The organism is Pseudomonas fluorescens (assembly GCF_902497895.1).
Classification (GTDB): Bacteria; Pseudomonadota; Gammaproteobacteria; order Pseudomonadales; family Pseudomonadaceae; genus Aquipseudomonas; species Aquipseudomonas fluorescens_BP.
Map to the genome: position 1 here is coordinate 1 of NZ_CABVHQ010000030.1, position 56,500 is coordinate 56,500.

Here is a 56,500-nt window from a genome sequence, read left to right on the forward strand (position 1 = left end):
CCGTAGCAGCTGTCGAGTGGAACGAGGCAGCGTCCGAGGACGGAGTCCTCGTAAAACCTGTGCTCGCGGTTTATCTGAAACACCGAGGTGCAGGGTCTTTCGGCTGCTTCGCAGCCGGACGCTGCCTCGTTCTACTCGACAGCTGCTACGCCCTGCCAAGCATCAAAAAATGTGTAGATACCTATGCCCAAGGTTTTAGAGCATCACCTGCAGCAACCATCTCCAACCCGGCAAAAACACGATGCACTGATCTGCACATCGGCCCGGGCCACGGCCAGGTCGAGGCGGCTTTGTACGACCGCCGCTTCGGCGTGCTTGCCCAGCCGGTGCAGACACTCCACATACCCGTGCAGACTCCACACATTGTCCGGATGCCGGGACGCTCGACTGAGTGTATTGTCGAGCCCCAGATCGGCCCGATAAACCGCTGCGGCTTCTTCTATCCGGCCTTGCTCCAGGAGCAGCGCACCCAGCGCATGGCGGACCGGTTGCATCCATCCCCAGGGCTCGTCATAGGGCAGGTTGTCGTCCAGTTCCAGCGCATGGCGCAGATGGCCGAAGGCGCTGTCGTGGTTGCCCTTGCGGTACTCGATTTCGCCTTGCAGCATGGCCGCGGCAATTGCCAGGATATCCGTGCAGGTGTTGTTGAAGATATACCGTGTCTCAGGTACTCGGGCCATTGCCTCAAGGAGGCGCTGTTGCTCGGCTTCTGCGGCGGCTATCTGCGCCTGAGCCGCGTGCGCCACGCCTTTGGCGTAATGCAGCATCGCCGTGGTCACGCAGTACAGCTGCGGGTCGTCGGGCAGGGGCTCGGCAAGAATCTCCTGCCACCGGCCAAATCGTACCAGAACGTGCATCTTCATCGGCACGAAGCCTTCCACCCAGTCGGCCATCGGCGGCTGAGTCACCCGCAGCAGTTCTTCGGGAATAGTCTCGATCAGTTCATTGGCGGCTTCCAGGGCAGGGTGGTACTGGCCGAGAAACATCGCCGAATAGAGCTTGAAGTGATAACTATGGCTGCGGTAGAGGGTGTAGAAATTGATCGGGCCTTCGCGTTCGAGGTATTTGCGGTCAGCGAGGATCGCCTGGCTATTGGTCACCAGCCCGGCATGGTAGTCGCCGCAGAGCACATCGATATGCGACGGCATATGGCGCAAGTGTCCGGCGTCTGGCACCAGGTCGCGCAAGGCATCGCAGGCGCGCAATGCGCGTTCCGGCCAGGGTGACATCTCCATGGTATGGATATACATGTGCAGCAGGCCGGGGTGCGGTGCATCCCCGCGCTGGTCGATCAGCCGCAGCGCCTGTTCCAGCACGGCCACCGCTTCAAGAGTGTCCGCGCCCTGGGCTGGAGCGCCACTCTTGAGCTCCCATAACAGCCAGGGCGTGCGGTTGATCAGCGCTTCGGCAAACAGCGAGCTGACATCAAGATCGTCGGCAAAGGCGGCATAGACACTGCGCATGGAAGCCGAGTAGGCATCGTTCCAGGTGCAAAGCTCGTCAATGCTCGCCGCCTGATCTGCCTGGTAACGTTGTTCCTGCGCCCGGATCAGCGCCTGCTCCACCGGCGTTGTTCCATCCATGCGCGCCAGCGCAGCTTGGGTCGCCCGGCGTGCCTTGGCCACGGCTTCTCTCAACTCCTGCTCGGCAAATGCATCCCAGCGCTTGTTGTAGTTAGAGCCCGAGGCATGAGCGATGCCCCAATAGGCCATCGCGCAATCATTGTCATGGTCGATGGCCTTGCGAAAACAACGTATGGACTCTTCGTGGTTATAGCCATAGCTCCAGAGTAAACCGCGATCGAACCAGACCTGAGCCTGCGGCGAGCTTGTGGTCACTGGACGGCTATAGGTGCCCAGATCGTAGTAATCACCCATAGGTTTATCCTCTCTCCAGGAGCATGGAAAGACGCCTTTTCGGGACTGGCAGGGTGCAGCGATTTAATTTTAGAGGACGCCTCGACAGGCGCAGATGTCATTCGTTGCAAAGTTTTTCAGAAACCGTAAATGTCAGCAGGACTGTTCGCAAGCTGCCAGATCGCTCCACATGCGCTCCCAATAGGCTTGCGATTTATCGAACCTGAATTTCATTTCCTTTTCGAGGATTTGCTGTCTTTCCAGCGATGCTTCCCCCAGGGATTCCAGATACCTGATCTGCGCTTCGATGGCGCTCTGCTGCAAGCGAGTACTATTTACGCACGCCATGATCCAGGAGGTGCCCGTAAACTGGGCGAACCTTTTATGAATCTCGAGCAGTGCCATGGTCGCTCTCCGACAAATAATCAGAGCGTAGATCAAGGCTGAGCATCTGGATGGTCAAGGCCTATGGCGGACTGCCCGACTCAGAGGCCCGGTACTGAATTTTCTCCATTATCACTCAGACGAAATCAACGGATGACGGGCGTCAACGGAACTCTGTCAAGGACGGCGGGGCGTCGTACTCGGTCATGATCGATCGCAGATGCTCGATGGCTTCATGGTATTTACGATCGGCGTGCTGTCTGCGCTCCTGGTACTGCATGAAGACTTCCGCATCCATGTAGGGCCGATCGAGAAGGTCGAGGGCGGCGCAGCTCAATTTATGTGCTTCGCTGAAAAGCTGTTTGTTACGTTCAAGTGCCAGGTTCAGACATGCCGTGGCTTGACCGGTGATCCTCGTTCCATTCATTGCTGCACCCTTTTATTGACCTGTTCTTGTTTTTTTGCGCCGGATCCTGCTCGAGGCTGTGTTTGTCGAACAGCCTGGGCGGACGGCGTTGGACTACACCACAACCGATTTCAAGAGCGTGCCCTGCAGCGAAGCCCCTGCACCGGCTTTGCCAGCTGAGTACGTTTACCGGTTGATCTTGTCTTTGGTGTCGAACCACGTGCGGCGGGCTTCGATGTACTTATTGTCCGCACGCCTTTTGAGTTCCGAGAACTCATTAACGGTCTGAGTCGAAACAGGGTGGTTACTCAAGTGCGCATAGGCTGCTTCGCTGAGCCGATCGGCTTCAAAGAACAGCTGACTGCTGAGGTTGAGGGATTGCGGCCATGCAGGGTGGGGCAGTTGCTGGTTTTTTTTTATGGTCATAGCGACATTCCTTTCTGGCAGAACTCGAAGGTGAAAATGCTCTCCTGGCATTCTTCAAGTCATGACGCCGAACGAAAGCTCCAGTTCGGTGTGTGGTTATCTATCCTGATAACAACGGCCTATGGCGTCGAATGAGTTTGTACCAAGTTGAGCCATTTTGCCGCCGTCGGCGATGAGTGGTTTCTGGTACTTTAGTCCATGGTTGGCGAGCTGGAGCGCATCGGCATTATTGATAGTGACGAGTCACTTACTCCTGAGTAGCCGGCGGCAAGAACGTGAGATCGAACTGCCTGGCTATCTCCAGTATTCGAGGTAGGTCTTCAGGCACTTTGAGCCGATCCACGGCCGCAAAAAACTTGCCTCCTCTGGGATCGGAGACCACTCCGAGCATTTTTGCGGTGGCGCTGATGTTCTTGTAGGCATGTACGGCGCCACCCGGGATATGCACGTAACCACCGGTTGCCACGGTGGTGGATTTGCCTTCCACGGTGACCTCGACCTGCCCATCGATCACGTAGAACGCCTCGTCCCAAGGGTGAAAGTGCGGGGGTGGCCCGCCGCCTTGCACTCCCTCCTGGATATGCACTTCGAAGGGTTTGGTGAGATCCCCGCCGGCGAGAATCGTGATCGCCTCGCCCACTACATTGACAGGCTCGGGTGTGTTATCCGCTTCGATAATATGGACCGTTCGCATGATTGCTCTCCGGAGGATGACTGCGCACCAAACAGTATATTCACTCGTAGAACTGCTGCCGTGGATCTGCCCTGAATCCACTGAAATCGCGCTGCTTGATGACCGTCGGTAACCCCGCAGGGGTACCTGCCCACGCTTCGCTACTCTTAAATAAACGGACCGTCGGGATTAGTCAGGCGGCAAGAGAAGCGGCAAGCTCTGGCTCCAGGCCGGCAAGTCGAAAGAGGATTGAATGATGAAGATGCTACTGATGGTCGAGTTTCCTCATGAGCCCTTCAACTCCTACGTCAGAGACGGCAAGGTCGGCGAGATCATCAGGCGTATCCTGGAAAGCATCAAACCGGATGCTGCGTATTTTACCGAGCAGGATGGAATGCGCAGCGGGATCTTCCTGATCAATGTACAAGACTCATCCGAGATCCCTGCTTTTGCCGAACCGTTTTTTCTAAACTTCGAGGCCAACTGCAAGTTCCGTCTGGCGATGAGCCCGGAGGATCTGCAGAAGGCCGGTCTCGATGTGCTCGGGAAAAAATGGGGCTGAGGAGGGGGGTAGGAGCTGCCGAAGGTTCGGGCCGCGTTCGGACGATCTTTTGATCTTCTGGCCGGCAAAAAGAATCGCCCCCCACTGAGCTCAGCTCCCGGTCGAAAGCAGCCGCCGCGACGCGGTCCCTGTCGCCGTGGCTGTCAGCATTACTCCGACACAGGCGCGATCCGGCAGCTTTTGCGGTTACGGATCTCATGGTCTGAAGGCCGCTCTTTGACGAACTCGAACCGCGGTTCTCCCTCGTTGTATGTCAGCAGCCAGCCCCACTCCAATTCAGACTCATCCTGACCCGGTTTCGGTGGCGCAGCCCACCATGGCTCTTTGTTAACGATCTGGCGCATACCCCCCCCTCCCGTTAATTCGAATCCTTTCAACTATAACGTGCATGCCTGGAGGCACCAGGAATTTGATTCTTTTTGCCGGCCGGAAGATCAAAGGATCGCAGCCTGCGGCAGCTCCTACGCCGACCGAGCAAATCCGCCGCAGCACCCAACCCGCGACGCCACGGGTGTCCACAATCCCCCGTAGGAACTGCCGCAGGCTGCGATCTTTTGATCTTCGGCACCTCGGACAGTATCACGCGCAACCCATAGCGCTTTGCGCGCCCCCCCACGCTGACCTAAGCTTCAGGGCACTACCACGGTTGCATCTTGAGCTTGAAGTGACGCGGACCAAACGCGCAATCAATGCTGCCGGGACATGAAAAGGAGATGCGCATGCTCATCCGCTCACTGATCCTCGTCACCCTGTTCGCCGCTGCCGGGCCGTTACTGGCTGCCGACAGCGATGGTCCACTGGCTCGGGACCGCGGGAAGTTTCGTCCGCTGGTCATCATCGCTCCCAGTACCGTGGACCCGACGCTGGTCAGTCTGAAAAAATCCCTCGATGAGCCCGCCAACCGCAAGGCCTTTACCGAACGCAATATGGTGCTCTACACCGTGATCAATACCATCGGCCAGCGTGATGGCAAGGATATGGAACCGCAGACCACCATGGCCCTGATCCGTGAGCTCAAACTGGGCGCCAGCAGTGACAGAACCAAGATTATCCTGGTGGGCAAGGACGGCGAGAAGAAGATCGAACGCCCCGACCTCGTCGATGCCAAGGAGCTTTTCAGCGCTATCGACCAGATGCCCCCGTCGGAAAAAGAGTACGTGGTGGCTCCTCCACCAGAGCCCGAGGTCAAGCCGGGGGCTGCCGGCAAGGCCGCCAAACCCAAGCCGATGAAACCCCCTAAACCGCTGGATGATTGACGGGGTGAGCCGCAATACCAGTCAGTTAAGCGGAATTTTTGCGAGGAACGCTTCAGATTGTTCGCCAGGCTCAGGAACCACCCCTCACCCTAACCCTCTCCCCACGGGGGAGAGGGAACTGATCCGAGTATCTACCGAGTTGCTGCGACCTGTTAAACCGAGTCGATTATGGGTTCAACGAATAACGTTCAGGTCGCAGATCCTTCGGTAATCAGCAAGTGCCTAGCTTTATCAGGGATTTCGTAAGGCGCCAAGCAGGCTCTCGCGCGCTATCGCCGACGATGACGGGTAGAATCGCCCAGTGAAAGGCAGGTTCTTGAGGTTGCAGTGGTGGATTTACAGCAGGGTTTCGTCCTGACCCGACACTGGCGCGATACGCCGCAGGGCACGCTGGTCGAGTTCTGGCTGGCGACCGATGAGGGCCCGCGGTTTATCCGCCTGCCTTATCAGCCCTCGGTGGCCTTTATTGCCGCCGAGCAGCGCGAGCAGGCCGAGTTGCAGTTGCGCGGCGAGCGCGAGGTCGAACTCCGTCCGTTGGAACTGCGCGACTTTCACCATCGCCCGGTGCTGGGTCTGTACTGCCGGCAACACCGTCAGCTGATGCACCTCGACAAGCAACTGCGCGATGCCGGTGTGCATGTCTACGAAGCCGATATCCGCCCACCGGAACGCTACATGATGGAGCGTTTCATTACTGCGCCGGTGGCCTTCAGTGGCACGCCGGACAGCAGCGGCACGCTGCTGGAAGCGCAGATGAAACCGGCGCCGGATTATCGGCCCCGACTGAAGCTGGTCTCCCTTGACATCGAAACCACTGCCCAGGGCGAGCTGTATTCCATCGCGCTCGAGGGCTGCGGTGAGCGTCAGGTGTACATGCTCGGCTCGCCAAACGGCGACGGCACCGGGATCGATTTTCAGCTTGAATACTGTGATTCCCGCACGCTGCTGCTGAAGAAGTTGAACGAGTGGTTCGCCCGGCATGATCCCGACGCGATCATTGGCTGGAATCTGGTGCAGTTCGACCTGCGGGTGTTGCACGAGCATGCCCGACGCCTGGCGGTGCCCTTGCGGCTGGGGCGCGGCGGCGAGGAGATGCAGTGGCGCGAGCACGGTTCGCGCAACAATCACTTCTTCGCCGCCGCAGCGGGGCGGTTGATTATCGACGGCATCGAAGCGCTGCGCTCGGCGACCTGGAGCTTTGCTTCGTTCAGCCTCGAGCATGTCTCGCAGACGCTGCTCGGCGAAGGTAAATCCATCGACAATCCGTACCAGCGCATGGACGAAATCAACCGCATGTTCGCCGAGGATAAGCCGGCGCTGGCCCGCTACAATCTCAAGGACTGTGAGCTGGTGACGCGGATCTTCGCCAAGACGCAGTTGCTGACGTTCCTGCTGGAACGCGCCACCGTCACTGGTCAGCCCGCCGACCGCAGCGGCGGCTCGGTCGCGGCCTTCACCCACCTCTACATACCGCTGATGCATCGCCAGGGTTTTGTCGCGCCGAACCTCGGCGAACGCATGCCCGAGGCCAGTCCTGGCGGCTTTGTCATGGACTCGCGGCCGGGTTTGTACGAGTCGGTGCTGGTGCTCGACTACAAGAGTCTGTATCCGTCGATCATTCGCACCTTCCTGATCGATCCGGTGGGGCTGGTGGAGGGCCTGCGCCATCCCGATGAGAGCGAATCGGTGGCGGGCTTTCGCGGAGCGCGTTTTTCGCGGACCCGGCACTGCCTGCCGGCGATCGTTGCCCGGGTTTCCGAAGGCCGGGAAGTGGCCAAGCGCGAACATAACGGACCGCTGTCACAGGCACTGAAAATCATCATGAACGCTTTCTACGGAGTCCTGGGTTCTAGTGGCTGTCGCTTCTTCGACCCGCGCCTGGCGTCGTCGATCACTCTGCGCGGCCACGAAATCATGCGCAGGACCCGCGAGCTGATCGAGGCCCAGGGGCATGCGGTGATCTACGGCGACACCGATTCGACCTTCGTCTGGCTGGGGCGCGCCCATTCGGAGGAGGAAGCCGCGCGTATCGGCCAGGCGTTGGTGCAGCACGTCAACCAGTGGTGGAAGGAGTATTTGCACAAGGAATTCGGTCTGCAAAGCGTGCTTGAGTTGCAGTTCGAAACCCACTTCCGGCGCTTTCTGATGCCGACCATTCGCGGTGCCGAGGAGGGCAGCAAGAAGCGTTACGCCGGGCTGGTCACGCGCGCCGACGGTAGCCATGAAATGGTCTACAAGGGCCTGGAAACGGTCCGCAGCGATTGGTCGCCGCTGGCCCGACAGTTCCAGCAGGAGCTTTACCTGCGCATCTTCAATCGGCAACCGTACCAGGAGTATGTGCGCGACTATGTGCGGCGCACCCTGGCCGGCGAACTCGATGAGTTGCTGATCTATCGCAAACGCCTGCGCCGCCCGCTGGGGGACTACCAGCGCAATGTCCCGCCGCATGCGCGCGCGGCGCGCATCGCCGACGAATACAACGACCAGCAGGGGCGACCACGGCAGTACCAGAACGGTGGCTGGATCAGCTATGTCATCACCCTCGCAGGTCCCGAACCGCTGGAAACACTGCGCGCGCCGATCGACTACGACCACTACGTCACGCGCCAGTTGCAGCCGGTGGCCGATGCCATCCTGCCGTTCGTCAACGACGATTTCAGCACATTGATCGGCGGGCAGCTCGGGTTGTTCTGACTGCATCGCCGGGCTGGTGGCCTGGTTGGTCAGGCCTTACCGGTTCCTCGCTGCCTCAGGATTGCGACAGCTCGACAGGCAGGCCGGATCGGTAACCTCGGTATCAATGGACACTCCCAAATCCGGGTGATAAGAACGGATAAGCACCCGGGGTTTTTCGTCAGTGGCAATCGGCAGTCGAGAGTTGTGGAAATCATGCCCGTCCGAGATCGGCACAAATCGCTGGGGCGACGTCGATAGATAAGTCCGTGGTGGCGCAGAACGATAGGCCAGCGGCTCGGGATCGAAGAAACCCTGGTCTTGCCCGTCATAGAGGGCCAGGTTGCCAAAGCCCCGGTTGGCCGGCCCATTGTCGATTGATTGAGCCTGGACATTGCTCGCAACACTGGCGCAACAGACGAGCAGCAGCAGGTTGAGGTTTCGCATGCTGGCACCTGCGAAATGAGCCCCCGTGTCAACCCCAAGACGTTTGACTATAGCACCGCCGGCTGGGGGTCAGCGACCCAGGGGCACCTGCGAAAGGATCCCTGCCTTTGATGCCACGGCAAGAACGGTTGCTGCCGGGCCTTCCGCCTCCAGCCAGTGCAGACACCACTCACTCATCTTCATGAGTACCGGTTCCATCATGGTCCAGTCGTTTCTGGAAAAAATAACGCTGGTGGCCAGGTGGGTAGTCGTCTAACCGGCCGAACTGGGTAAACCCCAGTTTCTGATAGAAAACCGGTGCCTGGAAGTCAAAGGTATCCAGGTAGATCCCTACGCATTCTTTCTTCCGCGCCAGGTCTTCGGCCATCGCCATCAGACGTGAGCCTATGCCTTGCCCGCGCACTTGCTCGGACACCCCGAGCAACTCGATGAACAACCAGTTACCGGAAATTTTGCCGTAGAGCCCGCCGTGGATTTGCTCGCTTTGGTCGTCACGGACCAGCAAGGCGAATTTTTCCAGCCCTGCATCGCCCACCTGGGCGATGTTGTGCGCCATCAAAGGTTCGAGGATGGCCTCGCGCTCGTCTTCACTGGGGTTGTCGACTTTGTCGATTATCAGGGTCATCCGTATACCTTCCGTGCCAGTCCATTGGGATATGTTTGAAACGTCGAGCATGCGATATCCGGGGCTGTCGGTGCAACTCGGGTGGATCAGGGACGATGCCAGTCAGTGAAATGCTGGGCGCCTGCCAAAAGATCGCAGCCTGCGGCAGCTCCTACAGGTCTTGCGTTCACCGGATATTTGCGGGTGTATGGAGTCGGCGTAGGAGCTGCCGCGGGCTGCGATCCTGGCGATTTCCCATGCACCGAAGGTCTCTGGTCAGGTTTTCTTCGTATCAAATCCGCTGCCCGACTTGGCAGCGCGTTTGGTCGTAGTCGTAGCCTTGCGCTTGGTCGGTTTGCGCTTCTTCTTCCAGGGCGCCGCGCCGCTACCGGCCGGGCTCGCCGGGCCGCTGATGGTCAGGCGCAGGCCGAGACAACGGCTCACGTGTTTGCTCATCCAGGCGGCCTGCCGGGTGACGAACTCCTCGAGGCTCATCTCGCCGCTTTGCACCATGTCCAGCGCCTGCTCCCAAATCGCCGTGGTGCCGGGATCGGCGATGGCCCGGGGAACCGCGTCGATCAGGCTGAAGGCGGCCGGAGTGGCCGCCAGGGCCTTGCCGTTCTTGACCAGATAACCTCGATCGAGCAAACCCTGGATGATCCCGGCACGAGTCGCCTCGGTGCCGATCCCGGTGGTGTCCTTGAGTTTCTGTTTGAGCAGGGGATCGACTACCAGCTTGGCGACGTTCTTCATCGCCTTGATCAGATCGCCTTCAGTAAAGGGTTTCGGTGGCTGGGTCCAGAGGTCCTTCAAGATGACCTCGGCCACCGCGCAATCGCGGCCCTCGGCCAGCACCGGCAGGGTTTGCGGAGCAGGCGCTTCGCGACCCTTGGCCGGCGCCAGGGCCTCGGGCAGCGCACGTTTCCAGCCCGGCTCGACGATCAGTTTGCCCACCGCACGCAAGGCTTGCCCGGCGCAATCGAAGTCGGCCTGGGTCCGATCGTACTCGTGGTTAGGCAGGAACTGCGCCAGGTAACGCGCTCGAATCAGGGTGTAGACCGCGCGTTGTTTGCCCACCAGGCGCTCGAGGTCTTTGCTGGCGCCCGTAGGGATAATGCCGTGGTGGGCACTGACCTTTGCGTCGTTCCACGCTCGCGAGCGGCGCTGTGGTTCGAGGTATTTGAGCAGCTCGGCCAGCGCCGGATCGGCGCGCCCCAATGCCGCCAGAATCTTCGGCGCCTCGCTGTGTTGGCTCAGCGGCAGGTAGCCGCAATCGCTGCGTGGGTAGGTGATGACTTTATGGGTTTCATACAATGCCTGGGCGATGTCCAGGGTTTCCTGTGCCCCGAGTCCGAGCTTCTTCGAGCAGACTTCCTGCAGCGTACCCAGATCGAAGGGCAGGGGCGCGGCCTCGCGCACTCGTTCGGTTCGCAGCCTGACCACCCGGGCGTGGCTGGCGTTGCGCATAGCCGTCGCGGCTTCTTGCGCCAGCGCCGGGTTCAGGCAGCGGTCCTGTTCGTCGCAGGCGTCTGGCGCCGCGCGCCAATGGGCGGTGAAGGTCGTGTGGTCCTGCACCAGCTGTACGTCGATGGCCCAATACGCCACCGGCACGAAATCGGCAATGCTGCGGTCACGATCGACCACCAGGCGCAGGGTTGGCGTTTGTACGCGGCCCACGGGCAGCACGCCCTGATAACCGGATTGGCGTCCGAGCAAGGTGAACAGCCGGCTCATGTTCATCCCGATCAACCAGTCGGCGCGCGAGCGTCCCAGGGCCGAATGGTACAGGCTGAAGGTCTCGGCGCCGGGCTTGAGCAGGGTCAATGCCTTGCGGATCGACGCGTCGTCCAGGGCCGACAACCACAGCCGTTGAATCGGCCCGCGATAACGACAGTGTTCCACCAGTTCGCGGGCAATCATCTCACCCTCACGGTCGGCATCGGTGGCGATGATCAGTTCGTCGGCTTCGCCGAGCAGGCGTTTGACCGCCTTGAACTGGCTGGCAGTCCTGGGTTTGACCAGCATCTTCCACTTCTCGGGGACGATTGGCAGATCGGCCAGCACCCAGCGCTTGTAGCGAGCGTCATAAGCATCCGGTGGCGCGGTTTCCAGCAGGTGGCCGATGCACCAGGTCACGGTGATATCCGGCCCCACCCAGCAGCCGTCGCCACGGCGGCTGGCACCGAGTACCGCCGCGATATCTTTGGCCTGGGAAGGTTTTTCACACAGGAACAGCCGCATAACCACCATCATCTCTTACGGGTCTGGAAGTTGCACAGGATGCGCAGTGTCACGCATTTGGGCAACCTTTATCTGTATGGATATACAGATAAAATGTGTAGGGGATTGCGTGGTGCTGCAATTCGCTGGTTTGAATACCTGAGAATACAAATGACCGGGGCGCCGACACACTGCAGATACATAAGTGCGATTTCATGGACCGGTCCCCACATCACAGAGAGATCCGCCATGTACCGCAAACTGCAACATGCCGCCAAGTTCCTCAGCCAGAGCGCGCGCTTGATGGTGGGCGTCCCGGATTACGACAACTACGTCGCGCAGATGGCGCTCAATCACCCAGACCAGCCGGTGATGAGCTATTCGGCGTTTTTCCGCGAACGTCAGGAAGCGCGCTACGGCAATCGCACATGTACGACGCGGTGCTGCTGAAGGCTTCTCGGTCACGGTCTATAAACTGGGGAAAATCTGTAGGAGCTGCCGCAGGCTGCGATCTTTTGATCTTGATTTTGTGGGAGCGAGCTTGCTCGCGATGACTGCAGCACATTCAAAATTGATGTCGACTGTTCCACCGCTATCGCGAGCAAGCCCGCTCCCACATTGGGTCCCTGCCGCTGCTGGAATCAGCCAACCTCAATCAGGCTGGCGCTTGAGCACAAGCTCTGCGCACAAGCCGCCGCCTTTGCGGTTGCTCAAGGTCAACGAGCCGCCGATGGCCAGGGCCAGTTGCTGGGCGATGGCCAGGCCCAGGCCGGTACCGCCGGTATTGCGGTTGCGTGAGTTTTCCACGCGATAAAAGGGCTTCAAAACCTGCCCAAGCTCTTCCTCGGCGATCCCCGGCCCGCGGTCCAGTACCCGTATCGCGAGGCTTGAATCGGCTTTGCTCTGAACCTCGATATGCGCCGCTCCGGCGAATTTCAGGGCGTTGTCCACCAGGTTGACCAGCACTCGGCGCAACGCATGGGGGCGGGTTTCGATGACCCCGGCATTCTTCTCGCCGAGCTCCACCTCTTTGCCCATGTCCTGGTAGTCGTAGACCAGGCTGTCGAGGAAAGCATCCAGGTCGATCCGGCAGCTGGCCTCGGTGGCGCCATGGACGCTGCGCGCATAGGCGACGCCTTCGCGGACCAGATGCTCGATCTCGCCGAGGTCCTGCCAGAGTTTGTCTTTCTCGCTGGAGTCGTCCATGAACTCGGCTCGCAGCTTCATCCGGGTAATGGGTGTCTGCAGGTCATGGGAAATCGCCGCCAGCAGTTGCATCCGTTCCTTGAGATAGGCGCCGATGCGGTCCTGCATGGCATTGAAAGCCGCTGCGGCATGGGCGACTTCGGTCGGGCCGTTCTCATCCAGATGGACGCTGTGGGCATTCGGGTCGAGGGTTTCCACCGCCTGGGCCAGACGCGTCAACGGTCGAATGGCGACCCTGACGGCCAGCCAGGTGCACAGGAGCAGCAGCGCCAGCTGCACCAGCAACACCAGTGGCAGCCACGAGGACAGGGGCATGACCGAAGGTCTGACATCGATGGTGAGCGGGGTGCTGTCGCTGAGTTTCAGGTGAGCCTGGAAATGCTGCAGCGGCCCCGGGATTCGGGTAAAGCTCAGTGGGTACCGTTTGCCCACGGCATCTTCGATCGACTGCACGGCTTCATCGGCATCCTTTGGGTCGACAGGCGTACCGGGTTCGCCTTCACCCAGCAGGTAACGATAAGTCCGGCGCTCGAATCGCGGCACCCAGTCGGCACGCTCCGCAGCCGGTAAACGGTCGAGGACTGCAACGGCGATCGACACATCGTTCTCCAGGTTGCCCATCAACATCGCTTCTGCGCTTTGATAACGTTCGTAGAATTGCACGCCGAAGGAGAGGCCGTGGGCGACGATCAGACCGACCAGGAAAATCAGCGACAGCTGAGAGGCCAGCGTGCGCGGCCCGCGCAGCGCGAAACTCATGGCTCGGCACCGAGGATTTCCACCGGGAAGGAGAACACATAACCTTCACTGCGCACCGTCTTGATGTAGGTCGAATCGCGGGAGTCGTCCATCAGCCGTTGGCGCAGACGGCTCACCAGCAGGTCGATGGAGCGATCGAACAGATCGGCGTCGCGGCCCTGGGTCAGGTTGAGCAACTGATCACGGCTGAGCACTCGCTGCGGATGGTCGAGGAACACCCGCAGCAGACGGTATTCGGCGCCACTCAGGGCCACCAGGGTGCCGTCTTCGTCCAGCAGGTGCCGGGCGGTGGTGTCCAGGCGCCAGCGACCGAAGCCCAGCAGCCGACCGCTCTCGGTGATCACCAGGTTGGGCGGCAGCATCCGCGTGCGCCGCAGCACGGCGTTAATCCTGGCCAACAGCTCACGGGCGGAAAACGGCTTGGTCAGGTAGTCGTCGGCGCCCATTTCGAGACCGATGATGCGGTCGGTTTCGTCGTTGCGCGCGGTCAGCATGAGGATTGGCGTGGTCTTGTGTTTGCCGGAACGCAACTCGCGACACAACACCAGGCCGTCATCGCCCGGCATCATGATGTCCAGAACGATCAGGTCGACCGTGTTCGATTCGAGGAAGGAACGCATCTGCCGCCCATCGGCGACCACCGTGGTGCGCAGGCCGTTCTTCTTCAGGTAATTGCCCACCAACTCACGGATCTCGCGATCATCGTCGACGATCAGAATGTGATTCACGTGTTCCATCGCACAACCCTCTGATAGTCGGACATTGCGCATTCTAGTGGGGCGCGACGCCCGTACCGCGGTCCTTTGTATCGCCCTGTATCCGGATCGCCCTGGATACACAGGGATACAAGGTCGCCGTTTTTTCGGCTGGATGTATCTCACTGTATCCAGTTGCCATTTTGATACTTACCGACTTGATGGACGGTTGTATACGACACATTCGAGACACCTCAAGGGCATTCAATAGGCTCCCTCGAGATTGCGCAGCAGCACTGCCTGTCTCTCGATCAACGTTAGCAGGTGATCCCATGTTACTTATTGCATTCCTGGGCGGGATATTGACTGTCCTCAGCCCCTGCATTCTCCCGGTGGTGCCGTTCCTGTTCGCCCGGGCGGACCGTTCACGTTCCTCGGTCTTTCTCACCTTGAGTGGCATGGTGTTGACCTTCGCGCTGGTCTCGAGCCTGGCGGTGGTGAGCAGCGAATGGGTGATCCAGGCCAATAACACCGGGCGCCATCTGGCCCTGATGGTCATGGTGCTGTTCGCCTTGTCGCTGATTTCCGCCCGGGTCGGTGGCTGGCTGGCACGGCCCTTCGTCCTGCTTGGCAACCGCATCGATCCTGCCAGCCGCAAGATGTCCGGGCCATTGGCATCGGTGCTGGTGGGCGTTGCCACGGGGTTGCTCTGGGCGCCGTGCGCCGGGCCGATCCTCGGGGTGATCCTCAGCGGCGCGATGCTGCAGGGCGCAAACGCAGGAACCAGCCTGTTGCTGTTGGCCTATGGCCTGGGCAGTGCATTGTCCCTGGGGACGCTGATCTTCGCCGGCCGCGGGCTGGTCAGCCGCTTGAAACCTTCGATACCGGTCACTGGCTGGTTGCGCCGTGGGGCGGGTTTCGCGGTATTGCTGGCAGCGGTGGTGATTTCCACCGGAGCCGATAACAAACTGCTCGCCGGCGCCTCTTCTCAGGGATCCACCGCTGTGGAGAAAAGCCTTCTGGAAAAGATCCCCAAGGTGGTCGACTACTTTGTCAGCAAAGTCAGCGCGGCGTCATCGATGGAACTGGGAGTGAAGGGCACCCTGCCGCCGCTGGCGGGGGCGGTCGAGTGGCTCAACTCTGCACCGCTGAGCAGTGAGTCATTGCGCGGCAAAGTAGTGCTGGTGGACTTCTGGACCTACGACTGCATCAACTGCCAGCACACCCTGCCTTATGTGAACGATTGGGCAAAGAAGTACGAGAAGGACGGGCTGGTGGTCATCGGTGTTCATACACCCGAGTACCCTTACGAGAAGATCATCAGCAACGTCCGTAAGCAGGTCAAACAGCTCGGCATCGGCTACCCGGTGGCTATCGACAATAACTATGCAATCTGGCGCGCATTCGACAACCAGTACTGGCCTGCCCACTACTTCATTGATGCCAAGGGCCAGGTTCGCTACAGCCACTTTGGCGAAGGCAGCTACGCCGAGCAGGAGAAGGTTATTCAACAACTGCTGCAGGAGGCCAAGGCGGGCTGATTCTTGTGGATATACACCAATCCACTGCAGGAGCGAGCTTTCGCGATGATGGCGGCCTGACAGCCGCCTGTATCTCGCGGATGTACCCAATCCCACTGTAGGAGCTGCCGAAGGCTGCGATCTTTTGATCTTGGCCTTTGCCGGTGTACATATCCATTCCTGCGGTAACGGCATAGTAATGTCTAAGCGTTATAACGACGACTTCAAAGACTGGGTCGTACTGCAAGCGTGCCGCGATGCATGGGGCTGCCTTCTCGCTACAAGCTCAGGCGCAGACGCCTGATATCTCGCTGTGGCGGCGCACTGAACAGCCGGCTGTACTCTCGGCTGAACTGCGACACGCTCTCGTAGCCCACGCGCATTCCGGCGATGCTCGCATCGAGCTTCTCGTTAAGCATCAATTGTCGCGCTTCCTGCAGCCGAAGTTGCTTTTGGTATTGCAGCGGACTCATGCCTGCGATCTCGCGAAAATGCTGGCGGAATGTCGATGGACTCATGTGCGCATCAGTCGCCAGCGCGTCCATGCGTAGCGTTCGGTGGAAGTTCAGCTTGAGCCATGCCATGGACTTCGAGATCTGCTGACTCGGGGAGCCGGCTGCTATCACGTACTGGAGTTGTGGCCCGTGCAGTCCGGCGAGTAAACGGAGGGTGATCTCTTGCCGGATCAACGGCGCCAAGGCACACATCAGCGCAGGCTCCGCTAGCAACTTCACCAGCCGCGCCAGCGCATCAAGCAAGGCGTTTTCGACCGGCCCCAGTGACAGGGGGCGGTAGGCAAACTGCCTGGAGGGCGGTGGCAGGTCCAGTTCGCCCGCCAGCTGGAGAATGGCTTGCGCATCAAGGGTCAGCAGCACGGCGAGAAACGGCTCGCCAGCCGTTGCCCTGGAGATGTGGGAGACCACGGGTAAATCGACAGTTGTCAGCAGCGAATGCCCGGGAGCGAAGTCGAACACCTCTTCACCCAGCATGACCTGTTTCCCGCCTTGCACGATCAGCGCCACCCCCAGGCCGTAGATGCAGGGGATTGGGTCGGTGACGACGCTTCTGCGGTGCACGCTGAGTCCAGGGATCGGCGTCGGGTAGTCGCCGTCATTATGGGCAATCTCGACGATGGCGGCTGTCAGTTCTCCCAACAGCCGGGTTTGCGCTCCATCTTGATCTCTCATCTGCTCAATCTCATGGCATGGCCTCGCTGGAAGTCCGAGGCTAGCACCTTGTGATGGGCGAAACCTCGAAATAAATTCGCCGAATCAGGCAATCAAAGAGCCGGATCAGGCAATCGATTTTTGGCTGTGCGCCAACATACTTTGAGCACGACGATTCCTGATGAGGGACGGCTTGATGGGCACCACCAGGATCGAGCGTCTGGAAGAAAATCTGGGGTCGAGCTGAGTACCACGGACCTGCGCGATATCGAAAAAGTCTTCGCCACCATCCGGGTGCAGGGCGAGCGCCTGGCGGAGGAATACATGGCAAGCATCGACCGCTGAGCTTCGGCGTTATCGGCGCAGTACCCACTACAGCATTTACCTCGGAGATTTTCATGATCACGCTCAACATCAATGACCAGGAGATGCGTGTAGACGTTGCCGCCGATACGCCGTTGCTCTGGGTGCTGCGCGACACGCTACAGCTAACCGGCACCAGGTTTGGCTGCGGGATGGCGCTGTGCGGCGCCTGTACCGTGCACATGGACGGGCAACCTGTGCGCGCTTGCAGTACGCCGGTTTCCGCGGCGGCCGGTGCGAAGATCCTGACCATCGAAGGCGTGGGGCAGGGCACAACAGGCAAAGCGGTGCAGAACGCCTGGCAACATCTCGATGTCGTGCAATGCGGCTACTGCCAGTCCGGGCAGATCATGAGTGCCGTGGCACTGCTGAAAAACAATCCCAAGCCCACGGACGCCGATATCGACCAGGCGATGGGGGGCAACGTCTGCCGCTGCGCCACCTATGTGCGCATTCGCGCAGCCATCCACGATGCGGCGAAGTCGCTGGCCTGAAGAGCAAGGAGATCCTCATGACCCGGACTATCGAGAACGAAAGTCGCCGCCGCTTCCTGAAGGGCACGGCCGGCCTCACGCTGGCAGTGTATTTCCCTTGGGCGATGGCCAAGAGCCCGGATGCTGGCCAGGTGCAGGCCTCGGTCTTCGAGCCTAACGCCTTTCTGCGTATCGCCGAGGACAACAGCGTCACCGTTGTTGCCAAGCATCTCGAGATGGGGCAGGGCAGCTATACGGGCCTGGCGACAATCGTCGCCGAAGAGTTGGATGCAGCCTGGTCGCAGGTGCGTGTCGAAAGCGCACCCGCCGATGCCAGCCGATACAACAACCTGAAGTGGGGGCCGTCACAGGGCACCGGTGGCAGCAGCGCCATCGCCAACTCCTGGGAGCAACTGCGCAAAGCCGGGGCCTCGGCCCGGGCCATGCTGGTGGCCGCGGCCGCACAGCGTTGGCAGGTTCCAGCGCAAGAAATCGTGGTCGCGGACGGCGTGCTCAGGCACCCGGCGTCAGGCAAGGAAGCGAGCTTCGGTCAGCTGGCCAGCGCCGCCGCCGAGCAGCCGGTACCGGAGCAGGTCAGCCTCAAGGAACCCCATGACTTCAAGCTGATTGGCCAGCCACTACACCGCAAGGATTCCGCGGCCAAGATCAACGGAACCGCGGTCTACACCCAGGACATCCACTTGCCCGATATGCTCACCGCTATCGTCGCCCACCCGCCGCGCTTTGGTGCCGTGGTCGCCTCCTTCGATGCGACGCAAGCTCTGGCCGTCAACGGGGTGGTCGAGGTGGTACAGATTCCCACCGGCGTTGCCGTGCTCGCTCGGGATACCTGGAGTGCCAAGCGCGGGCGTGATGCCTTGAGTGTCCAGTGGAACGAAAGCGCCGCCTTCAGCCTCGGTTCCAAGCAGATTTTCGATCAGTTTCGCAAGCTCGCCGAGTCACCGGGCGCGGTCGCGCGGCAGGAAGGCAATGCAGATACCGCGCTGGCGGGTGCCAAACAGGTTCTCGAGGCGGAGTACGATTTCCCGTACCTTGCACACGCGGCCATGGAGCCGATGAATTGCGTGATCAGGCTGACAGCCGACGGTTGTGAAGCATGGTTCGGCGCGCAGATGCAAACCTACAATCAGGGCCTGCTGGCCACACTGTTTGGCCTGAAGCCGGAGCAGGTACGCATCAATACGCTGTATGCCGGAGGCAGCTTCGGTCGCCGCGCGAGCAAGGACGGCGACTACATCCTCGAGACCGCCCACATCGTCAAGGCCATCGGCGGTCGGGCACCGGTGAAGCTGGTCTGGCTGCGCGAAGACGATATGCAGGCCGGTAACTATCGACCCATGTTCCATCACCGGCTGCGGGCCGGCCTGGATCCCCAGGGCAAGCTGGTTGCCTGGCAACATCGCCTGGTGGGGCAGTCGGTGGTAGCCGGGTCGCCCTTTGCCGGCGCGATCAAAAACGGCATCGACCCGACGTCTGTGGAAGGGGCGGTCAATCTTCCCTATGTCATCCCCAACATGCTGGTTGACCTGCACACCGTTAGTGACATCGCAGTGCCGGTGCAATGGTGGCGGGCAGTGGGTTCCACCCATACCGCGTTTTCCACGGAGTGCTTCATCGACGAACTGGCACAAGCAGCCGGCCACGACCCCGTGGCCTGGCGTCTGTCCATGCTGCAAGCGCAGCCGCGTCATGCCGCGGTGCTGAAGCTTGCGGCAAAGAAGGCCGGTTGGAACACCCCTCTGCCGAAGGGCAAGGAAGGCGAGCGACGCGGTCGCGGAGTAGCGGTGCATGAAGCGTTTGGGTCCTACGTCGCCCAAGTGGCGGAGGTCACGGTGCAGACGGACGGCCGCTACCGCGTAGACCGCGTGGTGTGTGCGGTGGATTGCGGCATCGCCGTCAACCCCGACGTTATCCGCGCTCAGGTCGAAGGCTCCGTCGGCTTCGCGCTCTCTGCGGCGATGAGCGAGGCCATCACCTTCACCGGCGGCAAGGTGGATCAGTCCAACTTCCATAATTACCCACCGCTGCGCATCGCCGATATGCCCCGCGTCGAGGTCCATATCATGCCCTCAACGACCGCGCCGACGGGCATTGGCGAGCCTCCCGTACCGCCGCTGGCGCCAGCGGTGGTGAATGCCCTGGCGGCGGCGACCCATACGCGTATCCGGCGGCTACCTATTGGTAACCAGTTAGCGAGTTGATCATGCAACATCTGGATGTGCAGGTAATTGAGCAGGCACTGGCCTGGGCTCGTGCGGGTGAGACGGTCTGGCTATGTACGGTGCTCGCCACGTTTGGCTCTTCGCCGCGCGAGCCTGGCTCCATGCTGGCGGCACGAGGGGACGGTCAGCACATCGGCTCGCTGTCGGGCGGTTGCGTCGAGGAGGACTTCCTCGAGCGCCTCCAGGATGGAGCGTTCGACCGTTGCGTGACGACCCTGCGCTACGGGGATCCCGAGGGTCCTCAGGGATCGAGGATCGCACTGCCCTGTGGCGGCATCCTGAAGGTGCTGATCGAACGTCTGTCACCCGACATGGCAACACTGACCCAACTCGAGGTCCTGCGCTCCACGTTGCTTGGCCAGCGGCATCTCATACGATGCGTTGACCTGGAGAGCGGTGAGGCGTACTTCCTTGAAGACGATGGAGTGGGTCCGCGAGTGGTTCAGGATATCGAGCGCGAGCGGGTACAGATCCGCGTCGGCCCGGCCGCTCGCCTGATCATTGCCGGTGTCTCGCCGGTCTCGGTCGCTTGCGCGGAGTTCGCCCGTACCCTGGGGTTTGAGGTCATCGTCTGCGATCCTCGCGAGGAGGCCTGCACAGGTTTCAAGGTGCCGGGCATTGAAGTGCGGCCGGCGCTCCCTTCACAGTTTATCGCCTCTGGCGCCTGTCACGCGGCCACCGCCATCGTGGCGCTGACCCATGATCCGCGAATCGATGACCTGGCGATGATGGAGGCGGTACGCACGCCGGCGTTTTACATCGGGGTCATGGGCTCAAGAACAACGTCCAGGGCGCGCGCCGAGCGCCTGCGCCGCTCCGGTGGGTTGAGCGATGATGAGATTGCCCGTCTGCATATGCCGATCGGCCTGGCCCTGGGCAGCACGACGCCCGCCGAGATCGCCCTGGCGGTGATGGCGGATATTTTGCGCGTCCATCGAGGTCGGCCACGCGATGCCCTTTGAGCGCGGTGCGGCGATTACGTCATGTCCGACCCCTGGCGAAACCGTTCCGGGATGGCCTGCGCAAACGGATAGAGTGGAAAGTAGGGCCTGGCTTCGTCGATGACCCGCCGGACTGACGGCCTTTGGGTCAACCGGTCGAAATAGGCTCGCAAGTGGCGGTAGTCGTCGGGAAACGGCTGGAGCGTGCTGGCATAGAAAAGCGCCGGGGCAGCGGCGCAATCGGCCAGGCTGAAGTCTGGACTGGCAACCCAGGTTCTGGAAGCCACCTGGCGATCGAGCATGCCGTACGCCGTCTCCAGCATAGATCGTTCTCTGGTCAAATCGCCGTTAGCTCCGCGCAGGCGATCAGCGACAATCTGTTGCATCGGCACGTGGATGTAATTATCGAAAAAACGGTCCCATAGACGTACTTCCAGCTCGGTATCCCAGTCGCCTGGAATCAGCGGATGTTCACCTGGATAAAGTCGATCCAGGTACTCGATGATGATGGTGGATTCCGGCAGGGTGCGCTGGTGAGCAGAGTCACGGATCACCGGGAACTTGCCGATGGGCCATAGTGCTTGAAGCTCCGCTCTGTCTGCATCGTCCGTGAGATCGATGATTCTTCTTTCGAATTCGATAGCGTTTTCGTAGAGCGCGATCAGCACTTTATGGCAGTACGACGCCAGCGGGTGGTAGTAAAGAGTCAGCGACATCTTTTCAGCTCCTGTGAGAGTACTGCAGGGTTGAGGTGTGTTGAACCGGGAACTCGGTGTAACCTGGTTCCGGACAATCGATAGACTCGGCTGATCGTCCGTTGCTGGTGGAAGCGGGCTGCGGCGCGTTCAACTTTAAGCCAGGTATCGCCGGAACCAGGCCAGCGTCCTGTCCCATGCAAGATTGGCCGCGGCCTCATCGTAGCGAGGCGTGGAGTCGTTATGGAAACCATGGTTGGCGCCTGGGTAGATGTAGGCTTCATAGGTCTTGCCGGCGGCTCTCAACGCCTGCTCATAGGCTGGCCATCCTTCATTGACGCGCGTATCCAGCTCGCCGTAGTGGAGCAGGAGAGGGGCCTGAATCCGGGGAACATCTTCAGTCTTTGGCTGCCGGCCATAAAAGGGCACTGCAGCACCTAGTTCGGGATAGGCGACGGCAGCGGCATTGGCAACTCCGCCGCCATAGCAGAATCCGGTTATGCCGACTTTTCCCGTGGTCGAATCATGCTTCATCAGCCACTCGATGGCGGCGAAGAAGTCATTCATCAGCTTTTCCGGATCTACCTTCAACTGAAGCTCCCGACCTTTGTCATCGTTGCCGGGGTATCCCCCGACCGACGTCAGGCCATCGGGGGCGAGGGCGATGAATCCCGCCTTGGCCAACCGCCGGGCGACATCCTCGATGTAGGGATTGAGCCCGCGGTTTTCATGCACGACCACCACAGCCGGCACCTTGCCGGTGGCTTTCGCGGGACGGACCAGATAGCCACGGACTTGCCCGTGGCCTTTGGGGGATGGATAGGAGATGTACTCGGCGATGATGGCCGGGTCGGTAAAGGCCACTTGTTCGGCGAGCGCATACTTCGGACTCAGGGCCGCGAGGGTCGCGGTAGCGGTCAGACCCATTAGCGTGAAGGCCGCCGCCCGATCAAGAAACTCTCGTCTGTTGATCTTGCCATGGGCGTAGTAGTCATACAGTTCGAGCAGTTCAGGGGCAAAATCTTTCGCCGTGAGACGGTCCATCTGTGCGTTTCCTTTTCAATCACTCGCCTCCCGGCGTTGAACGCAAGGGCTGACGAGTGCGGCCTGGAGTCCAATGATTAAAGCAGTGTTTCGGGGGGGATGCCGGGTGTGCCGCCCCTTCGGGAGGTCCGGCGGGCGACAGTCTTTTGAGGCATCTGTTACCCCTCGTGGACAGACTCACTCAGCCCGAAACATCGGTCACCGCAATAGTCTTCTCGTCAGCCGATAGCGCACTGGCACTGCCTTTCTTTTCGCGCCGATCGTTTATCCAGGTGTCGACCTGGCTGGCGAACTCTGCGGGGGCTTTTCGTCCGAACTTTCTGGCGATGTCCAGAATGGTCTGTTGGGCGAGGGCTTCTTCCATGCGTTTCTGCGCCGTCAACATGGCCCCATGAACCGCGCAATAACCGTCCAGCGCCCAGGCGGGCGGAGAGCCTTCGAACACGGCGCAACGGCCGCGGATTTCGCGGCAATCGAAGATCAGTTTGCGGCCGTCGATGGCGTTGACGATGTCGAGAAGGCTGATTTCGTCCGAAGGCCGTGCCAGCTTGAACCCGCCGCGCACGCCCTCGGTGGCTACCACCAGTTTTGCCTTGGCCAGCTTGGTGAAAATCTTCGCCAGGTAGTCCTGGGGCACGCCCTGCAGTTCCGCCAGGTCACGCACGCTCGCCTCACGGCTCTCGCCACCGTCACCCACCAAAAACAGCAGGCAATGAATGCCGTACTCAACACCTGCGCTGTAAAGAGACATCGTAATCTCCGACTAAATGAGTCGTAAATTTTAGCGGCGAAAGGAGAGGGTGGCAACGAGTGTCGGCCTTGATTTATCTCCTCTCAGCTTTCAACAGGCCATCTATAGCGGCACACATTCGCTGTAGAGCGCTACGTGAAACCTATCCAGAAATTCGATGGTAATGATCAAAAAAAACCACTTGTGACGGATAACTACGACAAATATAGTCGTAGTTATACGGTCAGCAACGGTATGCGCTCTTCAAGAACACTGCACGCCGACTTCATGTCCTGCTACCGATAAGCGTGAACCTTTTAGCGAATTCATCACTTGGTTTTCCACCTGGAGTTAAAAATGAAACAGCACATCCTGGTAATCGGCGCGGGTTTCGGTGGCATGTGGACGGCGTTGAGCGCCACGCGTCTGTTCGACATCCATGGTCACTCCGACGTTGAAGTGACCGTACTGGCGCCTCAGGCGGAGCTGCGGGTCCGCCCGCGTTTTTACGAACCGAATGCTCACCAGCTGGCCGCACCGATCGGCGAGTTGTTCGATGCGGTAGGCGTCAAGTTCATCAAGGGCGCCGCAGAGACCATCGACGTGCAGCAAAAGCGTGTTGGCTACCTCGATGCGTCCGGCGTCCGGCAGGTGTGCAGCTACGACAAACTGGTGCTGGCCACCGGCAGTCGCCTCGCACAGTCCAGCACCCCGGGCGTGACCGAATATGCCTTCGATGTGGACCAGATCGAACAAGCCGTACGCCTGGAAAATCACCTCAAATCCCTGGCAAACCAGCCGCTGAGCAAGGCCCGCAACAGGGTAGTGGTCGCCGGTGGCGGCTTCACCGGGATTGAAACCGCCACCGAAATGCCGGCGCGTCTGCGGGCCATCCTCGGTGAGGATGCGGACATCGAAGTGGTCATTGTTGATCGTGGTGAAAAGGTCGGCGCGTCCATGGGAGCCGAGATCAGCCAATCAATTGCCGAGGCCAGCACTGAGGTGGGCGTGACATGGCGCTTGAAGTCGACGGTGGCTGCCGTCGATGCCAAGGGTGTCACCCTGGCTGACGGTCAACGCATCGAAGCCAACACTGTGGTCTGGACCACCGGTGTGCGGGCCAGTTCGCTGACCGAACAGATCCCCGGTGAACGCGATTCCCTCGGTCGTCTGCACGTGGACTCCCATCTGAAAGTCATTGGCCAGGCAGATATTTATGCCACCGGCGACGTGGCCTACGCTGCTACCGATGACATCGGCAACTACGCATTGATGACTTGCCAGCACGCCATTGCCTTGGGCCGTCATGCCGGCAACAACGTTGCCGCGCATCTGCTGGGCGTCGATCCGACGCCCTACAGCCAGCCCAAGTACGTCACCTGCCTGGACCTGGGCAGTTGGGGCGCGGTCTACACCGAGGGTTGGGATCGTCAGGTCAAGTTGACCGGGCAGGAAGGCAAGTCGCTCAAGACCCAGATCAACACCCTGTGGATCTACCCGCCGGCGGCTGACCGTGAAACGGCGTTGGCGGCAGCCGACCCGCTGATCCCTGTCGCTTGAGACGAGATTGCCCACGGCGCAGTCTCGATGACGCTGCCTGTTGCAAGAAAACCGCCCACGTCATTTTGGGCGGTTTTTTTATGCGCGTCTTAATGTTCGGCGCTCTCCTGAGCGAGCGATCGTCCGCACTCCCCAAACCCACGCGGATTGACGCTGAAGCGCACTCCAATGCTCGCACCGGTCAGGCCGGGGGCGCGGTGTTCTTGAGCCAGGTTTGGAAGCGGGTCGGTCCGACCATGGGTTTGCTCCCCGGCGTCAGCGATTGGTCATTGATCCGCGCGCCGAAATAAGTAGCCGTGGCGTCCGGGACGGCGTGGCGCGGATCGTGAGTGTGTTGCAGGAATATCTTCACGAACTCCACCAGTGGTTTGCGCTCCGGCCCGGCAATTTCCACGGTCTGGTTGGTCGGCGCTTGCACCGCAATCGTCGTCAGTGCCGCCGCTACATCGAGGGAGGCAATCGGTTGCAAAGCGGCGGAGGTCAAACGGATGTTCTCGCCATCCGGAATGCCGGATTGAGCAATGGCCCCCATGAACTCGAAGAACTGCGTGGCCCGCAGGATGGTGTAGGGAATGCCTGAATCCTTGATGAGTTTTTCCTGAGCCATTTTCGCCCGGAAATAACCGCTTTCGAGCATCCGCTCGGTGCCTACCACTGACAGGGCGACATGGTGCCTGACTCCGGCGGCCGCCTCGGCTGTGAGGAGGGTGCGTCCGGACGTTTCGAAGAAGTGGAGAACTTCGGTGTCCTCGAATGATGGCGAGTTCGCCACGTCGACGACCACGTCAGCGACTTGCAACGCTTGCGGCAGCCCTTCGCCGGTAAGGGTGTTGATGCCGGTACTCGGCGCCGCGGCCACGGCGTCATGCCCCAGATCTCGCAAGTTCTTGCAGAGTTGGCTGCCGATCAGGCCGGTGCCTCCGATGACGACGATTTTCATGTCCTTTCTCCAGATGCGTGTCCAGGGGTGCGATCTGGCCCGGGGCGCCCTGAGCCGGGTGGCAGAGCCAGGGTTGGATGTGTTCCGGCCCCGCTGTAGGGGCTTGCTGCATTTACACAGGATCTCCCCGGCGGCGGAGGTATCAAGTGCTTATTCGCGCCGGCCGACAGGCGGTTGGAAGCGCTCGTGATGTCAGGGCGCGTCAGCGTCGGGGCAACGGTCGACCGATCGTTCGTCCAAGCCCGGAGGCGCCGGCGGCTGAGCAACCTTTCTTGGTCTACCCTCAGTCTGAAAACCTGAGCCTGGAAAACTGAGCCTGGAAACCCACTGTCAGCGCTTGACTGCCTTGAGCAAGGGAGAATCGAGATGAGCCTGGTTCGACAGCATCAACTGGATCTGAGCGCGTATCGAGCTGCGCTGGCTGGCATAGGAGATGGTAGCGCCCAACCACTCAAGCCGGCTGCCGGCCTTGCGCGCCAGGCGTCGCCTTTCAGACTGGGGGTCAGGAGGGCCTTTTTGTCCGCCGGTGGTGCTCGACCGACCCAGATAGAACAAGAGCGGATCCTGGGGGCCAATGATCTGGTCGATGAGTTCTACTTCGACCGGGCTCTGCTGGCCGGCATGCCGATTTGTAGAATTCTGATTCGCTCGGACGATGGCCGGACTCAAGGCTACGGAACAGGTTTCATGGTCTCGCCGCGACTGCTGCTGACCAATGAGCATGTGTTTGGCAGTGCCGAAGAGGCGGCACCCTCATTGGCCGAGTTCAACTATCGCCTGGGCGTTGCCGGTGACCCCGAACCCTCCCATCGATTTCGTTTGCGTCCCGAGCAGTATTTCTTCTGTAACGATGAACTTGATTTTGCCCTGGTGGCAGTGGAAACCGAGTCTGTTGACGGGGGCACTGCATTGTCGAACTTTGGTTACCACCGCTTGATGCCGACCAGCGGCAAAGCGCTCAAGGGCGAATGGCTGACCATTGTCCAGCATCCTGGCGGGGCGCCGCGACAATGGGCCATTCGAGAAAACCAGTGCACCAATGACAGCCTGCCCGATGTGCTCTGGTATCGAAGCGATACGGCGCCAGGCTCCAGTGGGGCGGCGGTACTCAATGACAGTTTTCAAGTGGTCGCGCTCCATCACTCCGGGGTGCCGCGAAGGGATAGCGCTGGACGTTATCTGTTGCGAGACGGCCGGGCTGTCGACAGCCTTGATGGCATCGACGATTCACTGGTGGAATGGGAGGCTAACGAGGGCATTCGGGCCAGCAGTATCTGTGCTTATATCGATCAGGCCGCGAGCGAAAACCTGGGTTACCTGGCCGAGTTCAGAGCGGCTCGTGAGGGGGGCGATGTCCTGTCCAGGGCTTATCAGGCTGCGCGCGCCGGTCAGGAGGCAACGCCCGGAATCACCCCGACAGCCACCGCTGGCAGTCCAGGTTCACGCATTGAGATTGGCACCCTGGTGCTCGAGTTGGGCGGTCCCTTTGCCAGGCTTGCAGCGAATTCAGGTTTGGGAACGACTTCGCTCCAGACACCTTCTGCGGTTCCCCAGACCCCAATACAAACCCGGATTTCAGGAGCAATTTCCCAGGAGGCCATGAGGGAACCGATTGTCGACCGGGACTATTCGACGCGGACGGGGTTCGATACGCAGTTCCTGGGCCTCGAAACCCCACTCCCCAGCGTCAAGGACCCCGAGCAAATCGCGCCGGGCAAAACGGGCGAAACAGTCATCCCGTATGAGCACTTCAGTCTGGTTCTCCACCGACACCGCCGGCTGGCGATGTTCACCGCCTCCAATGTCGATGGCCAAAACAGCGCCAGGCGGCCCGAACCCGGACACAAGTACACCCGGGATGAACTGACCGGCCTGCGCGAGGGTGACTCCGAGAAGTGGTTTCCGGACCCGCGTGTGGAAGAGCGCTTCCAGATACCCGATCGGTTCTACAGCAAAGACAACGGTGCCTTCGACAAGGGCCACATTGTTCGTCGGGAAGATGTCTGCTGGGGAAGCTCCTTCGCCCAGATCCAGCGGGCCAATGGCGATACCTTCCATGTGACCAATTGCTCGCCTCAGCGCGGAAACTTCAACCGCTCCGGTAAAAATGGCATCTGGGGCCACCTGGAGAATTTCATTGGTGCCCAGGCCGACCTGGAGCGCTATTGCATTTTTTCCGGACCGGTATTGTCTGCTGACGATGAAACTTTCCCTGGCACCGAGCGCGTGCAGATTCCCTCGCGTTTCTGGAAGATCATCTGCGCAGTCAAGGATGGGAAACTCCAGGTATTTGCCTTTGTTCTGGAGCAGGACCTCTCCAGCTTGCCCAAGGAATTCATCCTGACGCCGGAATGGAAAGCCAGGCAGAAATCCCTGCGAGAAGTCGAGGACCTGATCGGCCTGTTGAGCTTCCCGCAGATCTACCATGATGCGGATCAGCTATGAGCTGGCTCAATACTGCGAAGCCAGTTGAACACATCGGATAGCTAAAATGGTGGTCGGATCCACCAGCGCGACTCTGTGTTCGCATATCTTGAAATCGTCGCAATGGCTCAGGACCAGCGGCAGTTCCGTGCATCCGAAATAAATTCCCCTTTTCCGTCCCCCTTTTCCCACTTTTTCCCAAGGCTGCTTGTAGTTCGGCGGGCTGACCGAGTTGCTGTGTAGGAATTGGATGAATTTTCTTGCGTCATTTCCTATTCGCTCCTGGTGCCCCTGCCATTGGGGTTGCGGCCTGCTAGCGTCCCACCGTCTTATTTATCAGCGCCCCGATATTCGCCCGGCTCAGTGCTCTTGCCGAGGGGAAAGACGGTCGCAACCTATGGTCGGGAACTTCCTGGACTCGGTTGGATGAAATGGAGAGGAAAATCAATGACTAAAGGATATTTCATTGGCTTGGATGACAAAACCACCTGTGGTGGCAAAGTCCTGGATGGTGACACTCGAGTCATGTTGTACGGTATCGCTCATGCTCGTGAAGGTGATCGAGTCACTTGTGGAAAGGACGGGGAGACTTATCAGATCGTCGGTGGCGTTTCGCACGTGATCAGTCACGGCAAGCGCGTGGCGGGCACGCTGGATAGCTTCAGCAATTGTCCCTGTGAAGCCCAACTGATCCCCTCGGTATTCACGGCCAGCTATCAGAATGAGACAAGCCCTGCGCCGCAGGCCACCAGGAGAGCCGCTCAACCGGCGACCTATTCCGATAGAGCAGCGACGACAAAATCTCAACTGGCTGATCCAAAGCTTATGGAGAAAGCCGTTTCTCCTTTCCCCAACTCCGGCGTATCGACAAGTCCCTCGGACTGCAATCATCCGGACCAAATGGAAGAGCTTGCCGCCTACATCGCTGGTGAGATGAATCGAAACATCAAGCATCCAGCCGTGCTGAAAATGAAAGAGCTGATCAACTACGATAGCAGCGCTGCGGCCAGGAAATTTCTAGAGCTACCCTGGTACGCCAGACTGGCCGGAGCACCGAATTTCAACAGTATCGCATGGACGAAGAAGCTTGAGGCGATGGCGATCTGGACTAAACAAGTGGGTCAGAATATGGAGTGAGACCACAAGCCGAAGCTACTGGCGATGTATAACGGCATCGTCTGGCACAAACAAGGGGACCATATTTACTACTACGATATCTGGTCGAACATTCACTACGGGGATGTAGGAGTTGCAGGAGGGCTTTCTGAAAGCGTGCTCTTGGACGGAGCAGGGGCAGAGCAAATCGCCTCAGACACCGTGAGGAAAATTGAGGAGTGGGCAACAAAACCCGAAGATGAGAGAAAGCTCCCCGGCCCTCATACCACCGCCAGCCCATGGACTGAACTGCGATCATGGGACGATGTTGCTGATAGAGTATCGATCAGCATCGGCATGAAGCTCTACAAGCAGCACCCCAATGGCGGAATAACTGCAAAAATCATCATGGACGAAGTGCTAGCAGTGGCACCAGAGAATTGGGGGAAGGGTATCGATGACCACAAGTGCACATAAGTCACGATCAGGATGCTTATGGCTGTTATTGGTTCCGTTGCTACCGCTGGTGATTTACCTTGGATGGATCTCAATATTACCTACGGCAACCGTCCACTACTCCAAAAACGGCAAGGAAGATCTCAAGTACATCTGGAACGTGCAGCACCGCATATACAAAGGAGATATGCCTCCGGGTGGTGCCTTTAGCGATCACGGGGTTTTATTTCCAGATGAGAATTTTTTCATGATGGTTGAGTGGTGGGGCGAGAATGTACGTCATCATTGCGTCCGCATCACGCCCAAGTGGCCCAATACGCATATCTATCTTGACGCGAACGGCGACATTGATAGCAGTGAAGGCAGTGGTACGGATATTGATCGACTGAAGCCGTGCCCGGGAGGGTCTTTCGATCCGTAGACGGTGGCTGCCGTCGCCGTATCAGGCTGCTACTTACGTCGTGTATCGATGGTAGTACGGCGCAGATCATGACGGGTGCGGGGCAAGACAATGGCCATGTTGCGCTGGTCAGTAGCTATCCCAGCGCGTAGGTTGGGCTTTCTCCACAACGACACCACACTTTATTCAAAAGAGTATTTCTTTTTCGTTATGAAGGCTGGCGCTTTCCAATGTGGACCTTTAATCGTGTGCCCTTTTTCGTCCGTGGCCAAAACCCCTTGGCGGATAAGCTTCTCGTAAGTATTCCATAGCTCACCCGTTTCAAGAGCCTCAAATTTATATGAACTATATAATCTATCTATTCGTGGCTGTGATGAAGTGGGTGCCAATGTTGTTAACACATCTTCTACAGATTCGTTAAGAATAATATCTATTATAATGTTGCTCATTTAATGGGCTCTTTCAGAGAGTCGGCATACTATTTCTTATCACCAATATTTTGTCTATAGAGGGATCAGGTTGCGGACAGTGAAGGCCGGCGGCCGGTTCGACGAGCATGGCAAGGCGAACCGGCCGCAAGGTGCATCACGAGGTGAGGACGTTAATGGCCACGTCTATGTTGCCTCGCGTTGCCTTCGAGTACGGGCAGATTTGGTCTGCGGCGTGTGCGATTGCTGTCGCGACGTCGTGGGCCACACCCGGCAAGCGCACATAGAAACGGGCCTGAAGGAAGTAGGCCGCACCGGTCTGGCCCAGATCGACCTCGATGTCGACGGACAGATCGGGCGGCAGCGCGACCTTCATCTCCTTGGCCACGAGTTCGACGGCGGTGATGTAGCAGGCCGACCATGCCCCCGCAAACAGTTGTTCGGCGTGTGGGTGCGGCTGGGTGGCTGCGAACACGTGGGCCGGTTTCGCGTTGCCGGGCGAGGAGAGCTCGATGTCGAGGCCGCCGTGATGGCCGCGCGAAATGTTGCTGAACGTGGTGTGGGTCTTGCCGGTGACCAGGACTTTTTCGATCTTGCTCATGGGATGAATCCTCTATGCCGCGATAGGTAATATTTAGCATCGCATTCGATTTGATCGCATACGATGTAAATAATATTGACGCAGAAGCCAATCGGTGTCAAGGGGGAGGGTTACGCCTTGGCGACGAGCGGTCAGGCCAGCGCACTCGATCCGCAACCAGTCCCATGCTTCGCGATTGACCCACTAGCGCGTGGCGAGCAGCCGGGACGCAATGGGTTTCCAATGGGTCGAGGGTCGCGACAGTGATCGCGAGGCCGCGCAACGATGGGCTGACTGACCGGTAACCAGCCAGTCGATCAATGCTTGGTTCTGGCTGAATTGAGCCCTGGTCGGCCGTGAGTGCTATTTCAATCCCAGCCGCTTCGCCAGTCGGTGCAGGTTGGCCACGTCCATATCCAGCATTCGCGCACAGGCAGACCAGTTCTCTGCGCAGTTTTTCAGCGTGTTCTCAATCAGTTGACGCTGGAAGTTATCCGTCGCATCCCGTAGACCTTGGTCAACGCCGCGGGAAGGAGCATCCAGAGCAACAGGCTGTGTATCCATCTGCTCTGGTACTTGATTGAAATGCTGTGCTTCAAGCAGCAGCTCTTCACTTTGCTGGGTCGCACGAGCAAGGATTGTCGCTCGATAAACAGCATGCTCCAGTTCGCGAACGTTTCCTGGCCACTTGTACTGCTTGAGCAACGACAGACAGTTGGCAGCCAGGGCCACCCGTTGCAATCCCATGCGTACCCGGCTCTTCTCGCAGAAAAAACCCGCTAGCAATGTGATGTCCTGCCCACGCTCACGCAGTGGTGGTACATGCACCGGGAATACGCTTAAACGGTGGAACAGGTCTGCACGGAACCGATTGTCCAACACCTCCTGCTTCAGATCACGATTTGTCGCGGCAAGCACCCGTACGTTGACCCGCAAGACGTTATCGTCACCGACCCGTTGCAGGTCACCGTATTGCAATACCCGCAACAGTTTTGCTTGCAGGCTCAGCGACAGTTCACCGATTTCGTCGAGGAATAGTGTGCCGTTATCGGCCATTTCGAACTTGCCGGTGCGATGATGGATAGCGCCGGTAAAGGCACCTTTGACATGGCCGAACAACTCACTCTCAGCCACTGATTCCGGGAGCGCAGCGCAGTTTAGATAGACCACAGACTGACTGGCGCGTGATGAACCTTCATGTATGGCCTTGGCGACCAGTTCCTTGCCGACCCCGGTTTCTCCAGTGATCAAGACGTTCAGGTCGGAACCTGCGACCATTTCGATCTCTCTTTTCAACTGTTGCATGACCTCGCTGAGCCCGACCATTTCGGTGCCGGGCTTGCCCGCCGGGACATTACTAATGGAGAGAGGAGTAATGGTCTGACTTTCCAGTTGCTCTACCAGCAGTGCGTTGTTCAGGGCAGCAGAGGCGAGGGCTCCCACCAGTCGCAGCTCTTCATCGCTGAAGTGATCAAACTGTGCCGGGTCCATGCCATCAATTGTCAGCGCACCAATCAGTGTCTGGTCTGCGAACAACGGCAATCCGATGCAGGCGTGCACTTTGAGGTCCTGCCGGTTCGGTATCAGTCCGTCATATGGATCAGGCAAATGACTCTCTGCCGGAAAGCGCACCACGTCACCGGCGCGGGCGATGGCCTCCAGTCGCGGATGTGCATCAAGGCTGAAGCGTCGCCCCAGAACATCCGGTGCCAGGCCATCAATTGCCAGCGGACGGAACTGTTGCTGTTCATAACGCAACAAGGCAGAGGCGTCGCAACCCAACAGCTGGCGCAACGTATTGATCAGGCGTTGAAAGCGGTCCTGATGGGAAATGCCGCTTTGTAACTGGATAGCGATGCGTGCCAGGGACTCTACGGAGAGACTCATATTAGTCACTTTGACAATGATTAGTCATAAAGACAGTAATTCGGCATGGTCATATTGACAAGGGTTGTTTTATTAATCCTTTAAAATCAATAACATATGAATTGGCACGGACTTTGCCATCTCTGGTGTAGAACATCATTTCGATACTGAGGTAGGACATGTCAATTCACGTCAAGAGCAACATTCATTGGGTCGGTCAGCGCGATTGGGAAGTGCGTGACTTTCATGGCACAGAATACAAATGCCACAAAGGTAGCAGCTACAACAGCTACCTGATCCGTGAAGAAAAGACCGTGCTGATTGATACGGTTGATCACAAGTTCAGCCGCGAGTTTATACAGAACCTGGCTACGGAAATCGACCTGAACACGCTGGACTATATCGTCATCAATCATGCGGAAGAGGACCATGCAGGGGCGCTGACAGAGTTGATGTCGCTGATCCCGAATACGCCGATCTATTGCACCGCCAATGGCGTGGACTCGATCAACGGTCATCACCATCATCCAGAGTGGAATTTCCACGTAGTACATACCGGCGACACCCTGGATATCGGCAATGGCAAACAGCTGGTTTTCGTGGAAACTCCGATGCTGCATTGGCCGGACAGCATGATGACGTACATGACCGGCGATGCCGTACTGTTCAGTAATGACGCCTTCGGCCAACATTACTGCGACGAACACCTGTTTAATGATGAAGTGGATCAAAACGAACTGTTCGAACAGTGCCAACGCTACTACGCCAACATCCTCACTCCGTTCAGTCGCCTGGTCATTTCGAAGATTCACGAGATCCTCGGTTTTAATTTGCCGGTAGATATGATTGCCACCGCTCATGGCGTGGTGTGGCGTGATAATCCGACGCAGATTGTGCACCGCTATCTGGAATGGGCGGCGGACTATCAAGAGGACCGCATCACACTGTTCTACGACACCATGTCCAACAACACCCGCATGATGGCCGATGCCATCGCACAAGGTATTCACGAAGTTGATCCGGGTGTGGCGGTAAAGATTTTCAACGTCGCGCGCCACGACAAGAATGAGATTCTGACCAACGTGTTCCGCTCAAAAGGTGTTCTGGTGGGCTCGTCCACCATGAACAACGTCATGATGCCGAAAGTCGCCGCCCTGCTGGAGGAAATAACCGGTCTGCGTTTTCGTAACAAAAAGGCTTCGGCATTTGGCAGTTACGGCTGGAATGGTGGGGCGGTAGACCGTATCCAGACGCGCTTGATGGACGCTGGTTTTGAAACCACGTTGGCGCTCAAAGCCAAGTGGCGGCCAGATGGTGACTCACTTGAGGTTTGCCGAGCTCATGGCCGCGAAATCGCTCGCCAATGGGCGCTGCATCCATCGACGGACGCACAAGTCGCACGACCTGCAGCCACCGCAACTGCCCAGGCAGAACCAATCGCGGACAACGGCCCGCGCATGCAGTGCAGTGTCTGCCAATGGATTTACGACCCGGCGATCGGAGAGCCCATGCAGGATGTGCAGGCCGGTACGGCCTGGCGTGATGTGCCTGATGACTTCCTGTGCCCCGAATGTTCACTGGGCAAATCGGTATTCGATGAGCTGGTTTCGGAGGCGAAATGAACAAGGAAATCGTTATTGTGGGCTCCGGCTTCGCGGCTCGCCAGGTGGTCAAGAACTTGCGCAAGCTCGATGCAGCGGTGCCCATTCGATTGATCGCTGCAGACAGTTGCGATGAGTACAACAAGCCCGACCTGAGTCACGTCATCAGTCTCAATCAGACAGCGGACGACATGACTCGCCAGTCTGCGGCAGAGTTTGCCGAGATGTATCGATTGACCCTGGATTCGTCCTGCCAGATAACTGCAATTGATCGCGAAAACAAGCGTATCAGCGCCGGCAATGAGGCATTCAGCTACGACAAACTGATTCTTGCCACGGGTGCGCAAGCCATAGTTCCGCCGATTCCCGGGCGGGAGTGGATGGTGACTCTGAACAGTCAGCAGGAATACCGTCATGCACAACATGCACTGAGAGTTGCACAGCGCGTACTGATCCTGGGGGCGGGCTTGATTGGCAGTGAACTGGCCATGGATGTCAATCGTGCCGGAAAGCAGGTGGTACTGATGGATAAGTCCTGCAGCCTGCTGGCATCGTTGCTTCCTGTCGAGGTGAGTAGCCGCCTGCAGCACCGGTTATGCCAGATGGGTGTGGAAATGGTGTTCAACCAGGCTTTGGTATCCATTGAAAAGAGCGACGATAGCCTGTTGGCGACTTTGTCCAATGGCCGGCAAATCTCCACCGATGTGATCATTGCCTCAATCGGGTTGGAGCCTGATACGACGCTAGCGACGCAGGCTGGCTTACGGGTGGGTCGTGGTATTGAAGTTGATGAACGCATGTGCACCTCTGACCCACACATATTTGCCGTTGGCGATTGCGCGCAAATCCAGGGCAAGCTACTGCCGTTTCTGCAACCCATTCAGTTAAGCGCCATGACCCTGGCGCGTAATGTGCTGGGTGGCAATGAGGAAGTGAAGTTCCCGGCGATGCTGGTGAAGGTCAAGACTCCGGAAATGCCGCTGCACCTGGCCGGAGAAACCAGCCGTAAGGACTTGCAATGGCAGATCAGCCTTGAGTCACAGGGGCTGGTAGCCAGAGGTCTGGACATGGCAGGGCAGCTACGGGCGTTCGTCGTCAGTGAAGACCAAATGAAGCAGGCCTTTACGTTGCTGCGTCAACTCGCGTTGTAAATCAAACAGGCAGAGCTCAACCGGATCGCCCGATCGGGCTGAGCGTGTTGTTCTGCCTGGACTTAGTGACGATGCCAAGGCCGCAATCCGCCAGATCGGCTTTGATCAACTGACGGTAGAGGTACACTTTTTCGACCGGGAGCTACCGACCTACCGAGGCTGTCGAAGGTTTTGCTCTACTGACCTTGAGCTTTGCCCTGCAAGAGCCGAAAGAGGGCATTGAGGTATCGTATGATTGGTTTTTGTCTTCGGCAGTCACAAGGATCAACCCATGCTTTTAAGCAAACGCGATCAGGCGCAAATCGAGCGTCGCCTGGTGGCTACCCTGACCGAGGCGTGTGAGACGGCCAAAGCGGAAATAGTGGGGTTCTCCTGGCTGACCCATGAGATGGACTACCGAGTGTTCCCTTCCAGCCTGATGGTTCTCTGGGTCTTCGATACGCAAGCCAATAAGGACCAGGCCATTGCTAGCGGCCAAGGCGAACGCATGGTCGAACTGACTGCCGTGGCGTTAAGAGAAGCGGATGTTCTCGTCAGTCCGGTATCGGCCCATGTGCATTTCGATACTGAAGAGCAATGTCAGCGTGCCAATGCCGGCAACTGGCAGCAACGCTTGGCGCGCAAGCGCTCGAATCGGGGTTGAAGCGTGGCCAAGGATATCGAAAACCCTTGTATTTCCGTTTGCCAGTTGAGCGGTGAACTGTGTGTGAGTTGTGGCCGCACCAAGGAGGACATCAGGAAATGGAAGCGTATGAAGCGACCCGAAAAGATGGCTGCGGTGCAACGAGCGAGCTTGCGCCTGAAAGGTCTTCAAAAAAGGAATGCTTGAGGGCTCTTAAAATAATTCTGTCCCCGTTTTTCCGTGTATTGCGCACAAGCCTAGGACGTTTCCCGCAACCTACGACGCCTTCCGCGAACTTGCACTCAATCCCTCAGCCAGATAACCTTCGCCTGTCGCTGCAAAATCAGCGACAGGGGTGTGGAAGCCCTTCTTGAGATCTAGGCGCACAAGCGCCCATAAACTGAGCAGGCGCTTTTTTCATGTCTGCTGTTAAGTTATGGCAGCTGTGCGCGGGGCACTTTCGGGTGCGCCGGGTTCCTAGATCCCCGGTCTTCCACACCTGCGTACAGCTGCCACCCATCATGTGGAAGTGATGCTGGCAGTTCCTTAATTTAATTCTAGGAATGAGCCAATGAAAAAGATCACCCCCGATCCCCCCGAAACCCCAAGCCTTTCCACCTCCGATTCCCTCGATCCTGCTCAACTCTCCAAGGTCGCTCAACACGCCCCCTATGACCATTCGCGTAACCCAAAACCTGCTAACCCCATAAGCCATATCTTCACCATTGCCCCTGACGTCGACACCGAAACCGTATTGGTCCACGCCTCCGAAACATTTGCCTCCCTCAGTGCGATGATCACTGACCTGGCCTTCGAGCTCGAAGGCTCGCGCCGTAACAAGGCTCTGGCGATTCAGCAACTGATTGTCCTGGGTGAGCTGTTGGTGAGCCGAGCTCTGGATCACCTCGACACGTCCGATTCTGCGGCGTCCGCGGTCATTCCAACATCCGCCTACTAAGTGGTCGCGCTCGTTTATCCAATAGAGGTTTAGCTATGGCTCGCTACATACCCATCACCGGCATCGACAACGATTTCCACTCTCTGCTGATCGACACCGAAGCGCCCCTCAACGTGCTGCACGACACCGCTGCCTACCGCATTGGCGCTGTAACCCAATTGCTGGAAAACCTCGCCATGCGCGAGGAGATCAGCAGCGACGCCGTGGTCCTGCATGACTTCGCGCGGGTGCTGGCGATTCCGCTGCGCGATGGCTGTGATTTGCTGGACGTTATCGGGCGACGTTTGCAGGCGCAGGTTTTGGCGTTGTAATGAAGATGGGCGACCTCTAGAGGGCGCCCATTTCTTGTTATGGGATGAGGTGAGGCCGCCCTCAAACTGGGCGATAAGTCATGATTGAGGAAACCCTGCATACCGGCAGATTATGGCCAGCCTGCTGATCATCCGAACAAGCAACCGCCTGGCGCTGCCACTTCGCCGATCAACGCTTTCGGGCTGGACGCGATTGCTCTGCCTATGGCATATCATCGAAATAATAGGCCATGGCTGTTGGAGTCAGAACGATGGAGGAGGGTAATGAATGCGGCGCCAGGACGTCGATGGCAACGCTCAAAGCGTTCAATCTTTGCGTGTTACAGCTTGGGCGTCTTGCTCGAGAGCGCGGCGCATCCGGATTTATCCCGGAAGGCTTGCAGGCCTTCAGCCAACTGGTGCCCTTCGCTTCGGCATGGTGGGGCGAGATGTCCACGTCCGGCGTCGATGCGCCACCCCAAAGCTGGATGCACGGGCGGATCAATCTGCCGGAGTTGTTTGCCGCGGAGTGGAGCAAGGGTGCGGGCAGTGACAGGTTCTCCCATGAGACCTTGAGTCAACCCGGTAAGGTGGTGCGCGACAGCGGGTTCACCGACCCCTGTGAGGAGCTCAACGAGTTCGCTCGCCGCCATGACCTCTACCACCTGATGTGCATCACCTTCGAGTTGCCCGAAAGCGGCTTGATGTTCTTCGTCTGTCTCTACCGTGGCATTCATGCGTCGGCTTTCAACGACAGCGAAGCCAGTTTGTTTTCGGCCTTCTGCGACCAGCTGTTGCAATTGTGGCGATTTCAGATGCAGGACATGATCCGCTTCGACACGGGCAACGGGGCGACCGACTTCGGGGTCGCGCGTATGGACGGCAGTCTGCTGTACGTGGGGGCAGGGCTCTGCGCAGCCATTCAGCGCGAGTTGCCCGGGTGGAATGGTTCAACGCTTCCCTTTGAGGTGATCGCGCAACTGCACAAGGCGCCCTGCGTGATGCGCCTGGGGCGCTGTGCACTGACGCTGAGCCCCAACGCGGAGCATGTCATCCTGTCGCTTGAGGCGCAGTCGCGTGGGGCAGTGCTTGCACCACGGGAGCGGACAGCCGCCATGCTGTTCGCCGCCGGCCACTCCTACAAGGAGATCGCCAAAATCCTTGCATTGAGTCCTGCCACGGTGCGCACCTATCTGCGCAACTGCTACTTGCAGCTCGGCGTCAAGAGCAAGGTAGAACTCGGTTCAGTCCTGCGTTCGCCGACCCCACCTGCGCAGGCTGCGCGCCGCGATTAGTGCAGCGCGGTTTTCCCCCTGATTGCCTTACCCCTCCTCATTTGTAGAGGTCCGTACGACTCCTGCGCTCTATATCGTGTGCCCTGCATATCTCGGGGTTGCACGGCAGTCTGTTCGGGCCACTTCCAAAACTATAAAAACAGAGGTGAGGCAATTGAAATTGTCCAGGCTATTTATCGCCGTTGCCGGCGCAACGGCTGTTTCCTGCATGGCGCTGGTGGGGTGCCAGACACAGGGTTCGACTCCGGCCGACATGGTGATGCGCAACGGTTATGTGTACACCGTCGATGGCAAGAACTCGGTACAGCAGGCGATCGCCGTTGCTGGCGGGAAGATCATTTATGTCGGCAGCGATGCAGGGGTCGCCTCGTACATCGGCACGCAGACGCAGTTGATCGATCTGGCGGGACGCATGTTGATGCCGGGCTTCATTGATGCCCACATTCATCCGGGGGACGGAGGCCGCGCCATGACCTTGTGCGACCTGAAATACCAGACGATGACCCGCAAGGTTTTCCAGGAGACCATCCAGGCGTGCCTGGATGCCGATAAGGACAAGGGCCCCGATGTCTGGCTCGAGGTGGGCAGCTGGGATCGCATGGGCATGACCGGACTCGATGGCGACCCCGACAAATCGACGCTGGACGCGCTCAAGACCGATCGGCCGATTCAGGTCCGTTCCACCGACTTCCATACCGTGCTGACCAATTCTCGCGGCCTGGCGGTGGCTGGCATCAACAAGCACACGGCCAATCCAGGTGATGGCAAGTACATCCGCGACAGCGCCGGCAACCCGACCGGCATCTGCGAAGACGGGGCTGCCGATGCCATGGCCGCCGTGGTGCCGCCAGCCAGCGACGCAGAGAAACTCAAGCAGACTCGCGCGGCACTCGACGCCATGCGCCAGCAAGGCATCACCAGTTTCTTCGATGCCTTGTCGGGGCCTGAGAATGGCAAAGCCTTCAGCACCCTGCAGCAGTCGGGCGAGCTGACCGCCCGTGCCTTGTTGGCAATCAAGCTTGACCCTGCCGCCGCTGCGGCCGACCCGGCGAAAACCATCGCCGAGGCCAAGGCACTGGCCAGCACTTACGACCAGGGTGAAGCCAAAGCTGCACCGGGTGTGAGCATGCGCCACGTTAAATTGTTCATGGATGGCATCATCAATGCTCCGGCGGACACCGGGGCAATGCTGACGCCGTACCTGCGCAATGCCGGTACCGATACCGCGCTCAAGTGGGCGCCTGGCAAGAATGCCGGTGAGCTGTACTTCCCGCCGCAGGTGCTCAAGCCACTGCTGTTGCAAGCGGTCCAGGCCGGCCTCGACCCGCACCTTCACGCCACCGGCGACCGAGCGGTGCGTGACTCACTGAATGGCATCGAATACGTGCGCCAGCAACTGCCGGGCAATGGCTTCCGCCCGGCCATCACTCACGCCGAATCGGTGGACCCCGCCGACTATGCGCGCTTCAAGGCGCTCGACGTGACCGCCAACATGTCCTTCCAGTGGGCCCAGCAGGCGCCGTCCACGGTCGACGGCACCAGCGATCATCTGGGTACCGAACGTTTTGCCCGCATGGAGCCATCGGGCAGCATCAGCCGCGCCGGCGGCCGCGTGGCGTATGGCAGCGACTGGCCGGTCGATCCCCTCGACGAATTCCTCGCGCTGAAGATCGGTGTGACCCGCTCAGGCGATCCGCTGAACCCCCACAGCTATGGCCCCAAGTATGCGCAAAGGCTCAACGCCGACCCGGCACTGTCGCGCTCTGAAGTGCTGCGCGCCATCACCCTGAACGCCGCCGAGCAGCTGAAACTGGACGCCGTTGTCGGCTCGGTCGAAGTGGGCAAGTTCGCCGACCTGATCGTTCTGGACAAGAACTTCATGCAGGTTGCCGAGGATGAACTGGCTCGAAATGACGTGCTGCTGACGGTTGTCGGCGGCAAGGTCGTGTGGGCCAAGGCGCCGTTTGGTGGTCTTGAACAACAATAAAAGCAACAGTCTGCCCCAATGCTTGACAGTTAAACGCAATCCATGTGGGAGCGAGCTTGCTCGCGATGGCGGCTGCATATTCAATATTGATGCAAGTTGACCCACCGCTTTCGCGAGCAAGCTCGCTCCCACAGGTTCCGCATCTTAATTGACGGGCATGCGTCTACCCCCTCAAAAAGAGAAAACAATAATGACCAAGGTCAGCGATAGTCAGCAGCGAAGTCCCCTGATCGAGACGCGTTCGATCGATTACATTCCCGAGGCCGAGCGCCATGGCAGCCTCTACAGCCAGTTCACCCTGTGGCTCGGCGCCAACCTGCAGATCACGGCGATCGTCACCGGTGCCTTGGCCGTGGTGCTGGGCGGCGATGTGTTCTGGTCACTCATTGGCTTGCTGATCGGCCAGTTGCTCGGCGGTGCAGTGGTTGCCCTGCACGCTGCGCAGGGGCCCAAGCTTGGGCTGCCGCAGATGATCTCCAGTCGCGTACAGTTCGGGGTCTATGGGGCGGCCATCCCGATTGTGCTGGTGTGCTTGATGTATCTCGGCTTCAGCGCCACCGGCGCGGTACTGTCGGGGCAGGCCATTGCCCAATTGATCGATGTCAGCGACAGCGCCGGCATTCTGATTTTCGCCTCATGCATCGCGTTTCTGACCATCTTCGGTTATCGGGTCATCCACCTGGTCGCAAGGGTGGCCAGCGTGCTGGGCATTATTGCCTTCGCCTATCTGTTCACCCGGCTGATGACGCTCAATGATATTGGGCTGTTGCTGGAAAACCGTCACTTCGGCTGGAGCACCTTCCTGCTGGCGGTATCCCTCTCCGCGTCCTGGCAGATCGCCTTTGGCCCCTATGTGGCCGACTACTCACGCTACCTGCCGAGCAAGACTTCGTCCTGGAAGACCTTCACTGCCGTCGGCCTGGGCACGGTGCTGGGTGCGCAGGCGTCAATGGTCCTGGGGGTGTTCGCCGCGGCTTTGGCGGGCGCGAATTTTCGCGGTCACGAGGTGGCCACCATCGTCGGGTTGGGCAGTACCGGGGTGATGGCGTCCCTGCTGTACTTGAGCGTGGTGTTCGGCAAGGTCACGGTTTCCACCCTCAACGCCTATGGCAGCTTTATGTGCGTTGCCACCATCATCAGTGGCTTCCATAGTCGTCTGCAGATATCCGCCGGGCAGCGCATGCTGTTTGTCCTGGCGATTGTCGCGGCGTCCACCACGCTCGCACTGCTCGGCCAGTACTCGTTTCTCAGTACCTTCAAGTACTTCATCCTGTTTCTGCTGACCTTCTTTACGCCGTGGAGCGCGATCAACCTGGTGGACTACTACTTCATCAACAAGGAGCGCTACGACATCCCGGCGTTGTCCGACCCGGCGGGTCGCTACGGCCGCTGGAACATCTTGGGTATCAGCGTGTATATCGCTGGGGTATTGATCCAGCTGCCGTTTGTCGACACCCACTTCTACTCCGGGCCGATGGTCGCGCAGCTCGGCGGGGTTGATATTTCCTGGATCGTTGGCCTGGTGGTGCCGGGCCTCTTCTATTACCTGCTGGCCAGGACATCAGCCCTTGCTGTGGTGCCTGGGTCGAAAGCAGACGCCGAGAGCCGTGATGCAAGGAGGGGTGTGTAACCGAAGGGGGTCTATGAAGCTCCAGAGGTTGAGGTCTGGAGCTTCGGGTTGAGTCGCTGACGAGGGCCTGCCAGCAGCTATCGATGAAACCACGGCTCATATTGGTTTTCAGACAGTAGGCCTGATCGGAGTCAGAGCGCCTATCGCTATGGCTCGGGCTCGTTGAGCACCCCATGCCAGAGCGCTCGTAACCGTTTCATCGTGCACCAGCGGGTAAAACTCCTCCGCGGCAATCTCCCCGCTTTGCGCGTATACACCGATAAAGAGTTGTGTGGCGCCCGAGGGGGAGAGCCGAGCCTGAACATCAATTTCGACACCGTTACTTAAACTCTCTTGATGAGATTTGCCGGCTAGCTGGCAATCGGCCCAGGCCCAATATTCACTCCCCCGTACACGCATGACCCTTTCCCTCATGGCTGATCGCGGTGATGGCTCTATAGAGGCAAAGTAGTATCGGTTAGGGGTAAACAGAAATTGAATCGAGCTATGGCGCACCGTGCCGAGACTGAAAAATTGGCGCCAAATAGAAGCTGGCTTGAAGCCTGACCAAGCTCGGCAATTGACATGAGCATTCCGACGTTCGAAGGAACGTCATCTGCGCCGAATTACAGGGTAGGTACGCGTCAAAACCCCTCATAGGGGTAAGGCGAGTCTTTTTCGGATTCGCCTGTCTTTGGGCACGGCGCAAGACCTCGCGGGGCTTGGCTACTCGCTTGTTGTTAGTGACGGTCGAGCCAGACGGTCTGTGCATTGCAGAATTCGCGCACACCGAAATGCGACAGTTCACGGCCAAATCCACTCTTCTTCACGCCGCCGAAGGTGACGCGTGGGTCGGTTGCGCAATAGCCATTGATAAACACACCACCGGTTTGCAGTTCGCCGGCCATCTGTTCAGCAAGCTGAACATTGCGCGTGTAGAGGGTCGAGGCAAGTCCGAATTCGCTGTTATTGGCCAGCTCCAGCGCATGGGCTGCATCGCGCGCGGTGATGATCGAGGCCACCGGGCCAAAGAGTTCCTGTTTGAACGAGGTCATCTGGTCGGTGACATCACCGAATACAGTGGGCTGGTAAAAGTTGCCGGGGCCTTCAGCCTTCCTGCCGCCCATCAACAACGTCGCGCCTTCTTCCAGGGTGTCACGGACCTGTTGATCCAGTTCATCGCGCAGATCAAAGCGGGCCATGGGGCCTATGTAAGTGTCTGTGGCCAGTGGATCACCGACGACCAACTGGCGGGTGGCTTCGACGAACTTGCGGGTGAATTCCCGGGCAACGCCTTGCTCGACAATCAGGCGTTTGGCGGCCGCGCAGACTTGCCCGGTGTTCTGGTAGCGACCAATGACGGCGGCTTTGACGGCTTCGTCGAGGTCGGCATCGTTGAGCACAATGAACGGATCGCAACCGCCCAATTCCAACACACACTTCTTCAAGGCCGCCCCGGCCTGAGCACCGATGGCCATGCCGGCTCTCACGCTGCCGGTGAGTGTCACCGCGGCGATGCGTGGATCGGCGATCGCCGTGGAGACGCCGTCCGGCGTGAGATTGATGACTTCGAAAACACCTTCCTCGAAGCCTGCGCGCTTGAAGGCATCCAGCAGCAGATAGGCACATCCCATCACGTTTGGTGCATGTTTGAGGACGTAAGTGTTGCCCGCAATCAACGCTGGAACGGCGCCGCGAAGCACTTGCCAGATGGGAAAATTCCACGGCATCACGGCGAGAATCGGGCCCAGTGGACGATATTCAATACGCGCTTTTCCACCTTCAACCTGCGTGGATTCGGCGGTCAACATGGAAGGGCCGTGTTCGGCGTACCACTGGCAAAGCTGCGCACACTTTTCAATTTCACCGCGTGCCTGGGTGGTGGGCTTGCCCATCTCCAGGGTGATCATGTTCGCCATTGCTGCAGCGTTGTCGCGTAATGCCTTTGCCAAGGCGATCAACGACTGCGAGCGATCTTCTACGGGCTTGCGTCGCCAGACCGAGAAGCCGGCAGCGGCACGAGAAAGTGTGGCCTGCAGTACCGACTCGGATTCGAATGCGTAGTGGCCGATCTGCTCGCCATTGGCGGGGTTGATCGAAATGGCATGGGTAAGGCTGGAAACGTTAGTCATGACACCGTCCTGCGTGGTGGGAATGAATGCGCAGCTTCGAAGCAAAAGTGCCGCCGCGGAGTCAGGTCGCGCGCGCCAGAATGGAGTGCGCGCGGCCAATGACCGGTGCGTCGACCATTTGCCCATCCAGCACGAAGACGCCGTCACCTGAGCTAGCGGCTTCGATAATGCGTCGCGCCCAGCGCAATTCTTCAGGGCTGGGTTTTAACGCCTGATGGATGATCGCCACTTGGCTCGGATGGATGCACAACGCGCCACCAAAGCCCATGTCGCGGGCAAATTGAACGGCACTGTGCAGGCCGGTGGTGTCCTGGATTGAGGGAAAGACACCATCCAGCGCCGGGGCCAGGCCGGTAACCCGTGTGCAGAGCAACACGGCATAGCGGGCGTGGCTGAGGATCTCTTCGGCAGCACGGCTGCCGGTGGTCAGGTTCAGGTCCAGGCCCAGATCGAGGCTGCCGAACGACAAGCGCTCAACGCCTTGGGCGCTGGCAATCGAGCTCAGAGCAGCCAGGCCCTTGGCACTCTCGATGATCGGCCAGATCGGTTTGCCGGTGCTACCAGCGGTGAGCACCTGCTCCGCGCTTTCGGCTTTGGGCAGCAAAATTCCGATTACCCCGGCATGGCGTCGGCAAAGATCCAGATCCGCAGCGTGTGCCCAGTGATCCGGGGCATTCACCCGAACCAGAATCCGCGCACCCGGGTTTTCACTCAAGAAGCGCTCCAGGTTATCCCTGGCCTGTTCCTTGAGGTTTTCCTGCACGGCATCTTCCAGGTCGACAATGACCCGGTCCGCGCCGGTGGCGATGGCTTTGGGGATGCGCTCTGGACGAGTGGCCGGGACAAACAGGGCGGAACGAACAATCGATGGACTCATGGTGTTTCTCCCTCGCTGAACTCGACTTCTCCGATCTGCGCGCAGCCGTCCTGATTGCCAGCCCAGACCTGCGCCTTGCCGCTGTCGATCAAACGTCCGCCGACCTCGAAAGGTTGCGGTGAAATCAGCGGTCGGACGCCACGGAAGGTAAAGCGCTTCAAACGCGCGGTCGGGTGTGCTTTGGTAAAGGCGCGCAAGTTCAGCGTGGCGATCAATGGACCATGCACCACCAGTCCCGGATAGCCTTCGGTTTCTGTGACGTAAGGCCAGTCATAGTGAATTCGGTGGCCATTGAAGGTGACGGCGGAGTAACGGAACAACAGGGTCGGGGAGGGTTCGACCTGTTCCCGCCATTGGCCTTCAGGGAGCGCTTCGGTGCCGCTCAGTTTGGGTGGAGTCGGCTCCCGGTAGACGATGTCCTGCTCATCTTGCAGGGCGAGCTGGCCGTCCTGGAAATATTCGTGGCGTACCGTGACAAACAACAAGGAACCCGTGCGCCCATGCTTTTCTTCGACCTTTCGAATGGTCGACACGCAGGTCACTTCAGCCTCCACCTTCAATGGCTGGTAGAACTCGATTCGGCTACCCGCCCACATGCGATTGCGGTTGTGGGCTGGCGGCAAGAACCCCCCGAGTGCTGGATGACCGTCCGGACCCAGTTCGCTGGCGCAAACCGGTTCCTGAAAAAACGCCCAGTGCCACAAGGGCGGTAGCGGCTCGCCAGGCAACGGTGCCACTTCGCCCAACGTCGCGGCAATGCGTTTAACCAGGTTGAAACTGATCCGGTCCTGGCTTTCCTGACGACGTCCAATCCAGGCTGAAAGATCGAGATTATTCATGAAAAATCGCTCCTTTGGGTCGGTGATCTCTTGACGTTAGCGAGGTCGACGCCGGAGCTGTCCGCTTCGACGCGAACTTTCACGTTGTAATCCACCACGCGTTTCACAGCTACCAGGATCTTCATTGGGCAGGGTTCTCTCGACAATCTTTGATCGTTGCAGTCAGGCTGCGGGTTTACGGATCGCGGCTAAATCGCCCCGGCTGCGCGCATTTGTTCGATACGGTCCGTCCCCAGCCCCAGTTCCCTGAGCACCTGTTCGGTGTGTTGGCCAAGGCCCGGTACGGCATCCATACGTGGCTCGAACGCGCTATTGCTGCCGGGCGGTAGCAGGCTCGGGACGGTGCCGGCAGAGGTTTCGACTTCCCGCCATCGATCACGTGCCTGGAGTTGTGGATGGTCCCAGACACCTTGCATGTCATTGACCCGGGCGTTGGCGATCTGCGCGTGATCGAGCCGATCGATCACTTCATCGAAGTTGAGCGCGCTGAAGGCTTCAATGATCAGTTCACGCAGCGTGGTGCGGTTCTCGACCCGTTTGAAATTGGCGCAGAAGCGCTCGTCTTTCACCAGCTCGGGTTGTCGCAAGACCTTCTCGCAAAACAGTTGCCATTCCCGCTCATTCTGCAAACCCAGCATTACTGTCGTGCCGTCACCGATGGGGAACGGCCCATAGGGATAAATCGTCGCATGCGCTGCACCCGCGCGAGGCGGCGGCGGGGCACCGTCGTAGGCGTAATACATCGGGTAATTCATCCACTCGACCAGGCTTTCCAGCATCGACACATCAATGTGACTGCCTTCGCCCGTGCGCCCACGCAGCAGTAGCGCGGAGAGAATGCCGGTGTAGGCGTACATGCCCGCGGCGATGTCGGCGATCGAGCAACCGGCCTTGGCCATTTGTTCTTCGTCCGCGCCGCCCGTCACCGAGAGAAATCCGCCTTCACTCTGGATCAACAGGTCGTAGGCCTTTTTCTTTTCATAAGGACCTCCGACGCCATAGCCGGAAATGTCACAGACGATCAGGCGTGGAAAACGTTGATGCAAGGCCTCGAAGGACAGTCCCATTCGCGCGGCCGCACCGGGTGCCAGGTTCTGCACCAGCACATCGGCGTCGGCCAGCAAACTGTCCAGCACTTCGGTGGCCGATTCCTGCTTCAAGTCCAGGGTCAGGCTTTCTTTCGAGCGATTGGTCCAGACGAAGTGCGAGGCCAGGCCGTTGACACGTTGGTCGTAGCCTCTGGCAAAGTCGCCTGTGCCTGGACGTTCGACCTTGATCACTCGAGCGCCGAGGTCGGCCAGTTGTCGGGTGCAGAAGGGCGCTGCAATGGCATGCTCAAGGCTGACGACGGTAATGCCATCGAGCGGACGGATGCCTTTGGGCTGGCTCATGATTTTATCTCTCTTGTTATTAGAAAGAGCGCGGAAGCTCGAGCAGGTGTTCGGCAACGTACGACAGGATCAGGTTGGTGGAGATCGGAGCAACCTGATACAGACGGGTTTCGCGGAACTTGCGCTCGACGTCGTATTCGCAGGCGAAACCGAATCCGCCGTGGGTCTGCAGGCAGGCGTTGGCGGCTTCCCAGGAGGCTTTCGCCGCCAGGTACTTGGCCATGTTGGCGCTGGCCCCGGCGTTGATGCCGCTGTCGTATTCCTCGCAGGCGCGCCAGCGCATCAGGTCGGCGGCCTCGATCTCGATGTGGGCTTCGGCGATCGGGAATTGCACGCCCTGGTTCTGCCCGATCGGGCGACCGAAGACGACGCGGTCGCGAGCGTAGGCGCTGGCCTTTTCGATAAACCAGCGACCGTCACCGATGCACTCGGCGGCGATCAGAGTGCGTTCGGCATTCAGGCCGTCGAGGATGTACCTGAAGCCTTTGCCTTCTTCGCCGATCAGGCTGTCTGCGGGGATTTCCAGGTTGTCGAAGAACAACTCGTTGGTCTCATGGTTGACCATGTTGGCGATAGGTTGCACCGTCAGACCATTACCGATGGCCTCACGCAGGTCCACCAGGAAGATCGACATGCCTTCGGACTTCTTCTTCACGTCGGCCAAGGGCGTAGTGCGCGCCAGCAGGATCATCAGGTCGGAATGCTGGACCCGCGAGATCCACACCTTCTGCCCGTTGATCACGTACTTGTCGCCGCGTTTGACGGCTGTTGTCTTGATCTTGGTGGTGTCGGTGCCAGTGGTGGGTTCGGTCACAGCCATGGATTGCAAACGCAATTCACCGCTGGCCAGTTTCGGCAGGTAGAAGCTTTTCTGCGCTTCGCTGCCGTTACGCAGCAAGGTGAACATGTTGTACATCTGCCCGTGAACGGTGCCGGAGTTACCGCCGCAGCGATTCACTTCCTCAAGGATGACCGAGGCCTCGGCCAGCCCGAGGCCGGAGCCGCCATATTCGACAGGAATCATCGCCGCCAGCCAACCGGCGGCGGTCAGGGCCTTGACGAAGGTTTCCGGAAAGCCTTTTTCTTCGTCGACTTTGCGCCAGTAAGCCGCATCGAATTCAGCGCAAAGAGCGCGTACACCCTCGCGGATGGCATTGAGTTCTTCAGAATTGCGGTCGGTCATTATTATTCTCCTCAACGCGTCACGCATGGCATTTGCCCTGCGTGACCGGGTCCGGGCAAAGGGTAATCAGATCGGGTCAAAACCCAGCGCAGCACGAAAGCGATTTTTGACGTAGTGACCATCGCGCGGTGGCAGCACCCGTGGCGGGTTTTCGGCTTTGATCTTGATCGTCGCGAGCTTGACGCCATCACGTGTGGCAAAGCGTTCACGCAGGTTATGTACGCCTTCCATGTCGCGGATTTCATCGGTCCAGCTGAAGCCGCAGGTCTTCGCGACCTGGTCCAGGCAAATACCAAAACCGGCGTGGCTGACTTGCATGCCGGTTTCGCCAAAGTGACCGTTATCCAGCACCGCGATGGTCAGGTTGGCGGGCTTTTGCAGCGCGACAGTGGCCAGGGCGCCAAAACCCATGAGCAACTCACCGTCACCGGTGACCACCACCACCGATTTGTCGGGCTGCGCATTGGCCAGGCCCAGGCCGACCGTTATTGCGCTGCCCATGGCGGCCCAGAGGTAGTAATTCAGATCATTGTCACCGGCAGCCATGACGTCGTAGGACGCCGAGCCCAGGCCGGTCACGACCAGTACGTCTTTGCGATCGGCCAGCAAGGTCTTGACCACTTCGCGGCGGCACAGGCTGTGGTTTGCGCTTACTTGACCCATTTCTTTTCTCCAATCAGGCGCTGACCGAGCAGCAGGGCAGTGGCGGAATCACCGTTGAACGCCATGGTCGCGGCACCGTGCAGCAGCGGAGCGACATCTTCCGGGACGTCCGCACGCCAAGTCATGACCTTCATCAGGTTCAGGGATGCCTCGGTGGCCTGACCCATTGGGTTTTGCCACGCGTTGAATTCGGCCCAGTCACCGCGCATGGTGACCACCATCAACAATGGGAAGCCAGCACAGACCTGAAGAGCCAGGGTGTTGATGCAGTTACCGACGCCGCTGGACTGCATCAAGAGGGCGCCGCGCTCACCCCCGAGCCAGGCGCCGGCGAGGTAGCCGATGCCTTCTTCTTCGGTGGTGAGGACGACGGCCTTGATGTCAGGGTCTGCATACGACATACGGATGGCCGCCGAATGGCCTGCATCCGGGACGAAGACCACGTGTTTGACGTCGTGGGCCTTGAGCACGCGGAACACGTCCTCTTGCCAATCCTGTCCCACGGTTTGTTCAGCTTCTGTTGACATGCCAGTCTCCCAAGCAGTGCTGCTTTTGTGTTTTCACACATTCTGGGAGTGCTGGAACCGAACTGCGACTACCGTTTTTGTCTTTGAGATATGCCCATTTTGTATAGCTTGGCTGACTAAAACGAAACCCGGCGATGGTTAATGCCAGTCAGTCAAGACGTTACGCGAACCGTAGCAGCTGCCGAAGGCTGCGTTCGGCTGCGCAGCAGTCGTAAAATCAAACGCTGCGGTATTCCAGACAAACCATGGAGACAAGAATTACGACTGCTGCGCAGCCGAACGCAGGCTTCGCCAGCTGCTACGGGAGCTGTGTTGAACCTGGAAGTTCCTTAACTGACTTGCATTGGCCATGGCTGGGTTGTTTATTCACCTATCGCAGGGCGCTACAGAACGCGCGTATCGCCTCGCAAGCCTGGCGCAATGAAGCGTCATCCAGGGCATAGGCAATCCGAATGTAAGGACCAAGGCCAAAGGCGCTGCCATGCACCACCGCCACATCTGCTTCGTCGAGCAGCGCATGGGCGACATCTTCGTCGGTGTGCAGCACTCGGCCTCCTGGTGAGATACGACCGATCAGTCCCGCACAGGAAACGAACGCATAGAACGCCCCGGCTGGACTGACGCATTCAAGGCCTGGAATGTCGTTCAGCAGCTCCACCATCAAATCGCGACGCCTCTGAAAAGCGGCACGGCTTTCGTGGATGAAGTCTTTGGGCCCCTCCAACGCGGCAAGTGCGGCCTGTTGCGAGATCGAGCTGGCGCCAGAGGTTTGCTGACCTTGCAGTTTTTCCATGGCCTCCAGCAGCCAGCGCGGTCCCGTAGCAAAACCGATGCGCCAACCGGTCATGGCATAAGCCTTGGACACACCGTTCATGGTCAGGGTTCGCGGTGCCAGCCGTGGTTCAACCTGGGCCAGGGTATGGAACGCTTGATCGTCGAAGATCAGGTGCTCATAGATGTCATCGGCCAGAATCAGCACGTGGGGGTGGGCCAACAACACCTCAGCCAGGGCGTGCAGTTCCTGCCGACTGTACACCGCGCCGGTCGGGTTCGACGGCGAATTGAGGATCAACCAGCGGGTCTGCGGCGTGATCGCCGCGGCCAGTGCCGAGGGCGTCAGCTTGAAGCCGGTATCGGCATCGCAGGTAACGATTCGGGCTTCACCGCCGCACAGTTGCACCATCTCCGGGTAACTGACCCAGTACGGCGCCGGCACGATGACCTGGTCGCCCTCGTTGAGGGTCGCGGCCAAGGCGTTGTAGATAACCTGTTTGCCGCCGTTGCAGACCAGGGTGTCCTGCCAGCTGACGTCCAGGCCGTTCTCGCGGCGGAACTTGGCTGCCACCGCTTCTCGCAGTGAACGCACACCAGCGACCTGGGTGTAGCGGGTGTGGCCGTGTTCAATGGCGGCGATCGCCGCCTCGCGCACATGCTTGGGCGTGTCGAAGTCGGGCTCGCCGGCACATAGCGAAATAATCTTCGCATCTTGCGCCCGGCGCTCGGCCACCCGATCCATGATGCGGTAGGTCGCGGAAGGCTGCGCACTGGCCAGACGCTGGTTCAACCGCTGGATATCGGCGCTCATACGCGGGTTCTCCACTCAGTCAGGTTCATCAGTTCCAGGGTCGAGCGGCCTTCGGTCAACGCCTGCATCATCTGCGCTTCCTTGTTCGCGCGCGCCTCGCCTTCGGCCAGGGTACGTGCCGCATCCGCCTTGGGAATGATGATTACACCATCATCGTCGGCCACCACCAGATCTCCCTTTGCTACGAAAGCGCCGTTGAAATTGAATGGTTGCCCCACCGAGGGGGCACTGGTCTTGACCGTGCCTTTGACCGAGATGCCGCGGGCAAAAACCGGGAATTGGCGTTTCTTCATGGCCGCGATATCGCGTACGCCGCCATCGATCACCAGGCCAACCACGCCAGCCGCTTCAGCCGCCACGGTGAGCACTTCGCCCCAGTAACCGGCGATGAAGCCACCCGTGCCCACGACCAGTACGCTGCCACGGGGCACTCGTTCCATGGCCAGGTGCAGGGCCAGGTTGTCACCCGGCGAACATTCCAGAGGGTAGGCGGGGGCGGCGATGAAGGCACCGTCCCAGATAGGGCGGATGACACTGTCGACGGCGCAGGGCAGATGGGAAGCTTCATACAATGTCGAGCTGCCCAGCACTTTTGCCCGTGCGTGAAAATCAAGGGGGAGGGGGAGCGTGGTCATCAGATTTTCCTCTGCAGGCTGTGGTAACCCAGTGCGGCCCGGGCTTCTTTAAGGGTTTTGCCTTGAGCGATCAGGGCGCGAATGTCGGCTTCGACCGATTCGATCTGACGGGCACACGCCGCCACTTCAGCCGCACGAGCGCGGGGGACGACCACCACGCCGTTGGCGTCGGCGACCACGATGTCGCGGGCACAGACCCGTGCCGTGCCGATGGACACCGGCTGGTTGACCGATTGAACCTGTACGCGGTCTTTGCCGGTGCGCATGAAGCGACCTTTGCTGAACATCGGGTAGCCATCGCCCAGCGCTTTGTTCACGTCACGGCAAACACCGTCGATGATCGTGGCTGCGATCTGTCGAGTACCGGCGTACTGGGTCATGATGTCGCCCCATACGGTGCAGTCGGTGCGGCCGCCGTTGTCGATGACCACCACGTCACCTGGCGCCACGTCTTCGATGAAATCGCCCACGGTGCCAGGCGGTACGCTGGCCGAGACGTACTGCACGGTGAACGCCGGTCCGACGATGACCTTGCGGTAATTGTCCAGCGGCGCCACACCGAGGCATTGCCCGGGAAGGCCAAGCTTGTCCAGCGCATCGGAGACGCCCGGGGTGTCCAGGCCTTCAAACAAGGCGACCAGGGTTTGATCTTCAAGATTCATCAGGCGTGCTCCACGTGGATTGCTTCGAACTGGGTGTCATGCATTACCTCGGCCACCGAGCGACCGCTGCGAACAGCCTCGACCATCCCGTCCTGGCGACGGGCAATGCGCTCGCCAAGGTCGACCACCTTCTCGATATAGGCCTGGGGCACGAACACGGTTCCGCAGGTATCGGCGATGACATAGTCGTTCTCGCTGACCTCGATGCTTGCCACTTTGATGGTCACGGCCGCATCGATCTGTACGACCCGATTGCGGGCACTGATCATCGTGACCCCACGGCCGTAAACCGGATAACCGATCGACTCGCTGCCGTCGATGTCGCGACTGAAACCGTCGATCACCGTGCCGCGCACTTGCTTGCCGGCCGCTGCGTTGGCGAGGATATCGCCCCAGCAGGAGATGCCTTCGATACCTCCGGCGATCACCAGCACACGCTCATCGCTGTCGATCTGTTCAACCACTGGGGTAATCAGGTGCACAGTGGGGACGTTGTCGGATTTGGCGGCCAGCAGCACGGTACTGGCGCGGCCGACGATCTTTGGGCAGTTCCACAACGGGCGCAGCCCAACGGTGGCACCTGGCAGGCCGAGGAAATCGAGCGCATCGGAAACCGTATTGGTATCCAGCGCCGCCAAGCGATCCAGCAAACTCTGATTAGTCATGGGAGAGCCCCTGTGGTGACGGAGGCGCCCAGTGTCGGCGAGGCAGTTTGATAGGTATATTACTAATCACAGAAGCATTAGATACGTTAAACCTATGGATTCGCCATGATCAATTTTCGTCTGATTCGTCACCTCTGGTTGTTCCTGGCCGTTGCCGAAGAACAGAACTTCGGCCGCGCTGCCAAGCGTCTGGGTATGTCCCAGCCACCGCTGAGCGAGCAGATTCAGGTGCTGGAGCAGGCGCTCAAGGTCAAGCTGTTCGATCGCTCGCGACGCGGTGCGAAGCTGACTCCGGTGGGGGCGGCGATTCTGCCGGCCGTGCGCAAGTTCGCCGAGCAACTGGAGCGCCTGGAACTGGCCGTGGAGGAGGCGGTGGCGGGGCAGTCGGGGATGTTGACCATTGGCGCGATTTCCACGGCCATGTTCGATGTCTTGCCAGGCTTGATCGAGCAACTGAAGAACGATTATCCGCACCTCACCGTGTCTGTACGGGAGATCGACAGTGTCGAAGCCGTTCCGGCGCTGGAAGCCGGGGACATCGACCTGGCCTTCGCCCGCCTGGACGGTGACCTGGGAGGCTCGATCAAATCACTGCCGTTGACTCAGGACCGCCTGGTTATAGCCCTGCCCAGCGATCACCCATTGGCTTCGCGCACGCGAATCAGCCTGTCCAGCCTGGCCACTGAACCCTTGGTGATGTTTTCCCGCAGGGTCAGCCCGGTCTACTTCGACAATCTGATTGCGACCTGCCGAGCCAGCGGTTTTTCCCCTCGCGTGCTGCATGAGGTGCGCTCCGTCGCCTCGCAAATTGCCTTTGTCAGCTGTGGCCAGGGCATCGCACTGGTACCAGCGTCACTGAAAAAGCTGGCGCCCGACAACGTGGTGTTTCGCGCGCTGAGCCAGAAGCTCAATGTCGTGACCACCGCTGTGGCCTGGAATACGGAACGGCCCAACCCGCTGGTGGAGGAGCTCGTCGCCCGGCTCCAGTCCAAGGCCTGAGTCGACCCAGGCCTGTGCGCGAACATGGTTTGATAGGTTTTGCGTATGAAAGCTTTCCCGAATAAGGAATTTACAGAAGGCTCGATTCCCTTGAAATTGCCTGCCTGGCTGCCGGCAACCCTGGCTCGGCGCAGCCTTTAAGTTCAAGGAGTCAATAACGTGCCCTCACCAGATACGTTCACTCACATGCAGCTCCCTCTGACAGTGGAGGGTGTCCGGTTGAACGTCGCCGCCATTCACCGGGACGGCGTCCTGGCGCCCATTGTGTTCCTGCATGGTTTTGGTTCGACCAAAGAAGACTATGCCGACATCGTGCAGCAACCCGCATTCGCCGGTCACCCTTTCGTCGCTTACGACGCACCGGGTTGCGGCGAAAGCCAGTGCAGCGATCTTTCGAGGATTTCCATTGCCTTTCTGATGCAGGCTGCGCTGCAGGTGCTGGAGCATTTCGGCATCGAGCGCTTCCATCTGGTCGGCCACTCCATGGGTGGACTGACCGCGCTGATGCTGGCCCATCAGTACCCGGACCGAGTGCTGAGCTTCGTCGATATCGAGGGCAACATCGCCCCGGAAGACTGGTTCCTCAGCCGGCAGATCGTCGACTATCCGAGCAATGATCCCGAGGCGTTTTTCGCAGCCTTCATCGACCGTGCCCGGCATGCCCCGGCCTATGCCAGAGCGCTCTATTCCGCGAGCTTGAGGCACAAGGTCCGCGCCGGTGCGGTGCGAGGGATTTTCCAGTCGATGGTCGATCTCTCCGATAACGCCGACCTGATGGGCAAATTCCTCGGGTTGAAATGCCCACGAATGTTCATGTACGGCGAACAGAACGCGTCGCTGTCCTATCTGCCGCATATCCAGGCCGAAGGTGTGCGACTGGCGCAAATTCCTGATTGCGGGCATTTCCCCATGTATTCCAACCCGATTGCGATGTGGCAACAGATCGCCGATTTCCAGGCAAGCGCTGCGCTGTGATGCAAAAAGGGCCGATGGGCAATGCCCGTAGCAGCTGGCGAAGGCTGCGTTCGGCTGTGCAGCAGTCGCAAATCCTGCAACCACGGTTGACCTGTAAAACCGCAGTGCCTGACTTTACGACCGCTGCGCAGCCGAACGCAGCCTTCGCCAGCTGCTACGGGAGAATGTTCGGGGCCAGACATTCCTTAACTGACCGGCATTGCTCGTCCGGCCCCTTTTCAATAGTGCAGCTATACCTGTCAAACCCTCGCAGCGTGCGGCTTTGCACAACCCTTCAAACCTGTACGCTCTTCGATCTCACCGGAACCGCTGAGGTACCCATAGCGCGAAAGATTCGGCATCAGCATCGACGCGATAAAGGTGATGCTCACAATCGCCGCGACGTAGAAGAAGAAATATTCCTCGATCCCCTGTGACCGAAGCGACAAGGCCACGTATTCAGCGGTGCCGCCGAATGCCGCATTGCCGACGGCATACGGAAAGCCTACGCCCAGTGCACGTACCGCGGGCGGGAACAGTTCAGCTTTGACGATCCCGGCGATGGGGGTGTAGAGCGAAGCAATGGCCAGGCCGCCAAACACCAGCAGGAATGCCGTAAACGGGCTGCTGACCGACTGCAGCGAATAGAGCAGGGGGATCACCAGCAGCATGGCCAACCCGGAAAACATCAGCATGTGCGCCTTGATCCCGACACGGTCGGCCAATAAGCCAAACAGTGGCTGGCAGAACATGAAGCCGACCAGGGCGGCCGTCATGATGAAGC

56 protein-coding genes and 1 pseudogene (1 of these 57 cut by a window edge) are annotated in these 56,500 nt (G+C 59.2%); 25 read left to right on the plus strand and 32 right to left on the minus strand.

Going from position 1 to position 56,500, the window contains the following annotated elements:
* Nucleotides 1-203: 203 nt before the first annotated feature.
* The 5 genes from F8N21_RS16290 to F8N21_RS16310 form a co-directional block, all read right to left on the minus strand.
* Nucleotides 204-1,877, minus strand: a complete 1,674-nt coding sequence (locus F8N21_RS16290; protein ID WP_150643087.1) for a tetratricopeptide repeat protein — start codon at nt 1,875-1,877, stop codon at nt 204-206.
* Nucleotides 1,878-2,009: 132 nt separating this feature from the next.
* On the minus strand, nt 2,010-2,261 hold the full coding sequence (locus tag F8N21_RS16295) for a hypothetical protein (protein WP_150643088.1): 252 nt from the start codon (nt 2,259-2,261) through the stop codon (nt 2,010-2,012).
* 142 nt (nt 2,262-2,403) lie between these two features.
* A complete protein-coding gene (locus tag F8N21_RS16300; RefSeq protein WP_150643089.1) occupies nt 2,404-2,667 on the minus strand; it encodes a hypothetical protein in 264 nt (87 codons plus the stop codon).
* Between the two features lie 165 nt (nt 2,668-2,832).
* Nucleotides 2,833-3,072 carry a hypothetical protein gene (locus F8N21_RS16305; RefSeq protein ID WP_150643090.1) on the minus strand — a complete coding sequence of 80 codons (240 nt, stop codon included), beginning with the start codon at nt 3,070-3,072 and terminating at the stop codon, nt 2,833-2,835.
* A gap of 247 nt (nt 3,073-3,319) precedes the next feature.
* On the minus strand, nt 3,320-3,766 hold the full coding sequence (locus F8N21_RS16310) for a cupin domain-containing protein (RefSeq protein WP_150643091.1): 447 nt from the start codon (nt 3,764-3,766) through the stop codon (nt 3,320-3,322).
* 235 nt (nt 3,767-4,001) lie between these two features.
* Here F8N21_RS16310 and F8N21_RS16315 point away from each other — a divergent pair, with 235 nt between their 5' ends.
* Nucleotides 4,002-4,307 (plus strand): panthothenate synthetase, encoded by a 306-nt coding sequence (locus F8N21_RS16315; protein ID WP_150643154.1) that lies wholly within the window; start codon nt 4,002-4,004, stop codon nt 4,305-4,307.
* A gap of 149 nt (nt 4,308-4,456) precedes the next feature.
* Here F8N21_RS16315 and F8N21_RS16320 read toward each other — a convergent pair whose 3' ends face one another.
* Nucleotides 4,457-4,651, minus strand: a complete 195-nt coding sequence (locus tag F8N21_RS16320) for a hypothetical protein (protein ID WP_150643092.1) — start codon at nt 4,649-4,651, stop codon at nt 4,457-4,459.
* 375 nt (nt 4,652-5,026) lie between these two features.
* Here F8N21_RS16320 and F8N21_RS16325 point away from each other — a divergent pair, with 375 nt between their 5' ends.
* A complete protein-coding gene (locus F8N21_RS16325; protein WP_150643093.1) occupies nt 5,027-5,563 on the plus strand; it encodes a DUF4174 domain-containing protein in 537 nt (178 codons plus the stop codon).
* Nucleotides 5,564-5,893: 330 nt separating this feature from the next.
* Complete coding sequence (locus F8N21_RS16330) at nt 5,894-8,257, plus strand: DNA polymerase II (protein ID WP_150643094.1); 2,364 nt, start codon at nt 5,894-5,896, stop codon at nt 8,255-8,257.
* Nucleotides 8,258-8,293: 36 nt separating this feature from the next.
* Here the strand turns inward: F8N21_RS16330 and F8N21_RS16335 are convergent, their stop codons facing one another.
* From F8N21_RS16335 to F8N21_RS16345, 3 genes are all read right to left on the minus strand, one after another.
* Nucleotides 8,294-8,683, minus strand: coding sequence for a hypothetical protein (locus F8N21_RS16335; protein ID WP_150643095.1), 390 nt, complete (start codon nt 8,681-8,683; stop codon nt 8,294-8,296).
* A 169-nt stretch (nt 8,684-8,852) separates the two neighbouring features.
* Nucleotides 8,853-9,308: a GNAT family N-acetyltransferase gene (locus F8N21_RS16340; RefSeq protein WP_150643096.1), complete on the minus strand. Its 456-nt coding sequence runs from the start codon at nt 9,306-9,308 to the stop codon at nt 8,853-8,855.
* Between the two features lie 255 nt (nt 9,309-9,563).
* The gene (locus tag F8N21_RS16345) at nt 9,564-11,528 is read right to left on the minus strand and encodes a DNA topoisomerase III (RefSeq protein ID WP_150643155.1); all 1,965 of its coding nucleotides are present in this window, start codon (nt 11,526-11,528) and stop codon (nt 9,564-9,566) included.
* A 228-nt stretch (nt 11,529-11,756) separates the two neighbouring features.
* Between F8N21_RS16345 and F8N21_RS16350 the strand changes: the two genes are divergently transcribed.
* Nucleotides 11,757-11,957, plus strand: coding sequence for a YbdD/YjiX family protein (locus tag F8N21_RS16350; protein ID WP_150643097.1), 201 nt, complete (start codon nt 11,757-11,759; stop codon nt 11,955-11,957).
* A 201-nt stretch (nt 11,958-12,158) separates the two neighbouring features.
* On the opposite strand, the gene F8N21_RS16355 is transcribed toward F8N21_RS16350, so the two are convergent.
* Both F8N21_RS16355 and F8N21_RS16360 read right to left on the minus strand, forming a co-directional pair.
* Nucleotides 12,159-13,472: a sensor histidine kinase gene (locus F8N21_RS16355; RefSeq protein WP_150643098.1), complete on the minus strand. Its 1,314-nt coding sequence runs from the start codon at nt 13,470-13,472 to the stop codon at nt 12,159-12,161.
* The gene (locus tag F8N21_RS16360; protein ID WP_150643099.1) at nt 13,469-14,209 is read right to left on the minus strand and encodes a response regulator; all 741 of its coding nucleotides are present in this window, start codon (nt 14,207-14,209) and stop codon (nt 13,469-13,471) included. The genes F8N21_RS16355 and F8N21_RS16360 overlap by 4 nt, the downstream gene beginning before the upstream one ends.
* A 290-nt stretch (nt 14,210-14,499) precedes the next feature.
* Here F8N21_RS16360 and F8N21_RS16365 point away from each other — a divergent pair, with 290 nt between their 5' ends.
* Nucleotides 14,500-15,708: a cytochrome c biogenesis protein DipZ gene (locus F8N21_RS16365; protein ID WP_150643100.1), complete on the plus strand. Its 1,209-nt coding sequence runs from the start codon at nt 14,500-14,502 to the stop codon at nt 15,706-15,708.
* Nucleotides 15,709-15,965: 257 nt separating this feature from the next.
* Here the strand turns inward: F8N21_RS16365 and F8N21_RS16370 are convergent, their stop codons facing one another.
* On the minus strand, nt 15,966-16,874 hold the full coding sequence (locus F8N21_RS16370; protein WP_150643101.1) for an AraC family transcriptional regulator: 909 nt from the start codon (nt 16,872-16,874) through the stop codon (nt 15,966-15,968).
* Nucleotides 16,875-16,994: 120 nt separating this feature from the next.
* Here F8N21_RS16370 and F8N21_RS16375 point away from each other — a divergent pair, with 120 nt between their 5' ends.
* Genes F8N21_RS16375 through F8N21_RS16390 form a run of 4 tightly spaced genes read left to right on the plus strand, consistent with a single transcriptional unit; the run spans nt 16,995 to nt 20,894 of the window.
* Nucleotides 16,995-17,198 (plus strand): hypothetical protein, encoded by a 204-nt coding sequence (locus F8N21_RS16375; protein WP_150643102.1) that lies wholly within the window; start codon nt 16,995-16,997, stop codon nt 17,196-17,198.
* Between the two features lie 53 nt (nt 17,199-17,251).
* The gene (locus tag F8N21_RS16380; protein ID WP_150643103.1) at nt 17,252-17,710 is read left to right on the plus strand and encodes a (2Fe-2S)-binding protein; all 459 of its coding nucleotides are present in this window, start codon (nt 17,252-17,254) and stop codon (nt 17,708-17,710) included.
* A 17-nt stretch (nt 17,711-17,727) separates the two neighbouring features.
* Nucleotides 17,728-19,911 (plus strand): xanthine dehydrogenase family protein molybdopterin-binding subunit, encoded by a 2,184-nt coding sequence (locus F8N21_RS16385; RefSeq protein ID WP_150643104.1) that lies wholly within the window; start codon nt 17,728-17,730, stop codon nt 19,909-19,911.
* 2 nt (nt 19,912-19,913) lie between these two features.
* Nucleotides 19,914-20,894: an XdhC family protein gene (locus F8N21_RS16390; protein ID WP_150643105.1), complete on the plus strand. Its 981-nt coding sequence runs from the start codon at nt 19,914-19,916 to the stop codon at nt 20,892-20,894.
* 14 nt (nt 20,895-20,908) lie between these two features.
* Here F8N21_RS16390 and F8N21_RS16395 read toward each other — a convergent pair whose 3' ends face one another.
* From F8N21_RS16395 to F8N21_RS16405, 3 genes are all read right to left on the minus strand, one after another.
* A complete protein-coding gene (locus tag F8N21_RS16395) occupies nt 20,909-21,589 on the minus strand; it encodes a glutathione S-transferase family protein (RefSeq protein WP_150643106.1) in 681 nt (226 codons plus the stop codon).
* Between the two features lie 135 nt (nt 21,590-21,724).
* A complete protein-coding gene (gene yghX / locus F8N21_RS16400; protein WP_150643107.1) occupies nt 21,725-22,612 on the minus strand; it encodes a YghX family hydrolase in 888 nt (295 codons plus the stop codon).
* 181 nt (nt 22,613-22,793) lie between these two features.
* Nucleotides 22,794-23,363: an RrF2 family transcriptional regulator gene (locus F8N21_RS16405; RefSeq protein WP_150643108.1), complete on the minus strand. Its 570-nt coding sequence runs from the start codon at nt 23,361-23,363 to the stop codon at nt 22,794-22,796.
* Between the two features lie 336 nt (nt 23,364-23,699).
* Here F8N21_RS16405 and F8N21_RS16410 point away from each other — a divergent pair, with 336 nt between their 5' ends.
* Complete coding sequence (locus F8N21_RS16410) at nt 23,700-24,902, plus strand: NAD(P)/FAD-dependent oxidoreductase (protein WP_150643109.1); 1,203 nt, start codon at nt 23,700-23,702, stop codon at nt 24,900-24,902.
* Between the two features lie 181 nt (nt 24,903-25,083).
* On the opposite strand, the gene F8N21_RS16415 is transcribed toward F8N21_RS16410, so the two are convergent.
* A complete protein-coding gene (locus F8N21_RS16415; protein ID WP_150643110.1) occupies nt 25,084-25,842 on the minus strand; it encodes an SDR family oxidoreductase in 759 nt (252 codons plus the stop codon).
* A 516-nt stretch (nt 25,843-26,358) separates the two neighbouring features.
* Between F8N21_RS16415 and F8N21_RS16420 the strand changes: the two genes are divergently transcribed.
* The 4 genes from F8N21_RS16420 to F8N21_RS16435 all read left to right on the plus strand — a co-directional run bounded on the left by F8N21_RS16420 (nt 26,359) and on the right by F8N21_RS16435 (nt 30,238).
* Complete coding sequence (locus F8N21_RS16420) at nt 26,359-28,287, plus strand: DNA/RNA non-specific endonuclease (protein WP_191624340.1); 1,929 nt, start codon at nt 26,359-26,361, stop codon at nt 28,285-28,287.
* Between the two features lie 426 nt (nt 28,288-28,713).
* Nucleotides 28,714-29,403 carry a PAAR domain-containing protein gene (locus F8N21_RS31365; protein WP_318184179.1) on the plus strand — a complete coding sequence of 230 codons (690 nt, stop codon included), beginning with the start codon at nt 28,714-28,716 and terminating at the stop codon, nt 29,401-29,403.
* Between the two features lie 24 nt (nt 29,404-29,427).
* Complete coding sequence (locus F8N21_RS30965; RefSeq protein ID WP_224788236.1) at nt 29,428-29,838, plus strand: polymorphic toxin type 44 domain-containing protein; 411 nt, start codon at nt 29,428-29,430, stop codon at nt 29,836-29,838.
* Nucleotides 29,819-30,238, plus strand: a complete 420-nt coding sequence (locus tag F8N21_RS16435) for a hypothetical protein (RefSeq protein ID WP_224788237.1) — start codon at nt 29,819-29,821, stop codon at nt 30,236-30,238. Before F8N21_RS30965 ends, F8N21_RS16435 begins: the two co-directional genes overlap by 20 nt.
* Before the next feature lie 161 nt (nt 30,239-30,399).
* Here F8N21_RS16435 and F8N21_RS16440 read toward each other — a convergent pair whose 3' ends face one another.
* The 3 genes from F8N21_RS16440 to norR all read right to left on the minus strand — a co-directional run bounded on the left by F8N21_RS16440 (nt 30,400) and on the right by norR (nt 33,112).
* Nucleotides 30,400-30,666: an immunity protein gene (locus F8N21_RS16440; protein WP_150643112.1), complete on the minus strand. Its 267-nt coding sequence runs from the start codon at nt 30,664-30,666 to the stop codon at nt 30,400-30,402.
* A gap of 136 nt (nt 30,667-30,802) precedes the next feature.
* Nucleotides 30,803-31,246, minus strand: coding sequence for an Ohr family peroxiredoxin (locus tag F8N21_RS16445; protein ID WP_150643113.1), 444 nt, complete (start codon nt 31,244-31,246; stop codon nt 30,803-30,805).
* A gap of 342 nt (nt 31,247-31,588) precedes the next feature.
* Nucleotides 31,589-33,112 carry a nitric oxide reductase transcriptional regulator NorR gene (norR, locus tag F8N21_RS16450; protein ID WP_150643114.1) on the minus strand — a complete coding sequence of 508 codons (1,524 nt, stop codon included), beginning with the start codon at nt 33,110-33,112 and terminating at the stop codon, nt 31,589-31,591.
* Nucleotides 33,113-33,270: 158 nt separating this feature from the next.
* On the opposite strand from norR, the gene norV reads away from it, so the two are divergent.
* The 9 genes from norV (at nt 33,271) to F8N21_RS16495 (ending at nt 42,625) form a co-directional block, all read left to right on the plus strand.
* Nucleotides 33,271-34,713 (plus strand): anaerobic nitric oxide reductase flavorubredoxin, encoded by a 1,443-nt coding sequence (gene norV / locus F8N21_RS16455; RefSeq protein WP_150643115.1) that lies wholly within the window; start codon nt 33,271-33,273, stop codon nt 34,711-34,713.
* Complete coding sequence (norW, locus tag F8N21_RS16460; protein ID WP_150643116.1) at nt 34,710-35,843, plus strand: NADH:flavorubredoxin reductase NorW; 1,134 nt, start codon at nt 34,710-34,712, stop codon at nt 35,841-35,843. The genes norV and norW overlap by 4 nt, the downstream gene beginning before the upstream one ends.
* A 271-nt stretch (nt 35,844-36,114) precedes the next feature.
* Nucleotides 36,115-36,486 (plus strand): hypothetical protein, encoded by a 372-nt coding sequence (locus F8N21_RS16465; RefSeq protein WP_150643117.1) that lies wholly within the window; start codon nt 36,115-36,117, stop codon nt 36,484-36,486.
* A 3-nt stretch (nt 36,487-36,489) separates the two neighbouring features.
* Entirely contained in the window at nt 36,490-36,672 is a 183-nt protein-coding gene (locus F8N21_RS16470) for a DUF1289 domain-containing protein (RefSeq protein WP_150643118.1), read from the plus strand.
* A 364-nt stretch (nt 36,673-37,036) separates the two neighbouring features.
* Entirely contained in the window at nt 37,037-37,423 is a 387-nt protein-coding gene (locus tag F8N21_RS16475) for a DUF6124 family protein (RefSeq protein ID WP_150643119.1), read from the plus strand.
* A gap of 35 nt (nt 37,424-37,458) precedes the next feature.
* Nucleotides 37,459-37,734 carry a hypothetical protein gene (locus F8N21_RS16480; protein ID WP_150643120.1) on the plus strand — a complete coding sequence of 92 codons (276 nt, stop codon included), beginning with the start codon at nt 37,459-37,461 and terminating at the stop codon, nt 37,732-37,734.
* A 251-nt stretch (nt 37,735-37,985) separates the two neighbouring features.
* Complete coding sequence (locus F8N21_RS16485; RefSeq protein ID WP_150643157.1) at nt 37,986-39,008, plus strand: helix-turn-helix transcriptional regulator; 1,023 nt, start codon at nt 37,986-37,988, stop codon at nt 39,006-39,008.
* A gap of 154 nt (nt 39,009-39,162) precedes the next feature.
* Nucleotides 39,163-40,995 (plus strand): amidohydrolase, encoded by a 1,833-nt coding sequence (locus tag F8N21_RS16490; protein ID WP_150643121.1) that lies wholly within the window; start codon nt 39,163-39,165, stop codon nt 40,993-40,995.
* Nucleotides 40,996-41,185: 190 nt separating this feature from the next.
* Nucleotides 41,186-42,625 (plus strand): purine-cytosine permease family protein, encoded by a 1,440-nt coding sequence (locus F8N21_RS16495; protein WP_150643122.1) that lies wholly within the window; start codon nt 41,186-41,188, stop codon nt 42,623-42,625.
* Nucleotides 42,626-43,344: 719 nt separating this feature from the next.
* Here the strand turns inward: F8N21_RS16495 and F8N21_RS16505 are convergent.
* The 12 genes and pseudogenes from F8N21_RS16505 to F8N21_RS16560 form a co-directional block, all read right to left on the minus strand.
* Nucleotides 43,345-44,736, minus strand: coding sequence for an aldehyde dehydrogenase family protein (locus F8N21_RS16505; protein ID WP_150643124.1), 1,392 nt, complete (start codon nt 44,734-44,736; stop codon nt 43,345-43,347).
* 61 nt (nt 44,737-44,797) lie between these two features.
* Entirely contained in the window at nt 44,798-45,613 is an 816-nt protein-coding gene (locus tag F8N21_RS16510) for an HpcH/HpaI aldolase/citrate lyase family protein (protein WP_150643125.1), read from the minus strand.
* Nucleotides 45,610-46,452 carry a MaoC family dehydratase N-terminal domain-containing protein gene (locus F8N21_RS16515; protein WP_150643126.1) on the minus strand — a complete coding sequence of 281 codons (843 nt, stop codon included), beginning with the start codon at nt 46,450-46,452 and terminating at the stop codon, nt 45,610-45,612. Before F8N21_RS16515 ends, F8N21_RS16510 begins: the two co-directional genes overlap by 4 nt.
* Nucleotides 46,453-46,475: 23 nt before the next feature.
* Nucleotides 46,476-46,577: pseudogene (locus F8N21_RS16520) on the minus strand (electron transfer flavoprotein subunit beta/FixA family protein); the annotation flags it as partial.
* A 63-nt stretch (nt 46,578-46,640) separates the two neighbouring features.
* The gene (locus tag F8N21_RS16525) at nt 46,641-47,843 is read right to left on the minus strand and encodes a CaiB/BaiF CoA transferase family protein (RefSeq protein ID WP_150643127.1); all 1,203 of its coding nucleotides are present in this window, start codon (nt 47,841-47,843) and stop codon (nt 46,641-46,643) included.
* A 19-nt stretch (nt 47,844-47,862) separates the two neighbouring features.
* Nucleotides 47,863-49,026, minus strand: a complete 1,164-nt coding sequence (locus F8N21_RS16530; RefSeq protein WP_150643128.1) for an acyl-CoA dehydrogenase family protein — start codon at nt 49,024-49,026, stop codon at nt 47,863-47,865.
* Between the two features lie 66 nt (nt 49,027-49,092).
* Nucleotides 49,093-49,689, minus strand: a complete 597-nt coding sequence (locus F8N21_RS16535) for a thiamine pyrophosphate-dependent enzyme (RefSeq protein WP_150643129.1) — start codon at nt 49,687-49,689, stop codon at nt 49,093-49,095.
* Nucleotides 49,677-50,216 carry a thiamine pyrophosphate-binding protein gene (locus F8N21_RS16540; protein ID WP_007896342.1) on the minus strand — a complete coding sequence of 180 codons (540 nt, stop codon included), beginning with the start codon at nt 50,214-50,216 and terminating at the stop codon, nt 49,677-49,679. The genes F8N21_RS16535 and F8N21_RS16540 overlap by 13 nt, the downstream gene beginning before the upstream one ends.
* Before the next feature lie 370 nt (nt 50,217-50,586).
* Entirely contained in the window at nt 50,587-51,801 is a 1,215-nt protein-coding gene (locus tag F8N21_RS16545) for a pyridoxal phosphate-dependent aminotransferase (protein ID WP_150643130.1), read from the minus strand.
* Nucleotides 51,798-52,436, minus strand: a complete 639-nt coding sequence (locus F8N21_RS16550) for an RraA family protein (RefSeq protein WP_150643131.1) — start codon at nt 52,434-52,436, stop codon at nt 51,798-51,800. The genes F8N21_RS16545 and F8N21_RS16550 overlap by 4 nt, the downstream gene beginning before the upstream one ends.
* The gene (locus F8N21_RS16555; RefSeq protein WP_150643132.1) at nt 52,436-53,098 is read right to left on the minus strand and encodes an RraA family protein; all 663 of its coding nucleotides are present in this window, start codon (nt 53,096-53,098) and stop codon (nt 52,436-52,438) included. The genes F8N21_RS16550 and F8N21_RS16555 overlap by 1 nt, the downstream gene beginning before the upstream one ends.
* A complete protein-coding gene (locus F8N21_RS16560) occupies nt 53,098-53,763 on the minus strand; it encodes an RraA family protein (protein ID WP_150643133.1) in 666 nt (221 codons plus the stop codon). Before F8N21_RS16560 ends, F8N21_RS16555 begins: the two co-directional genes overlap by 1 nt.
* Before the next feature lie 105 nt (nt 53,764-53,868).
* On the opposite strand from F8N21_RS16560, the gene F8N21_RS16565 reads away from it, so the two are divergent.
* Nucleotides 53,869-54,762: a LysR family transcriptional regulator gene (locus tag F8N21_RS16565; RefSeq protein ID WP_150643134.1), complete on the plus strand. Its 894-nt coding sequence runs from the start codon at nt 53,869-53,871 to the stop codon at nt 54,760-54,762.
* Nucleotides 54,763-54,921: 159 nt separating this feature from the next.
* Nucleotides 54,922-55,737: an alpha/beta fold hydrolase gene (locus F8N21_RS16570; RefSeq protein WP_150643135.1), complete on the plus strand. Its 816-nt coding sequence runs from the start codon at nt 54,922-54,924 to the stop codon at nt 55,735-55,737.
* A gap of 239 nt (nt 55,738-55,976) precedes the next feature.
* Here the strand turns inward: F8N21_RS16570 and F8N21_RS16575 are convergent, their stop codons facing one another.
* Nucleotides 55,977-56,500, minus strand: partial view of an MFS family transporter gene (locus F8N21_RS16575; protein ID WP_150643136.1) — the end only. Its footprint extends 853 nt past the window's final position; only the last 524 of its 1,377 coding nucleotides appear in the window; the start codon falls outside the window, past its right edge; the stop codon is at nt 55,977-55,979.

Coding starts and splice junctions, on each gene's coding strand:
- F8N21_RS16360 (WP_150643099.1), bottom strand. CDS start 14,209: ATGGAACACGTGAATCACATTCTGATCGTCGACGATGATCGCGAGATC.
- F8N21_RS16540 (WP_007896342.1), bottom strand. CDS start 50,216: ATGTCAACAGAAGCTGAACAAACCGTGGGACAGGATTGGCAAGAGGAC.
- F8N21_RS16390 (WP_150643105.1), top strand. CDS start 19,914: ATGCAACATCTGGATGTGCAGGTAATTGAGCAGGCACTGGCCTGGGCT.
- F8N21_RS16410 (WP_150643109.1), top strand. CDS start 23,700: ATGAAACAGCACATCCTGGTAATCGGCGCGGGTTTCGGTGGCATGTGG.
- F8N21_RS16370 (WP_150643101.1), bottom strand. CDS start 16,874: ATGAGAGATCAAGATGGAGCGCAAACCCGGCTGTTGGGAGAACTGACA.
- F8N21_RS16480 (WP_150643120.1), top strand. CDS start 37,459: ATGGCTCGCTACATACCCATCACCGGCATCGACAACGATTTCCACTCT.
- norW (WP_150643116.1), top strand. CDS start 34,710: ATGAACAAGGAAATCGTTATTGTGGGCTCCGGCTTCGCGGCTCGCCAG.
- norV (WP_150643115.1), top strand. CDS start 33,271: ATGTCAATTCACGTCAAGAGCAACATTCATTGGGTCGGTCAGCGCGAT.
- F8N21_RS16545 (WP_150643130.1), bottom strand. CDS start 51,801: ATGAGCGCCGATATCCAGCGGTTGAACCAGCGTCTGGCCAGTGCGCAG.
- F8N21_RS16350 (WP_150643097.1), top strand. CDS start 11,757: ATGTACCGCAAACTGCAACATGCCGCCAAGTTCCTCAGCCAGAGCGCG.
- F8N21_RS16435 (WP_224788237.1), top strand. CDS start 29,819: ATGACCACAAGTGCACATAAGTCACGATCAGGATGCTTATGGCTGTTA.
- F8N21_RS16325 (WP_150643093.1), top strand. CDS start 5,027: ATGCTCATCCGCTCACTGATCCTCGTCACCCTGTTCGCCGCTGCCGGG.
- F8N21_RS16565 (WP_150643134.1), top strand. CDS start 53,869: ATGATCAATTTTCGTCTGATTCGTCACCTCTGGTTGTTCCTGGCCGTT.
- F8N21_RS16315 (WP_150643154.1), top strand. CDS start 4,002: ATGAAGATGCTACTGATGGTCGAGTTTCCTCATGAGCCCTTCAACTCC.
- F8N21_RS16295 (WP_150643088.1), bottom strand. CDS start 2,261: ATGGCACTGCTCGAGATTCATAAAAGGTTCGCCCAGTTTACGGGCACC.
- F8N21_RS16355 (WP_150643098.1), bottom strand. CDS start 13,472: ATGAGTTTCGCGCTGCGCGGGCCGCGCACGCTGGCCTCTCAGCTGTCG.
- F8N21_RS16475 (WP_150643119.1), top strand. CDS start 37,037: ATGAAAAAGATCACCCCCGATCCCCCCGAAACCCCAAGCCTTTCCACC.
- F8N21_RS16560 (WP_150643133.1), bottom strand. CDS start 53,763: ATGACTAATCAGAGTTTGCTGGATCGCTTGGCGGCGCTGGATACCAAT.
- F8N21_RS16525 (WP_150643127.1), bottom strand. CDS start 47,843: ATGAGCCAGCCCAAAGGCATCCGTCCGCTCGATGGCATTACCGTCGTC.
- F8N21_RS16395 (WP_150643106.1), bottom strand. CDS start 21,589: ATGTCGCTGACTCTTTACTACCACCCGCTGGCGTCGTACTGCCATAAA.
- F8N21_RS16405 (WP_150643108.1), bottom strand. CDS start 23,363: ATGTCTCTTTACAGCGCAGGTGTTGAGTACGGCATTCATTGCCTGCTG.
- F8N21_RS30965 (WP_224788236.1), top strand. CDS start 29,428: ATGTATAACGGCATCGTCTGGCACAAACAAGGGGACCATATTTACTAC.
- yghX (WP_150643107.1), bottom strand. CDS start 22,612: ATGGACCGTCTCACGGCGAAAGATTTTGCCCCTGAACTGCTCGAACTG.
- F8N21_RS16440 (WP_150643112.1), bottom strand. CDS start 30,666: ATGAGCAACATTATAATAGATATTATTCTTAACGAATCTGTAGAAGAT.
- F8N21_RS16380 (WP_150643103.1), top strand. CDS start 17,252: ATGATCACGCTCAACATCAATGACCAGGAGATGCGTGTAGACGTTGCC.
- F8N21_RS16495 (WP_150643122.1), top strand. CDS start 41,186: ATGACCAAGGTCAGCGATAGTCAGCAGCGAAGTCCCCTGATCGAGACG.
- F8N21_RS16550 (WP_150643131.1), bottom strand. CDS start 52,436: ATGACCACGCTCCCCCTCCCCCTTGATTTTCACGCACGGGCAAAAGTG.
- F8N21_RS31365 (WP_318184179.1), top strand. CDS start 28,714: ATGACTAAAGGATATTTCATTGGCTTGGATGACAAAACCACCTGTGGT.
- F8N21_RS16310 (WP_150643091.1), bottom strand. CDS start 3,766: ATGCGAACGGTCCATATTATCGAAGCGGATAACACACCCGAGCCTGTC.
- F8N21_RS16335 (WP_150643095.1), bottom strand. CDS start 8,683: ATGCGAAACCTCAACCTGCTGCTGCTCGTCTGTTGCGCCAGTGTTGCG.
- F8N21_RS16535 (WP_150643129.1), bottom strand. CDS start 49,689: ATGGGTCAAGTAAGCGCAAACCACAGCCTGTGCCGCCGCGAAGTGGTC.
- F8N21_RS16515 (WP_150643126.1), bottom strand. CDS start 46,452: ATGAATAATCTCGATCTTTCAGCCTGGATTGGACGTCGTCAGGAAAGC.
- F8N21_RS16530 (WP_150643128.1), bottom strand. CDS start 49,026: ATGACCGACCGCAATTCTGAAGAACTCAATGCCATCCGCGAGGGTGTA.
- norR (WP_150643114.1), bottom strand. CDS start 33,112: ATGAGTCTCTCCGTAGAGTCCCTGGCACGCATCGCTATCCAGTTACAA.
- F8N21_RS16485 (WP_150643157.1), top strand. CDS start 37,986: ATGGAGGAGGGTAATGAATGCGGCGCCAGGACGTCGATGGCAACGCTC.
- F8N21_RS16385 (WP_150643104.1), top strand. CDS start 17,728: ATGACCCGGACTATCGAGAACGAAAGTCGCCGCCGCTTCCTGAAGGGC.
- F8N21_RS16415 (WP_150643110.1), bottom strand. CDS start 25,842: ATGAAAATCGTCGTCATCGGAGGCACCGGCCTGATCGGCAGCCAACTC.
- F8N21_RS16345 (WP_150643155.1), bottom strand. CDS start 11,528: ATGCGGCTGTTCCTGTGTGAAAAACCTTCCCAGGCCAAAGATATCGCG.
- F8N21_RS16365 (WP_150643100.1), top strand. CDS start 14,500: ATGTTACTTATTGCATTCCTGGGCGGGATATTGACTGTCCTCAGCCCC.
- F8N21_RS16300 (WP_150643089.1), bottom strand. CDS start 2,667: ATGAATGGAACGAGGATCACCGGTCAAGCCACGGCATGTCTGAACCTG.
- F8N21_RS16320 (WP_150643092.1), bottom strand. CDS start 4,651: ATGCGCCAGATCGTTAACAAAGAGCCATGGTGGGCTGCGCCACCGAAA.
- F8N21_RS16340 (WP_150643096.1), bottom strand. CDS start 9,308: ATGACCCTGATAATCGACAAAGTCGACAACCCCAGTGAAGACGAGCGC.
- F8N21_RS16445 (WP_150643113.1), bottom strand. CDS start 31,246: ATGAGCAAGATCGAAAAAGTCCTGGTCACCGGCAAGACCCACACCACG.
- F8N21_RS16290 (WP_150643087.1), bottom strand. CDS start 1,877: ATGGGTGATTACTACGATCTGGGCACCTATAGCCGTCCAGTGACCACA.
- F8N21_RS16305 (WP_150643090.1), bottom strand. CDS start 3,072: ATGACCATAAAAAAAAACCAGCAACTGCCCCACCCTGCATGGCCGCAA.
- F8N21_RS16465 (WP_150643117.1), top strand. CDS start 36,115: ATGCTTTTAAGCAAACGCGATCAGGCGCAAATCGAGCGTCGCCTGGTG.
- F8N21_RS16505 (WP_150643124.1), bottom strand. CDS start 44,736: ATGACTAACGTTTCCAGCCTTACCCATGCCATTTCGATCAACCCCGCC.
- F8N21_RS16510 (WP_150643125.1), bottom strand. CDS start 45,613: ATGAGTCCATCGATTGTTCGTTCCGCCCTGTTTGTCCCGGCCACTCGT.
- F8N21_RS16555 (WP_150643132.1), bottom strand. CDS start 53,098: ATGAATCTTGAAGATCAAACCCTGGTCGCCTTGTTTGAAGGCCTGGAC.